Annotated in this window: 49 protein-coding genes and 3 rRNA genes (1 of these 52 running past the window's edge); 19 read left to right on the top strand and 33 right to left on the bottom strand. The window is 67.8% G+C overall.

Annotated features, from left to right (window positions below):
- From FE256_RS01335 to FE256_RS01350, 4 genes are all read left to right on the top strand, one after another.
- The coding region (locus FE256_RS01335) for a DUF4190 domain-containing protein (protein WP_138172435.1) at nt 1-366 on the top strand (366 nt) is incomplete at its 5' end.
- Between the two features lie 42 nt (nt 367-408).
- Nucleotides 409-780, top strand: coding sequence for a DUF3099 domain-containing protein (locus tag FE256_RS01340; protein WP_138172436.1), 372 nt, complete (start codon nt 409-411; stop codon nt 778-780).
- Nucleotides 777-983 carry a hypothetical protein gene (locus FE256_RS01345; protein WP_138172437.1) on the top strand — a complete coding sequence of 69 codons (207 nt, stop codon included), beginning with the start codon at nt 777-779 and terminating at the stop codon, nt 981-983. The genes FE256_RS01340 and FE256_RS01345 overlap by 4 nt, the downstream gene beginning before the upstream one ends.
- Complete coding sequence (locus FE256_RS01350; RefSeq protein ID WP_138172438.1) at nt 980-1,858, top strand: SURF1 family cytochrome oxidase biogenesis protein; 879 nt, start codon at nt 980-982, stop codon at nt 1,856-1,858. Before FE256_RS01345 ends, FE256_RS01350 begins: the two co-directional genes overlap by 4 nt.
- A gap of 65 nt (nt 1,859-1,923) precedes the next feature.
- Here FE256_RS01350 and FE256_RS01355 read toward each other — a convergent pair whose 3' ends face one another.
- Complete coding sequence (locus tag FE256_RS01355; protein ID WP_138172439.1) at nt 1,924-3,522, bottom strand: ABC-F family ATP-binding cassette domain-containing protein; 1,599 nt, start codon at nt 3,520-3,522, stop codon at nt 1,924-1,926.
- A gap of 186 nt (nt 3,523-3,708) precedes the next feature.
- Between FE256_RS01355 and FE256_RS01360 the strand changes: the two genes are divergently transcribed.
- Genes FE256_RS01360 through FE256_RS01375 form a run of 4 tightly spaced genes read left to right on the top strand, consistent with a single transcriptional unit; the run spans nt 3,709 to nt 7,700 of the window.
- Nucleotides 3,709-4,743: an iron-siderophore ABC transporter substrate-binding protein gene (locus FE256_RS01360; protein WP_138172440.1), complete on the top strand. Its 1,035-nt coding sequence runs from the start codon at nt 3,709-3,711 to the stop codon at nt 4,741-4,743.
- A gap of 25 nt (nt 4,744-4,768) precedes the next feature.
- A complete protein-coding gene (locus tag FE256_RS01365) occupies nt 4,769-5,815 on the top strand; it encodes a FecCD family ABC transporter permease (RefSeq protein WP_138172441.1) in 1,047 nt (348 codons plus the stop codon).
- Entirely contained in the window at nt 5,812-6,867 is a 1,056-nt protein-coding gene (locus tag FE256_RS01370; RefSeq protein WP_138172442.1) for a FecCD family ABC transporter permease, read from the top strand. Before FE256_RS01365 ends, FE256_RS01370 begins: the two co-directional genes overlap by 4 nt.
- Nucleotides 6,864-7,700, top strand: coding sequence for an ABC transporter ATP-binding protein (locus FE256_RS01375; RefSeq protein WP_138172443.1), 837 nt, complete (start codon nt 6,864-6,866; stop codon nt 7,698-7,700). The genes FE256_RS01370 and FE256_RS01375 overlap by 4 nt, the downstream gene beginning before the upstream one ends.
- 31 nt (nt 7,701-7,731) lie before the next feature.
- Here FE256_RS01375 and FE256_RS01380 read toward each other — a convergent pair whose 3' ends face one another.
- From FE256_RS01380 to sufB, 7 genes are all read right to left on the bottom strand, one after another.
- Complete coding sequence (locus FE256_RS01380; protein ID WP_138172444.1) at nt 7,732-8,661, bottom strand: siderophore-interacting protein; 930 nt, start codon at nt 8,659-8,661, stop codon at nt 7,732-7,734.
- Nucleotides 8,662-8,727: 66 nt separating this feature from the next.
- Nucleotides 8,728-9,885 (bottom strand): MalY/PatB family protein, encoded by a 1,158-nt coding sequence (locus tag FE256_RS01385; RefSeq protein WP_138172445.1) that lies wholly within the window; start codon nt 9,883-9,885, stop codon nt 8,728-8,730.
- Between the two features lie 109 nt (nt 9,886-9,994).
- The gene (locus FE256_RS01390; protein ID WP_013586729.1) at nt 9,995-10,324 is read right to left on the bottom strand and encodes a metal-sulfur cluster assembly factor; all 330 of its coding nucleotides are present in this window, start codon (nt 10,322-10,324) and stop codon (nt 9,995-9,997) included.
- Between the two features lie 9 nt (nt 10,325-10,333).
- Nucleotides 10,334-11,104 carry a Fe-S cluster assembly ATPase SufC gene (gene sufC / locus FE256_RS01395; protein WP_138172446.1) on the bottom strand — a complete coding sequence of 257 codons (771 nt, stop codon included), beginning with the start codon at nt 11,102-11,104 and terminating at the stop codon, nt 10,334-10,336.
- Between the two features lie 47 nt (nt 11,105-11,151).
- Entirely contained in the window at nt 11,152-11,481 is a 330-nt protein-coding gene (locus FE256_RS01400; protein ID WP_138172447.1) for a non-heme iron oxygenase ferredoxin subunit, read from the bottom strand.
- A complete protein-coding gene (gene sufD / locus FE256_RS01405; RefSeq protein WP_138172448.1) occupies nt 11,478-12,671 on the bottom strand; it encodes a Fe-S cluster assembly protein SufD in 1,194 nt (397 codons plus the stop codon). The genes FE256_RS01400 and sufD overlap by 4 nt, the downstream gene beginning before the upstream one ends.
- Nucleotides 12,671-14,089, bottom strand: a complete 1,419-nt coding sequence (gene sufB / locus FE256_RS01410) for a Fe-S cluster assembly protein SufB (RefSeq protein WP_138172449.1) — start codon at nt 14,087-14,089, stop codon at nt 12,671-12,673. The genes sufD and sufB overlap by 1 nt, the downstream gene beginning before the upstream one ends.
- Before the next feature lie 254 nt (nt 14,090-14,343).
- Here sufB and FE256_RS01415 point away from each other — a divergent pair, with 254 nt between their 5' ends.
- Nucleotides 14,344-15,312 carry a COX15/CtaA family protein gene (locus tag FE256_RS01415; protein WP_138172450.1) on the top strand — a complete coding sequence of 323 codons (969 nt, stop codon included), beginning with the start codon at nt 14,344-14,346 and terminating at the stop codon, nt 15,310-15,312.
- A gap of 112 nt (nt 15,313-15,424) precedes the next feature.
- On the top strand, nt 15,425-15,922 hold the full coding sequence (locus tag FE256_RS01420) for a hypothetical protein (protein ID WP_138172451.1): 498 nt from the start codon (nt 15,425-15,427) through the stop codon (nt 15,920-15,922).
- A 71-nt stretch (nt 15,923-15,993) separates the two neighbouring features.
- On the opposite strand, the gene FE256_RS01425 is transcribed toward FE256_RS01420, so the two are convergent.
- Entirely contained in the window at nt 15,994-16,920 is a 927-nt protein-coding gene (locus FE256_RS01425) for a heme o synthase (RefSeq protein ID WP_138172452.1), read from the bottom strand.
- 226 nt (nt 16,921-17,146) lie between these two features.
- On the opposite strand from FE256_RS01425, the gene tkt reads away from it, so the two are divergent.
- Genes tkt through pgl form a run of 6 tightly spaced genes read left to right on the top strand, consistent with a single transcriptional unit; the run spans nt 17,147 to nt 25,292 of the window.
- Complete coding sequence (gene tkt, locus FE256_RS01430) at nt 17,147-19,243, top strand: transketolase (RefSeq protein WP_138172539.1); 2,097 nt, start codon at nt 17,147-17,149, stop codon at nt 19,241-19,243.
- Nucleotides 19,244-19,261: 18 nt separating this feature from the next.
- Complete coding sequence (gene tal / locus FE256_RS01435; RefSeq protein WP_138172453.1) at nt 19,262-20,383, top strand: transaldolase; 1,122 nt, start codon at nt 19,262-19,264, stop codon at nt 20,381-20,383.
- Nucleotides 20,380-22,005 (top strand): phosphoglucose isomerase-related protein, encoded by a 1,626-nt coding sequence (locus FE256_RS01440; RefSeq protein ID WP_138172454.1) that lies wholly within the window; start codon nt 20,380-20,382, stop codon nt 22,003-22,005. Before tal ends, FE256_RS01440 begins: the two co-directional genes overlap by 4 nt.
- 4 nt (nt 22,006-22,009) lie before the next feature.
- The gene (gene zwf / locus FE256_RS01445; RefSeq protein ID WP_138172455.1) at nt 22,010-23,560 is read left to right on the top strand and encodes a glucose-6-phosphate dehydrogenase; all 1,551 of its coding nucleotides are present in this window, start codon (nt 22,010-22,012) and stop codon (nt 23,558-23,560) included.
- Complete coding sequence (locus FE256_RS01450; RefSeq protein ID WP_138172456.1) at nt 23,557-24,504, top strand: glucose-6-phosphate dehydrogenase assembly protein OpcA; 948 nt, start codon at nt 23,557-23,559, stop codon at nt 24,502-24,504. The genes zwf and FE256_RS01450 overlap by 4 nt, the downstream gene beginning before the upstream one ends.
- Entirely contained in the window at nt 24,501-25,292 is a 792-nt protein-coding gene (gene pgl / locus FE256_RS01455) for a 6-phosphogluconolactonase (RefSeq protein ID WP_138172457.1), read from the top strand. The genes FE256_RS01450 and pgl overlap by 4 nt, the downstream gene beginning before the upstream one ends.
- Before the next feature lie 58 nt (nt 25,293-25,350).
- Here pgl and FE256_RS01460 read toward each other — a convergent pair whose 3' ends face one another.
- From FE256_RS01460 to FE256_RS01510, 11 genes are all read right to left on the bottom strand, one after another.
- On the bottom strand, nt 25,351-25,704 hold the full coding sequence (locus FE256_RS01460; RefSeq protein ID WP_138172458.1) for an RNA polymerase-binding protein RbpA: 354 nt from the start codon (nt 25,702-25,704) through the stop codon (nt 25,351-25,353).
- A 1-nt stretch (nt 25,705) separates the two neighbouring features.
- Nucleotides 25,706-25,954: a preprotein translocase subunit SecG gene (gene secG / locus FE256_RS01465; protein WP_138172459.1), complete on the bottom strand. Its 249-nt coding sequence runs from the start codon at nt 25,952-25,954 to the stop codon at nt 25,706-25,708.
- Between the two features lie 112 nt (nt 25,955-26,066).
- Nucleotides 26,067-26,855, bottom strand: a complete 789-nt coding sequence (gene tpiA / locus FE256_RS01470) for a triose-phosphate isomerase (RefSeq protein ID WP_138172460.1) — start codon at nt 26,853-26,855, stop codon at nt 26,067-26,069.
- Nucleotides 26,846-28,060: a phosphoglycerate kinase gene (locus tag FE256_RS01475; protein WP_138172461.1), complete on the bottom strand. Its 1,215-nt coding sequence runs from the start codon at nt 28,058-28,060 to the stop codon at nt 26,846-26,848. The genes tpiA and FE256_RS01475 overlap by 10 nt, the downstream gene beginning before the upstream one ends.
- A gap of 6 nt (nt 28,061-28,066) precedes the next feature.
- The gene (gene gap / locus FE256_RS01480) at nt 28,067-29,077 is read right to left on the bottom strand and encodes a type I glyceraldehyde-3-phosphate dehydrogenase (RefSeq protein ID WP_058622786.1); all 1,011 of its coding nucleotides are present in this window, start codon (nt 29,075-29,077) and stop codon (nt 28,067-28,069) included.
- A gap of 103 nt (nt 29,078-29,180) precedes the next feature.
- Nucleotides 29,181-29,807 carry a superoxide dismutase gene (locus FE256_RS01485; RefSeq protein WP_138172462.1) on the bottom strand — a complete coding sequence of 209 codons (627 nt, stop codon included), beginning with the start codon at nt 29,805-29,807 and terminating at the stop codon, nt 29,181-29,183.
- A 175-nt stretch (nt 29,808-29,982) separates the two neighbouring features.
- Complete coding sequence (gene whiA / locus FE256_RS01490) at nt 29,983-30,960, bottom strand: DNA-binding protein WhiA (RefSeq protein WP_138172463.1); 978 nt, start codon at nt 30,958-30,960, stop codon at nt 29,983-29,985.
- Nucleotides 30,961-31,043: 83 nt separating this feature from the next.
- Nucleotides 31,044-31,928 carry an RNase adapter RapZ gene (rapZ, locus tag FE256_RS01495; RefSeq protein ID WP_138172464.1) on the bottom strand — a complete coding sequence of 295 codons (885 nt, stop codon included), beginning with the start codon at nt 31,926-31,928 and terminating at the stop codon, nt 31,044-31,046.
- A 24-nt stretch (nt 31,929-31,952) separates the two neighbouring features.
- Nucleotides 31,953-33,878 carry an excinuclease ABC subunit UvrC gene (uvrC, locus tag FE256_RS01500; RefSeq protein WP_138172540.1) on the bottom strand — a complete coding sequence of 642 codons (1,926 nt, stop codon included), beginning with the start codon at nt 33,876-33,878 and terminating at the stop codon, nt 31,953-31,955.
- A gap of 21 nt (nt 33,879-33,899) precedes the next feature.
- Nucleotides 33,900-36,839, bottom strand: coding sequence for an excinuclease ABC subunit UvrA (gene uvrA / locus FE256_RS01505; protein WP_138172465.1), 2,940 nt, complete (start codon nt 36,837-36,839; stop codon nt 33,900-33,902).
- A gap of 100 nt (nt 36,840-36,939) precedes the next feature.
- Nucleotides 36,940-37,374: a MarR family winged helix-turn-helix transcriptional regulator gene (locus FE256_RS01510; RefSeq protein WP_138172466.1), complete on the bottom strand. Its 435-nt coding sequence runs from the start codon at nt 37,372-37,374 to the stop codon at nt 36,940-36,942.
- A gap of 34 nt (nt 37,375-37,408) precedes the next feature.
- Here FE256_RS01510 and FE256_RS01515 point away from each other — a divergent pair, with 34 nt between their 5' ends.
- On the top strand, nt 37,409-37,645 hold the full coding sequence (locus FE256_RS01515) for a hypothetical protein (protein WP_394529544.1): 237 nt from the start codon (nt 37,409-37,411) through the stop codon (nt 37,643-37,645).
- A 35-nt stretch (nt 37,646-37,680) separates the two neighbouring features.
- Here the strand turns inward: FE256_RS01515 and uvrB are convergent, their stop codons facing one another.
- On the bottom strand, nt 37,681-39,750 hold the full coding sequence (gene uvrB / locus FE256_RS01520) for an excinuclease ABC subunit UvrB (RefSeq protein WP_138172468.1): 2,070 nt from the start codon (nt 39,748-39,750) through the stop codon (nt 37,681-37,683).
- A gap of 84 nt (nt 39,751-39,834) precedes the next feature.
- Nucleotides 39,835-40,434: a dephospho-CoA kinase gene (gene coaE, locus FE256_RS01525; RefSeq protein ID WP_138172469.1), complete on the bottom strand. Its 600-nt coding sequence runs from the start codon at nt 40,432-40,434 to the stop codon at nt 39,835-39,837.
- A 110-nt stretch (nt 40,435-40,544) separates the two neighbouring features.
- On the opposite strand from coaE, the gene FE256_RS01530 reads away from it, so the two are divergent.
- Entirely contained in the window at nt 40,545-40,919 is a 375-nt protein-coding gene (locus FE256_RS01530; protein ID WP_138172470.1) for a response regulator transcription factor, read from the top strand.
- Between the two features lie 23 nt (nt 40,920-40,942).
- On the opposite strand, the gene FE256_RS01535 is transcribed toward FE256_RS01530, so the two are convergent.
- The 10 genes from FE256_RS01535 to rpsA form a co-directional block, all read right to left on the bottom strand.
- Complete coding sequence (locus FE256_RS01535) at nt 40,943-42,106, bottom strand: hypothetical protein (RefSeq protein ID WP_138172471.1); 1,164 nt, start codon at nt 42,104-42,106, stop codon at nt 40,943-40,945.
- 4 nt (nt 42,107-42,110) lie between these two features.
- Entirely contained in the window at nt 42,111-43,718 is a 1,608-nt protein-coding gene (locus FE256_RS01540; RefSeq protein WP_138172472.1) for a sensor histidine kinase, read from the bottom strand.
- Between the two features lie 105 nt (nt 43,719-43,823).
- The gene (locus tag FE256_RS01545; RefSeq protein ID WP_138172473.1) at nt 43,824-44,378 is read right to left on the bottom strand and encodes a GIY-YIG nuclease family protein; all 555 of its coding nucleotides are present in this window, start codon (nt 44,376-44,378) and stop codon (nt 43,824-43,826) included.
- A gap of 40 nt (nt 44,379-44,418) precedes the next feature.
- Nucleotides 44,419-46,674 (bottom strand): maltose alpha-D-glucosyltransferase, encoded by a 2,256-nt coding sequence (treS, locus tag FE256_RS01550; protein WP_138172541.1) that lies wholly within the window; start codon nt 46,672-46,674, stop codon nt 44,419-44,421.
- A gap of 121 nt (nt 46,675-46,795) precedes the next feature.
- A complete protein-coding gene (locus tag FE256_RS01555; RefSeq protein WP_138172474.1) occupies nt 46,796-48,001 on the bottom strand; it encodes an MFS transporter in 1,206 nt (401 codons plus the stop codon).
- Between the two features lie 154 nt (nt 48,002-48,155).
- Nucleotides 48,156-48,272, bottom strand: a 5S ribosomal RNA gene (gene rrf, locus FE256_RS01560).
- 99 nt (nt 48,273-48,371) lie between these two features.
- Nucleotides 48,372-51,483: ribosomal RNA gene (locus FE256_RS01565) — 23S ribosomal RNA — on the bottom strand.
- A gap of 418 nt (nt 51,484-51,901) precedes the next feature.
- Nucleotides 51,902-53,423 (bottom strand): 16S ribosomal RNA (locus tag FE256_RS01570).
- Together the 16S, 23S and 5S rRNA genes form the textbook arrangement of a ribosomal RNA operon.
- A 579-nt stretch (nt 53,424-54,002) precedes the next feature.
- Nucleotides 54,003-54,176, bottom strand: coding sequence for a hypothetical protein (locus FE256_RS17985; protein WP_171024137.1), 174 nt, complete (start codon nt 54,174-54,176; stop codon nt 54,003-54,005).
- A 106-nt stretch (nt 54,177-54,282) separates the two neighbouring features.
- Nucleotides 54,283-55,737 (bottom strand): 30S ribosomal protein S1, encoded by a 1,455-nt coding sequence (rpsA, locus tag FE256_RS01575; protein WP_138172475.1) that lies wholly within the window; start codon nt 55,735-55,737, stop codon nt 54,283-54,285.
- A gap of 437 nt (nt 55,738-56,174) precedes the next feature.
- Here rpsA and FE256_RS01580 point away from each other — a divergent pair, with 437 nt between their 5' ends.
- The gene (locus FE256_RS01580; protein WP_171024138.1) at nt 56,175-57,149 is read left to right on the top strand and encodes an aggregation-promoting factor C-terminal-like domain-containing protein; all 975 of its coding nucleotides are present in this window, start codon (nt 56,175-56,177) and stop codon (nt 57,147-57,149) included.
- Between the two features lie 57 nt (nt 57,150-57,206).
- Here the strand turns inward: FE256_RS01580 and FE256_RS01585 are convergent, their stop codons facing one another.
- Nucleotides 57,207-57,671, bottom strand: the 3' portion of a protein-coding gene (locus FE256_RS01585; protein ID WP_138172476.1) for an ABC1 kinase family protein. 1,233 nt of this gene lie beyond the right edge of the window; only the last 465 of its 1,698 coding nucleotides appear in the window; its start codon lies off the right edge, out of view; it ends in the stop codon at nt 57,207-57,209.

A 57,671-nucleotide genomic window follows, 5' to 3' on the forward strand; every position in this document is an offset into this window, starting at 1 on the left:
GCCCCCGCAGCACCGGCCTACGGCGCCCCCACCGCGCCCGCGTACGGCGCCCCCACCTACGGCCAGCCCTACGGTGCGGCCCCCTTCGGTGCCGCCGTGCGCACCAACACGCTCTCGATCATCTCGCTCGTGGCATCCATCGCCGGATTCCTCCTGATCCTGCCGATCATCGGCCCCATCGCCGGTGTGATCACCGGACACATCTCGCTGGCGCAGATCAAGCGCACCGGCGAGAAGGGGCGGGGGATGGCCCTGGCCGGCACCATCGTCGGCTGGGTGAGCATCGCGCTCATCGTGCTGTTCGTCATCATCCTGTTCGTCGGCATCGGAATCGCGGCGAGCAACTCTTCTCGATACGGCTCCTAAGCGCGACCCGCCCCCGCACGACGGGCGTACCCTTGACTCACCGTGAAGACATCGCCCCGCGCTCAGTCAGCGACGTCGCTCCCCCAGGCTCCCCGGGACGACGCCGGATCCCGTTTCGCCAAATACATGGTGATGATGGGCATCCGCATCGCGTGCTTCATCGCGATGGCGGTCGTCACGCCCTACGGCTGGTACACGTTCGTCTTCGCCGCGGGTGCGATCTTCCTGCCCTACCTCGCGGTGATCGTCGCGAACGTCGGTCAGAATGCCGACGTGTCCGCCGCCGTGAATCCGGAACGCATGATCGAGTCGGCGCCGGCATCGCCGGCCGCCGCTCCGGCCGCCGACGCGCCGACCGTGATCCGCATCGTCGAGACCCCGCGCCTCGAACAGCCGCGCGACGACCGGTCGTGACCGAGGGCACCGTCGAGTGCTCGCGGGCCGGTTGCCGCTCGCACGCGCAGTGGGTCATCGTGTGGCGCAACCCGCGCATCCACGCGGAGGATCGCCGTAAGACGTGGGTGGCGTGCGAGGAGCACGTGGGCTATCTGCGGGAGTTCCTGCGCGCGCGCGACTTCCCGGTCGAGGTGGCCGCTCTCGCCGGAGACGTCGTATGAGCACGCGGACCATGCCGGCGGCCGGCCGCTGGGCGATGTACGTCGGGGTGGCGATCCTGTTCGCGATCGCCTGCGGGTTCCTCTCGAACTGGCAGTTCTCGCGCAACGCCGAACGCTCCGAGCAGCTGCAGCTCGTCGCCGACAACTACAACGCGCCGCCCGTGGCGCTCGCTGACCTCCTCCCTCCCGACGGCGAGCTCGCGCCCGGCGATGAATGGCGCCCCGTGCGCCTGAGCGGGCAGTACCTCGCCGACGACGAGCTCCTCGTCCGTAACCGCGCGCACGGCGGGTCGGCCGCGTACGAAGTGCTCGTGCCGTTCCGGCTGGACGACGGCCGTGTCCTCCTCGTCGACCGCGGGTGGCTTCCCCCGGGCGAACGACAGCCCGAGCCCGACACGATCCCCGCCCCGCCGAGCGGCGAGACCGAGATCGTGGTGCGTCTGCGCCCGGGCGAGCCCGTCCCCGCTTCGGGCCGCACGGCCGAGACGGGGCAGGTGCCCACGATCAACCTCGGGCTCGTCGCCGAGCAGACGGGTCCCCTCGAGCCCGGCGCGTACGGCCTGCTCGTGTCCGAGGATCCTGCCCCCGCGCACGCGCCGCTCCCGATCGATCCGCCGAGCGACGACCCCGGTCCGCACCTGTCGTACGCGATCCAGTGGATCCTCTTCGCCCTGATGGGATTCGGGTTCCTCACGTACGTCATCGTGAGCGAGCGCCGCATTCGCCGAGAAGAGATCGAAGAAGCTCGCGAGCGCGGCGAGGAGCCGCCCGCCCCGACCCGGACGAAGCTCGACCCCGTCTCCGCACACCGCGGGCGCAAGCGACCGCGTGATCGCGACGCCGCCGACGAGGACGCCCTGCTCGACGCGCGCTGATCGCGGCCGCGCACCGACGACGATCGTCGCGGTCGCGCCGGGTCACGGCATCCGAATGCCGACGACTATGCCAGCGTGATCAGGTCGGCGTAGTCGCGACCCCAGATGTCCTCGACACCGTCGGGGAGGATGAGCACGCGCTCGGGGTTGAGCGCCTCGACGGCGCCCTCGTCGTGCGAGACGAGCACGACAGCGCCCTCGTAGTGCGCGAGCGCGCCGAGGATCTCTTCGCGCGAGGCGGGGTCGAGGTTGTTCGTCGGCTCATCCAGCAGCAGCATGTTCGCCGACGACACCACGAGGGTCGCGAGCGACAGACGCGTCTTCTCGCCGCCCGAGAGCACACCCGCCGGCTTGAGGACGTCGTCGCCGACGAAGAGGAACGAGCCGAGCACCTTGCGCGCCTCGGTCGCCGTGATGTCGGGGGCGGCCGACATCATGTTGTCGAGCACGGAGCGATGGACGTCGAGGTTCTCGTGCTCCTGGGCGTAGTAGCCGATCTTGAGGCCGTGCCCGGGCTCGAGCTGCCCCGTGTCGGGCTGGTCGACGCCCGCGAGGATGCGCAGGAGCGTCGTCTTTCCGGCGCCGTTGAGGCCGAGAATCACCACGCGCGAGCCCCGGTCGATCGCGAGGTCCACGTCGGTGAAGATCTCGAGCGACCCGTACGACTTCGACAGTCCCGAGGCCATGAGCGGGGTCTTGCCGCACGGAGCGGGCTTGGGGAAGCGGAGCTTCGCGACCCTCTCGTCCTGACGGACGTCGTCGAGGCCCGACAGCATCTTCTCGGCGCGCGCGACCATCTGGTGCGCGGCCGCGGCCTTCGACGCCTTCGCCCCGAAGCGCGCGGCCTGCAGCTGGAGCGCGGTGGCCTTCTTCTCGACGTTGGCGCGCTCCTTCTTGCGGCGCTCCTCGTCGGCCACCCGCTGGCGCAGGTAGTTCTTCCAGTTCATGTTGTAGACGTCGATGACCTGACGGTTCGCGTCGAGGTAGAACACGCGGTTGACCGTCTCGCCCACGAGCTCCACGTCGTGCGAGATCACGATGAGCCCGCCCTTGTACCCCTTGAGGAACTCCCGCAGCCACACGACGCTGTCGGCGTCGAGGTGGTTCGTGGGCTCGTCGAGGATCATCGTCTGCGCGTCCGAGAACAGGATGCGCGCGAGCTCGATGCGTCGACGCTGACCGCCCGAGAGGGTCTTCAGCGGCTGGTCCAGGATGCGGTCGGGGAGCGACAGGTTGTGGGCGATGGATGCCGCTTCGGCCTCGGCCGCGTATCCGCCCTGGGCCTCGAATTGCTCGGTGAGTGATCCGTAGCGCTTCATCGCCTTCGCGGCGACGGCGGGGTCGTCGTCGCCCATCGCCATCGAGGCCTCGTGCATCCCGAGGGCCAGCGAGCCCAGGCCGCGGGCGTCGAGGATGCGCGTGCGCGCGAGCATCTCGGGGTCGCCGGAGCGGGGGTCCTGCGGCAGGTATCCCAATTCGCCGACACGGTCGACGCCGCCGTTCGCCGGCAGCAGGTCGCCCGCGAGCACTTTGGTCAGGGTCGTCTTGCCGGCGCCGTTGCGGCCGACGAGGCCGATCTTGTCTCCATCGGAGACGCGGAACGACACCTCCGACATCAGCACGCGCGCGCCGACGCGGATCTCGAGATCGTGCACGGCGAGCACAGCAGACGTCCGTTCGTCGAAGAAAAGGGAAGGCGGCCGATGATGGCCAGCCACCCAGTATACGGCGGCCCGGGATTACCTCGCCGTCGAGAGGTTCGGCGAGGGGAACGGCATCCGGGTTTGCGGTCGCCCGCGGCATCTGATCTAAACTAAGCCTATCCTTACCTAACCCGCAGGAGGTCCTCTGTGTCCCGTTTCCGCGCGCTGGCTGCGCTCGCTGCCGCCACGGCCCTCGTCCTGACCGGCTGCGCCGGCTCCACCGGCACCCCCGGGGCGCAAGAGGCCTCCACGGCCGCGGACGGGGCCTTCCCCGTCACCCTCGAGCACGCGTTCGGCGAGACGACGATCCCCGCCGAGCCGCAGCGCGTGGTGACCGTCAGCTGGGGAAACCAGGAGGCCGCCCTCGCCCTCGGCGTGGTGCCGGTGGCGATGCCCAAGGTCACGTGGGGCGACGAGGACGGCGACGGACTCCTCCCCTGGGTCAAGGACAAGCTCGACGAACTGGGCGCTGCGACCCCGACCCTGATGGACGAGACCAACGGCTTCGACTACGAGGCCATCGCCGATGCCCGCCCCGACGTCATCCTCGGCGCCTACTCCGGCATGACGCAGGAGCAGTACGACACCCTGAGCAAGATCGCTCCGGTCGTGGCGTACCCCGACATCGCGTGGGGCACGACGTGGCAGCAGATGACGCTCACGGATGCCAAGGCCCTCGGCCGCGAGAGCCAGGCGCAGCAGCTGGTCGCGGACCTCGAGAAGCACGTCACGGACGAAGCGGCGAAGTACCCGTCCCTCGCCGGCGCGAAGACCCTGTTCACCTACATCAACCCGACCGACCTCAGCCAGGTGGGCTACTACTCGCTGAAGGACCCGCGTGCGATGTTCCTCAGCGAGTTCGGCATGACCCCGTCCTCGGCGGTCGAGACTTCCAGCACCGACGCCGAGACGTTCTGGTTCACCCAGAGCGCGGAGCAGATCGAGAAGTTCTCCGATGTCGACGCGATGGTCGGCTACGGCACGAGTACGACCCTGGCGACGCTGCAGGCCGACCCGCTGTGGTCGCGCATCCCCGCCGTCGCCTCCGGCGCGGTCGTGATGCTCCCCGACAACACCTCCCTCGCGGCGGTCGCCAACCCCAGCCCGCTCTCGATCGGAACCCCGCTGAGCGACGAGTACATCGGACTCGTCGGAGCTGCGGCGCAGAAGGCCGCCTCCTGATGCCGATCCGCCCCGCGACGGCGCGATGACCGCTCTCGCCCCGGCACCGACCGTCCCCGGCGACGCACGCCCGCGTCGCTGGGGGCGGCGCCGAGTCCTCGGCGTCACCGCTCTGATCGCGGTGCTCGTGATCGCCGCCGTCCTCTCGGTCACGTTCGGCGCCCGCGACGTGTCTCTCACGGACGTGTGGGGCGGACTCACCGGATCCACCGACACGGCGTCGACGGCGGCGGCGGCCAAGCGCGTCCCGCGCACCGTCCTGGCCATGCTCGTCGGAGCGGCCCTGGCCGTCTCGGGGGCGGTGCTGCAGGGTGCCACACGCAATCCGCTCGCCGATCCCCAGATCCTCGGCATCAACGGCGGCGCGGCGCTCGCGATCGTCACCGGTATCGCCTTCTTCGGTCTCAGCTCGGCGACCTCCTACATCTGGGTCGGCATGGTCGGAGCCGGTGCGGCGGCCGTCTTCGTGTACGCGATCGGTTCACTCGGCCGCGGCGGCGCGACCCCGCTACGTCTCGCCCTGGCCGGAGCCGTCACCGCGGTCGCGTTCAGCTCCCTCACGAGCGCGATCCTGCTCCCGCGCACCGACGTCATGAACGTCTTCCGGTTCTGGCAGGTGGGCGGCGTCGGCGGCGCCACGCCCGCGACGATCCTGCAGGTTCTGCCCTTCCTGCTGGCCGGTCTCGTGATCTGCCTCGCCAGCGCCTCCGCGTTGAACACCCTCGCCCTCGGCGACGAACTCGCCGCCGGCCTCGGTGCCCGCGTCCGCACGGCACGCCTGGTGTCCTCCGGCGGCGCGGTGATCCTCTGCGGCGCCGCCACTGCGGTGGCCGGCCCCATCGGTTTCGTCGGGCTCGTCGTGCCGCACATGATCCGACTGGTGGTCGGCGTCGACCACCGCTGGCTGCTCCCGGTCTCCGCGCTCGGCGGAGCCGTGCTCCTCACCCTCGCCGACGTCGTCGGCCGCGTCGTCGCCCGCCCCCAAGAAATCGAGGTCGGCATCGTCACCGCTCTGCTGGGCGCCCCCTTCTTCATCGCTCTCGTCCGTCGACAGAAGATGAGAGCGCTGTGACCGCCGCCCTCGCCGCCCCGTCCGAGGCGCTCTCCGCCGTCACCACCGGGCGTCGCCGCCGCCGCCGTCGCTGGGCCCTGGTGACCGGCATCCTGTCGGTCCTCGTGCTCTCCGCGTTCGTGCTGTCGCTCATGCTGGGCCAGACCGTCTACTCCCCCGCCGAGGTCTGGGGCGTCCTGACGGGCCAGCGCGTGCCCGGCGCCTCCTTCACGGTGGGCGAGTTGCGCCTGCCGCGGGCGATGACGGGCCTCTTGACCGGAGTGTGCTTCGGCATGGGTGGTGTGGTGTTCCAGACGATGCTGCGCAACGCCCTCGCCAGCCCCGACGTCATCGGCATCAACACGGGGGCGAGCGCCGCCGCCGTCATCGGCATCGTCGTCCTGGGGCTCGGCGAGACGACGGTGTCCTTCCTCGCGATGGCCGCGGCGCTCGGCGTCGCCCTCGTGATCTATCTGCTCGCCTACCGGCAGGGCGGATCGGGAGCACGGCTCATCCTGGTCGGGATCGGCGTGGCCGCGATGTGCCAGGCGGTCGTGTCGTACGTCATCTCGCGCGCCGCGGAATACGACCTCCCCGCCGCGATGCGCTGGATCACCGGCAACCTCAACGACGCCACGTGGGACCGCGCCCTCCCGGTGCTGTTCGCGGTCGTCGTCCTCGGCCCCGTGATCCTCGTGCTCGCCCGGCGTCTCGAGGTCCTGCGGATGGGCGATGAGACCGCCGCGGCCCTCGGCCTGCCCGTCGAGCGCAGCCGCCTCCTGCTCATCGTCGCCGCCGTCGGTCTGCTCGCCTTCGGTACCGCCGCGGCGGGGCCGATCGCGTTCGTGTCGTTCTTGGCCGGCCCCATCGCCGTCCGGATCCTCGGCCCCGTCGGCTCCCCCGTCCTGCCCGCGGGCCTCGTCGGCGCGCTGTTGGTGCTCGTCGCGGACTTCTGCGCCCAGTACGCCTTCGGCACGCGCCTGCCCGTGGGCGTCATCACCGGCGTCCTCGGCGCCCCCTATCTCATCTACCTGCTGATCCGCAGCAGTCGATCCGGAGGAACCACGCTATGACCACGGAGCGCACCCTGCACGCCGAAGGCGTCACGCTCGGCTACGGCGACCGGACGATCGTGGAGTCCCTCGATCTCGCGCTGCCCCCGGGTCGCGTGACGACGATCGTCGGTGCGAATGCCTGCGGAAAGTCGACCCTCCTGAAGGCCATGGCGCGCCTGCTCACCCCGTCGCGCGGCCAGGTCCTGCTCGACGGCAAGGCCATTCACCGGCTCCCGACCAAACAGGTGGCCCGCGTGCTCGGCCTGCTCCCGCAGTCGCCCATCGCGCCCGACGGCATCGCCGTGTCCGACCTCGTCAGCCGGGGACGGCATCCTCACCAGGGCGCCCTGGCACGCTGGAGCTCGGCCGACGACGCAGCCGTCGCTCGGGCCCTCGACGCCACCGACACCGCGCACCTGGCGGACCGCCATGTCGACGAGCTCAGCGGCGGACAGCGACAGCGCGTGTGGATCGCGATGGCCCTCGCTCAGGAGACCGACGTGCTGCTGTTGGACGAGCCGACGACGTTCCTCGACATCAGCCACCAGATCGACGTGCTGGATCTGCTGACCGATCTGAACCGGCAGCGAGGAACGACCGTGGCCATGGTGCTGCACGACCTCAACCTCGCCGCGCGGTACGCGGATCACCTCGTCGCCATGGCCGGCGGCCGCGTGATCGCCGCCGGAGACCCGGGCGACGTGCTCACCGAGCAGACGGTGCGCGAGGTGTTCGGCCTCGACAGTCGGGTCGTCCCCGATCCGCTGACGGGGCGTCCCATGGTCATCCCGATCGGGCGGCACCACACGGTGAGCGAGAGCCTGGGCCAGCCGGAGACCGTGCGGGCCTGAGGCCCGCCGCCCGCGCGGCACGCCAGAGCCCTCAGGCCGTGCGCTCGACCTGTCCGGTGCGCCAGTAGCCCATGAAGGCTACGCGCTTGCGGTCGACGCCGCAGCCCTGCACGAGCAGACGCCGCAGTACCTTCACCGTCTGCGACTCCCCCGCGATCCAGGCGTAGAACTCGCCTTCGCCGTCGTCGGGGCTGTCCCACAGGAGGTCGACGTCGACGTCGATGTCGTCAAGCTCCTGCGGGCGCGGCGCGGCGGCTCGGGCGAGGACGTCCCCGGATGCTGCGGCCCAGGCCTCGACGGCCTCGATCAGCGCCTCCCCGTGCGGACGATCGTCGCGCGCCAACCAGCGCACGCGCGCGTCGCCGGCGGCCAGGGGAAGGGCATCGTCGATGCTCGGAACCTCGATGAAGGCGTCGACGACGAACCCGGCGCCGAGCCCCTCGATGATCGCGCAGATCGCGGGTGCGGCCGTCTCATCCCCGGCGAGCAGCAGGCGCTGCGCCGTCCCGGGGTGGAAGTCGATGCCCTGCGCGGACTCGGAACTCCGTGCGTCCGGGCCGACGACGATGATCCGGTCGCCGGCGGTCGCGATCTCCGCCCACGCCCCCGCGGGACCGGCGTCGTGGTGCAGCACGAAGTCGATGTCGAGCTCGAGCGCCTCGGGGTCGATCCGGCGCACGGTGTACGTGCGGAACGGCATCCGCTCCTCGTCGGGAAGATCACGCCACCGGGTGTACCACTCGCCGTTGTCGATCGCCTGCGGATCGGTCTGGCCGATGTCGCACAGTGTCCCGTCCGGTCCGGGCAGCACGAGCTTGACGCGCTGGTCGCGCCGATCCGTGCCGAAGACCTCGAAGTCGGGCGACGTGAACGTGATGCGTGCGAAGTGCGGCGACAGCCGGCGGGCCCCCTTCACCACGGCGACGTACGGGCGGTAAGCGGGACGCGTGGCTGTCTTCACTCGATAAGGATATCCTTACCTATCCTCGGATGCCAGGCGAGAGCGCTCGGATGCCGCGACGCCGAACTACCCGGCCAGAGCCCCGATGCGCGCGATCGCCTCGCGCAGAACCTCCGGGGCACAGCCGATGTTGATGCGCACGTGTCCCACACCCTCGACGCCGAACAGCGGACCGTGGTGCAAGGCCACCTTCGCCTCGCGGCGGACGAACGGCGCCGGATTGTCGCCCCACCCGTAGGCGGAGACATCGACCCACGCGAGGAACCCTGCGTCGGGGATCCGATACCGCGCCAGCGGAAGGTGCTCGGCGAGCAGCTCGGACAGCAGCCGCCGGTTGTCATCGAGCGCGGCGAGGAGCTGGGCGAGCCAGGAATCGCTCTCGGCCGAGAAGGCCGCGCGATTGGCGATGACGCCGAACAGACCCGCGCGCCACTCGACCTCCCACGGCAGAGACCGTACGACGGCGGCCGTCTCGTCCGAGCCGGTCACGATCACAGCGCACTTGAGGCCGGCGAGGTTGTACGTCTTGCTCGCGCTCGTCACGGCATACCCCACCGCCGCCGCCTCGGGGGCGGCATCCAGGAACGGGGTGAACACCGCCGGAGCGTGCGTGAGCGGCGCGTGGATCTCGTCGCTGACGACACTCGCCCCGTAGCGCGCCGCGAGACGCGCGAGCTCTGCCAGGCTCTCGCGCGTGTGCACGGTGCCGGTGGGGTTGTGCGGATTGCACAGCAGCACGGCGCGCGCCCCGGATGCCAAAGCCGCGGCGATCCCGTCGAGGTCGAGCTCCCACCGCTCCCCCGTGTCGCGCAGTGGCACCCGCTCGACGACGGCCCCCGCCTCTTCGACGGTGTCGTAGAAGGGCGGATAGACGGGCGGCGTGACGACCACGCGATCGCCCGGGGACGTCACGGCCCGCAGCACCTCGACGACGCCCATCATGACGTCGCCCGTCCAGCGGATTCGGGACGGATCGGGCCGCCAGCCCCACAGCCGGTCCGCGTACGCGGCGAAATCGACGTCGATCCCGGGGCGGGGTGGGGTGTATCCGGTGTCGCCGATCTCCACGGCGCGCGCCAGGGCCGAGGTGATCGCCGGCGCGAGCGGGAAATCCGTCTCGGCGACGAACATCGGGATGACGTCGTCACCGTAGGAACGCCACTTCGTGCTGGAGCGCTGACGCAGCAGCTCCAGCGGGAGGGCCGTCAACGGGGGAAGACTCATCCCGCGAGCCTAATGAGCGAGCCCGACGGGGAGGAATCGTCGCGTCAGAGGCGGACACAGAAGTGCCCGCCCCGACGATGCGGGACGGGCACTTCTCGAACGGCTGCGTTCAGATCGCGAAGCCGAGGGCGCGCATCATGTCGCGCCCGTCGTCGGTGATGCGTTCGGGACCCCACGGCGGCATCCACACCCAGTTGATGCGGAAGCGGTCCACGACGTTGTCGAGGGCCTGAGCGGTCTGCTCTTCGAGCACGTCGGTGAGGGGGCACCCCGCAGACGTCAGGGTCATGTGGATGACGAGCGCGTCGTTCTCGTCATCCCACGCGAGGTCGTAGATCAGGCCCAGGTCGACGACGTTGATCCCCAGCTCGGGGTCCATCACGTCCTTCAGGGCCTCGGTGACCTCGTCGTACTTCTCGGGAGCGAGTGTTGCGGTCATGTAACGATCCTACGCGTCCACCGGCGCACCGGCGTCGAGGAAACGGTCGTAACCCTCTTCCTCGAGACGATCGGCGAGCTCGGGGCCGCCCTCTTCGACGATCCGGCCCTTGACGACGACGTGCACGAAGTCGGGGCGGATGTACCGGAGGATGCGGGTGTAGTGCGTGATGAGCAGCACACCGAGGTCGGTCTGCTCCTTCGCGCGGTTGACACCCTCGGATACGATCTTCAGCGCGTCGACGTCGAGTCCGGAGTCGGTCTCGTCGAGAACGGCGATCTTCGGCTTCAGCAGCTCGAGCTGGAGGATCTCGTGGCGCTTCTTCTCGCCGCCCGAGAAGCCCTCGTTGACGTTGCGCGACGCGAACTTCGCGTCCATGCGCAGGTTCTCCATCGCGCCCTTGACGTCCTTGGTCCAGGTGCGGATCGCCGGCGCCTCGCCATCGATCGCCGTCTTGGCGGTGCGGAGGAAGTTCGTGACCGTGACGCCCGGGATCTCCACCGGGTACTGCATCGCGAGGAAGAGGCCGGCGCGTGCGCGCTCGTCGACGCTCATCTCGAGGACGTCCTCACCGTCCAGGGTGATGGAGCCGCTCGTGACGGTGTACTTGGGGTGACCGGCGATCGTGTACGCCAGGGTCGATTTGCCGGAGCCGTTGGGGCCCATGATGGCGTGGGTCTCGCCGGTGCGCAGCGTCAGCGTCACGCCGTTGAGGATCGGGGTCGTGCCGGCATCCGTCTCGACCGTCACGTGGAGGTCGCGGATCTCGAGGACAGACATGGTGTTCCTTACTCGGTAGTTCGGGGAGTCGATGACGAACGCGGCCGTCAGGCCGTCGCCTTGGTGACGGCGGGATCGATGAGCACGTCGTCGCCGTCGATCACGACCTCGTACACGGGGACCGGCTCGTAGGCCGGAAGATTCAGCGGGCGACCGGTCTTCAGCGAGAACGCCGAGCCGTGGGCCCAGCATTCCAGCGTCTCTCCCTCGACGAAGCCGTCCGACAGCGAGATGTCGCCGTGCGTGCAGACGTCGCCGATCGCGTGGACATCGCCGTTGCCGTCGAGAACGACGGCGATCGCCACGCCGTCCACCTCGACCCGACGGGCCTCGTCCTGCACGAGCTCGCCGAGACCGCACACACGCGTCGCGGTCACGCCGGCGCTCCCTCGGCCAGTTCGCGCTCGATCGCCTCGGTGAGCTCGGTCTCGAGCTCGGGGATGCCGATGCGCTGGACGATCTCGCTGAGGAAGCCGAGCACGACGAGACGGCGCGCCTCGTCCTCGGCGATGCCCCGCGCCTGCAGGTAGAACAGCTGCTCGTCGTCGAAGCGACCCGTGGCGCTGGCGTGGCCTGCGCCCTGGATGTCGCCCGTCTCGATCTCGAGGTTCGGGATCGAGTCCGCGCGCGCACCGTCGGTGAGCACGAGGTTGCGGTTGGCCTCGTAGGAGTCGGTGCCCGTGGCCTCGTGTCCGATGAGCACGTCGCCGATCCAGACGCTGCGCGCACTCTCGCCCTGCAGCGCGCCCTTGTAGAGCACGTCGCCGACCGTGTGGGGTCCCTTGTGGTGCAGGTACACCTGCGACTCGAGGTGCTGACCGGCATCCGCGAAGGATAGACCGTACAGCCGGCCCTCGCTGCCCGCGCCCGAGAGCTCGACCGACGGGTTCACACGGACGACGCCACCGCCGAAGCTCACCACGACGTGCGTGAGCTTGGCATCCCGGTCGACGCGCGCCTGGTGCGAGGACGCGTGGATCGCGTCGTCGTCCCACTTCTGGACTGAGACGACCGTGAGGTCGGCACCGTCGCGGACGAGGATCTCGACGTTCTGCGCGTGGTGGGCCGTGCCTTCGTGGCGCAGCACGACCGTGCCGCGCGAGTTCGGCTGCGCCTCGATGACGACGTGGGCGTGCGCGAGGCCGCCCGTGCCGGTCAGACGCACGACGATCGGCTCGTCGAGCTCGACGTTCGCCGGGATCCGCAGCAGCGGGGCCTCGGGCTCGTGAGTCCAGGCGAGCGCGGCGGTGACGTCCTCGGGACGGAAGTGCTCGCCACGCGGCGCCTCGCCGTCCCGCAGCCGCAGCTGCTCGACGGCGTCCGGGGCGTGGACCTCGACGCGGATGACGCCCTCGGGCCCCGCCTCGTCGACGAACAACGGCGCCAGACGGTCGACGGGGCTCAGCTTCCAGTTGACCTCACGGCCGCTGGGGGTGCCGAAATCGGCCGGGACGAACGAGGTCGGACGCTCCGACCGGGTCTGCACGGGAACCACGGATGCCACGAGGGCGGCAGGGTCGATGTGACCCTCCGCGGCGACAGCGGGGGTCTGGGTCGCGGTCGTCATCAGCCGACGGATCCTTCCATGCCCATCTCGATGAGCTTGTTCAGTTCGAGGGCGTACTCCATGGGCAGCTCGCGCGCGATCGGCTCGATGAAGCCGCGCACGATCATCGCCATGGCCTCGTCCTCGGGGAGGCCGCGCGACTGCAGGTAGAACAGCTGCTCCTCGCTGACCTTGGAGACGGTGGCCTCGTGACCGAGCTGCACGTCGTCGACGCGGATGTCGATCGCGGGGTACGTGTCCGAACGGGAGATGGTGTCCACGAGCAGTGCGTCGCAGCGCACGGTGTTGGCGGAGTGGTGGGCGTTGGCATCCACTCGCACCTCACCGCGGTATCCGGCGCGACCACCACCGCGGGCGATCGACTTCGAGACGATCGAGGACTGCGTGTACGGCGCCATGTGGATCATCTTCGCGCCGGCATCCTGGTGCTGGCCGGGGCCGGCGAAGGCGACCGAGAGCGTCTCGCCCTTGGCGTGCTCGCCCATGAGGTAGATGGACGGGTACTTCATCGTCACCTTGGAGCCGATGTTGCCGTCGACCCACTCCATGGTCGCGCCCTCGTGGGCGACGGCGCGCTTGGTGACGAGGTTGTAGACGTTGTTCGACCAGTTCTGGATCGTCGTGTAGCGCACGCGGGCGTTCTTCTTCACGATGATCTCGACGACGGCCGAGTGCAGCGAGTCGCTCTTGTAGATCGGAGCCGTGCAGCCCTCGATGTAGTGGACGTAGCTGTCCTCGTCGGCGATGATCAGGGTCCGCTCGAACTGGCCCATGTTCTCGGTGTTGATACGGAAGTACGCCTGAAGCGGGATCTCGACGTGGACGCCCTTGGGGACGTAGACGAACGATCCGCCCGACCACACCGCGGTGTTCAGCGCCGCGAACTTGTTGTCACCGGCGGGAATGACGGTGCCGAAGTACTCCTCGAAGAACTCGGGGTGCTCGCGCAGAGCCGTGTCGGTGTCCATGAAGATGACGCCCTGCTGCTCCAGGTCCTCGCGGATCTGGTGGTAGACGACCTCGGACTCGTACTGTGCGGCGACGCCGGCGACGAGGCGCTGACGCTCGGCCTCGGGGATGCCGAGCTTCTCGTACGTATTGCGGATCTCTTCGGGGAGGTCCTCCCACGACTGCGCCTGCTTCTCGGTCGAGCGCACGAAGTACTTGATGTTGTCGAAGTCGATCTCCGACAGGTCCGCGCCCCACGTGGGCATGGGCTTGCGGCCGAAGAGCTGGTAGCCCTTGAGACGGGTCTTCAGCATCCATTCGGGCTCGGACTTCAGGGCGGAGATGCCGCGCACGACGTCTTCGTTGATGCCGCGCTGCGCGAGCGCGCCTGCGGCATCCGTGTCGTGCCAGCCGAACTCGTATTGCCCCAGGCTGTCGAGCTCGGGTCGGTCGATGAGTACATCGGACATGGTGGTCACTCTCCTTCTCGGGCCTCAACGGTGTCATCCGCCCCGGCATTCCGCGACAGACTCCGGTCGGAGTCACAGGAATGCCGCTGGTGGGCCCGCTCGAAGGCGCTGGCTTCGCGCCTAGACTGTCAGGGGTGCGGGACGCGTGAGCGCTGCACCCGAAGACCCTTCGATTCTACAGGCAACACCCGCTCCCGGCACGGCGCAGACCCGCCGCCGCGGCCCGAGCGCCCCGCCGCCAGGAGGCTGCGCGCATGTCCACCGCTTCGTCCCCCCGCGTCCTGCGTCGCGTCGTCGACTGGCTGCCGACCCACGTCGATCGCCGCGTCCGCGTGTTCGCCTGGCTGTCGTTCGTGGCCGAAGTGCTCATCATCGGCACGGGCGGCGCGGTGCGCCTGACCGGTTCGGGCCTCGGTTGCCCCACCTGGCCGCGTTGCACGCCCGACTCGCTCGTGAACACCCCCGAGATGGGCATCCACGGGATCATCGAGTTCGGCAACCGCACGCTGACGGGGGTCGTGGGCATCCTGGCCCTGGCGGTCGTCGTACTCATGTGGCGCATGCGCCGCGAGCGCCGCGGCATGTTCGTCCTCGCGCTCGTCGTGCTCGGCGGGATCGTCGCCCAGGCCGTCGTCGGCGGGATCACGGTGTTGACGGGGCTCAACCCGTTCATCGTCGGCTTCCACTACATCGCATCCGTCGTCCTCGTGACGGTGTGCGCCGCCTTCTTGACCCTGATGTACCTGCCCGTCGGCCCGCGTGAGCGCGCGGTGCCGGCGTGGTTCGCCGGCCTCGTGCACCTCACCACGGGCGTGCTCGCGCTCACCGTCGTGTTCGGAGTCTTGACCACGGGCGCCGGGCCGCACTCGGGCGACGCCGCAGCCGTGGAGCGCAACGGCTTCGACGCCGAGGTGCTCGAGCACGTCCACGCCTGGCCCGGCTACGCGCTGTTCGCGTTGACCCTCGTCCTCGTCGTGCTCGCGTGGCGACTGCGCCTCCCGGTCCGGCGGTGGGCGACGGCACTCCTCGCGGTCGAGCTGGTCCAGATCGCCGTCGGGCTCTACCAGGCGCGCAACGGTCTGCCCGAACTCGCCGTGGGCGTGCACATGGTGCTCGCCGCCCTCACCGCCGCGACCATGACGGTCGTCGTCCTCCGTCTCAAGACGCCCGTGCCCCCGGCCCGGGCGAACGAGGGCGACGCTGTGGCGGCCGCACGGCGCTGACCTCCGGGCGCTCATAGCCGATTCATCGGCGACACAGAGCCGGCGTACCGGCGCATGCGAGACTGTGGACCCTCCGGTGCCGACCGTGCCCGGAATCGAAGGAGTTCATTCCATGCAGACTCGTCCCCGCCTCGTCACCAGCGTCCCGTTCTGGGTGCTCGTGGCCGGCTCCCTGGCCGCCGTCATCGGCGGACTCGTGATCGTCCTCCGGGGGATCGACGCGATGCAGGCGGTGCTCAACGACCCCAACGCGACGGTCGTGACCGTATACGTTGCCCAGTCGTGGGTGACGGTGGGCGCCGCCGTGCTCGGTGCCGGTGCGCTCGGGATCGTCGCCGCCCTCGCCGTGGCGGCCGTCGTCACCACACGTCCGCAGCCCGACGTCTCAGTCGAGGCGATCGATTGGACCAGCGACGACGAGACCGCTCCCGAGAGCGCGGTGTCTCCCGCGACGTTCACCACTGCGGCTGCGGCCACCACGGCTCCGGCCGCCGCCCCGGCGACGCCCGTTGCCCTCGAGGACGCGGACGTCGAGACCACGTCCGACACCCCCGCGCCGCCGCAGGCCGCCGCGAACGACGGCACCGAGGACGACACCACACGTCGCTGAGCGCCCCCCAAAGAAGAGAACCGCCCGCCCCCCACGAACGGGGGCGGGCGGTTCTTTTCGATCTCAGGGGATCAGAACGGCAGGAGCGGGTCGACCGCGATCGCGACGAACAGCAGCGTGAGGTACGTGATCGAGGCGTGGAACACGCGCATCGGACGGGGCTCCCCGCCCTGCACGGCCCGCGAGTACAGACGGTGCGATTCGTAGACGAACCACCCACCGAACACGAGCGCCGAGACGGTGTACACCAGACCCATGGATGCCACGGGGATCAGCAGCAGCGAACACGCGACGGTCGCCCACGCGTAGAGGATGACCTGGAGACCGACCTGCGAACCGCTGCGCGTGGCCCCGAGCATGGGCACGTCGACCTCGTCGTACTGGTCGGCGTACTTCATCGACAGCGGCCAGTAGTGCGGGGGCGTCCACAGGAACACCAGCGCGAAGAGGATGAACGGCGCCCACGACAGCGAACCCGTGACGGCGGACCACCCGATGAGGACCGGGAAGCAGCCCGCGATGCCGCCCCACACGATGTTCTGCTCGGTACGGCGCTTGAGGATGATCGTGTAGATCACGACGTAGAAGAAGATGGCGCCGGCCGACAGGGCTGCGGCGAGCGGGTTGGTGAACACCCACAGCCACACCGTGGAGACAGCGGCCAGCATCCAGGCGAACGTCAACGCGCCGCGCGGCGAGACCTCGCCGGTGACCAGCGGCCGGTTGACGGTGCGCTGCATGTGCGCGTCGATGTCGCGATCGAGGTACATGTTGAACGCCGCCGCCGAACCCGCGCTCAGCGATCCGCCGATGACGGTGGCGAAGATCAGCCACAGGTCGGGCAGTCCGCGTGCGGCCAGGATCATGACCGGAACCGTCGTGACCAGGAGGAGCTCGAGCACGCGGGGCTTGGTCAGCGCCACGTAGGCCCGAATCGTACGTCCGACGGAGCGGCGATCGGTCGTCGCAGTGACGTGCGACGTCGTCGAGATGTCCATCGTCCCCCGGGGTAGAGCGTGAGTATCCCCTCGATTCTATGGCATCCGGAACACACCTCCGGCCCGCTGTCGACCCCCGTCACGAGAGGCAACGCCTGCCGTCGATCTCGCTATGCTGGCGATGAACGCGCGCCCCGCGCCGACCCCCACCCCACTCCCGCTCCTACGGCGACGAGTGCGGCGTCGAATCGTGACCCGGGCGCACACGATCGAGAAAGGCACCGTGTTGTCGGACTTCGAATGGGATGAGATCGATCGACGGGCGGTCGACACCGCGCGCATTCTGGCGGCGGATGCCGTCGAGAAGGTGGGCAACGGGCACCCCGGAACGGCGATGTCGCTGGCACCGGCCGCGTACCTCCTGTACCAGCGCGTCCTGCGCCACGACCCGGCCGACACCCACTGGCCCGGACGCGACCGCTTCATCCTCTCGGTGGGGCACTCCTCGCTCACCCAGTACGTGCAGCTCTACCTCGGCGGCTTCGGCCTCGAGCTGAAGGACCTCGAGGCGCTGCGCACCTGGGGCTCCCTGACCCCCGGCCACCCCGAGTACGGCCACACCGACGGCGTCGAGATCACGACCGGACCGCTCGGTCAGGGTCTGGCATCCTCCGTCGGTTTCGCCTACGCCGCCCGCTACGAGCGCGGTCTGTTCGACCCCGAGACCCCGGCCGGCGAGAGCCCGTTCGACCACTTCGTCTACGTGATCGCCGGTGATGGCGACCTCCAGGAGGGCGTGACCAGCGAGGCCTCCTCGCTCGCGGGCCACCAGGAGCTGGGCAACCTCATCGCGATCTACGACTCCAACCAGATCTCGATCGAGGACGACACCAACGTCGCCTTCACCGAGGACGTCGCGCAGCGCTACGAGTCCTACGGCTGGCACGTGCAGACGGTCGACTGGAAGAAGACCGGTCAGTACGTCGAGGACGTCGCCGAGCTCCACTCGGCGATCGAGGCCGCCAAGGGCGAGACGAGCAAGCCGTCGCTCATCATCCTCAAGACGATCATCGGCTGGCCCTCCCCCGGCAAGCAGAACTCGGGCAAGATCCACGGATCCGCCCTCGGTGCCGACGAGCTGCGTGCGACCAAAGAGGTGCTGGGGTTCGACCCCGAGCAGCACTTCGCCGTCGCCGACGACGTCATTGCCCACACCCGCCGGCTCGTCGAGCGCGGCGAGGCCGAGAAGGCCGCGTGGCAGCAGAAGTTCGACGCGTGGGCCGCCGCCCACCCCGAGCGCAAGCAGCTGTGGGACCGCCTGCAGGCGCGTGAGCTGCCCGCCGACATCGCCGACGCCCTGCCCGCCTTCGAGGCCGGCAAGGACGTCTCCACGCGCGCCGCCTCGGGCACCGTCATCAACGCCCTCGCCGCCGAGCTTCCCGAGCTGTGGGGCGGTTCGGCCGACCTGGCCGAGTCCAACCTCACCACGATCAAGGATGCCAAGTCCTTCATCCCCGCCGAGTGGTCGACGCACGAGTGGACGGGCAGCCCCTACGGCCGCGTGCTCCACTTCGGCATCCGCGAGCACGCGATGGGCGCGATCCTCAACGGCATCGTCCTGCACGGCCCGACGCGCCCCTTCGGCGGCACGTTCCTCATCTTCAGCGACTACATGCGCCCGCCGGTGCGTCTGGCCGCCCTGATGAACATCCCGACGATCTTCGTCTGGACGCACGACTCGGTCGCCCTCGGCGAGGACGGCCCGACGCACCAGCCGATCGAGCAGCTCGCGACTCTCCGCGCCATCCCGAACTTCGCGCTGGTACGCCCGGCGGATGCCAACGAGACGTCGGTCGTGTGGCTCGAGATGCTCCGCCGCACCGCCGGTCCCTCCGGCATCGCGCTCACGCGTCAGAACATCCCGGTGTTCCCGCGCGGCGAGGGCGAGGCCACGGGCGACGAGTTCGCGTCGGCCGCCGGCGCCGTCAAGGGCGCGTACGTCCTGGCCGAGGCCGGGAACGGCGAGCCGGACGTCATCCTCATCGCGACCGGTTCCGAGGTGCAGCTCGCCGTCCAGGCGCGCGAGACCCTCGCCGCCGAGGGCGTGCACGCCCGCGTGGTGTCGGCTCCGTCGCTGGAGTGGTTCGCCGAGCAGGACGACGAGTACCGCGAGTCGGTGCTGCCGTCGTCGGTGAAGGCGCGCGTCTCCGTCGAGGCGGGCTCCGCGCTGTCGTGGCACGGCATCGTCGGTGACGCCGGCCGCTCGGTCGCGATCGAGCACTTCGGTGCGTCGGCCGACTACAAGACCCTGTTCCAGAAGTTCGGTATCACCGCCGAGGCCGTCGTCGAGGCCGCCCGCGAGTCGATCGCCGCCGCGAAGTAACCCAGGAGAACGAGAACAATGAGCACTCCCACCCAACAGCTCGCCGCCCAGGGCGTCAGCATCTGGCTCGACGACCTGTCGCGTCAGCGCATCCAGAGCGGCAACCTCGCCGAACTCATCGCCGAGCGCAACGTCTCGGGCGTCACCACGAACCCGACGATCTTCGCCGGCGCCCTGTCCCAGGGCGAGGCGTACGAGGGCCAGGTCCGCGAGCTCGCCGCGCAGGACGCCGGCGTCGACGAGGCGATCTTCTCGATCACCACCGACGACGTCCGCGACGCGTGCGACATCTTCCTCCCGGTCTTCGAAGCCACCGGCGGCGTCGACGGACGCGTGTCGATCGAGGTGTCCCCCGACCTCGCTCACGACACCGACGCGACGGTCGCGCAGGCCAAGGACCTCGCCGCGCGCGTGGACCGCAAGAACGTCCTGATCAAGATCCCCGCCACCAAGGCGGGCCTGCCCGCGATCACCGAGGTCATCGGTGCGGGCATCTCGGTCAACGTCACGCTGATCTTCAGCCTGGAGCGCTACGCCGAGGTCATCGACGCGTACCTCGCCGGAGTCGAGAAGGCGCGCGACGCCGGGCACGACATCGCGAACCTGCAGTCGGTCGCCTCGTTCTTCGTCTCGCGCGTGGACACCGAGATCGACAAGCGTCTCGCCGCGATCGGAACCGACGAGGCCGCCGCCCTCAAGGGCAAGGCCGGCATCGCCAACGCCCGCCTGGCGTACGAGCTGTACGAGCAGAAGTTCGCCGAGGATCGCGCGAAGGAGCTCCTCGCCGCCGGTGCGACCGTGCAGCGTCCGCTGTGGGCCTCGACCGGCGTCAAGGACCCGGCTCTGCCCGACACGCTCTACGTCACCGAGCTCGTCGCCCCCGGCACCGTGAACACGATGCCCGAGAAGACGCTGCAGGCGACGTTCGATCACGGCGTGATCGCCGGCGACACCGTCACCGGTGCGTACGCCGAGGCGCACGAGGTGTTCGACCGTCTGGCCGCCGCCGGTGTCGACGTCGCCGACGCGACCCAGGTGCTCGAGGACGAGGGCGTCGAGAAGTTCATCGCCTCGTGGCACGAACTGCAGCAGACCGTCGCCACCGCGCTCGAGGCCGGAAGCGCCCAGGCCGCGAAGTGACATTCGCCGTCAAGGTCACCGGCCACGTCAAGGCGGTCGTCGACTCGGAGCTGCCCGACCTGATCGGCTCCTTGGTCGCGTCCGGCGTCACGGCGGGGGATGCCACGCTATGGGGCGCCGCGGCCGAGGACGAGGCATCCCGTCGGCTCGGGTGGGTGCAGGCGGTCTCCGTCTCGCGCCCGCTCGTCCCCGAGATCACCGCCCTGCGCGACGCGTACGTCGCGCAGGGCGTGACCCGGGTCGTGCTCGCGGGCATGGGCGGCTCCTCGCTCGCGCCCGAGGTCATCGCGCAGTCCGCGGGAGTGCCGCTGGTGATCCTCGACTCCACGGCACCCGGTCAGGTGCTCGCCGCGATCGACGGCGACGCCGAGTCCGGTGGCCTGGCCCAGACGGTGCTCGTCGTCTCGAGCAAGTCCGGTTCGACGGTCGAGACCGATGCGGCCAAGCGGGCGTTCGAGGCTGCGTTCCGCGACCTCGGCATCGACCCGGCCGAGCGCATCGTCGTGGTCACCGATCCGGGCTCGCCCCTCGAAGAATCGGCCCGTGCCGACGGCTACCGCGTCTTCACCGCCGACCCCACCGTCGGCGGACGGTACTCCGCGCTCACCGCGTTCGGGCTGGTGCCCGCCGGTCTCGCGGGCGTCGACATCGACGACCTGCTCGACGAAGCGGACGCCACGCTCCTCGAGGTCGCGATCGACTCCCCCGAGAACCCGGCCCTCGTGCTCGCCGCGGCGATCGCAGGCGGCGGGGAACACCGGCGTGACAAGCTCGGCCTCGTCACCGACGGCGGCCACCTGCCGGGTCTCCCGGACTGGATCGAGCAGCTGATCGCGGAGTCGACGGGCAAGAACGGAACCGGCATCCTGCCCGTGGTCCTGCTCCCGGTCTCGCCCGAGATCGAGGCGAAGCCCGCCGACCTGCAGGTCGTACGATTCGTCGAGCACGCCGACGCGTTCCACCTGTTCGACCGTCACGAGGGCGAAGTTCTCGTGAGCGGTTCGCTGGGGGCGCAGTTCGTCGTGTGGGAGTACGCCACGGCGATCGCCGGGCGTTTGCTCGGCATCGACCCGTTCGACCAGCCCGACGTCGAGGCGGCCAAGGTCGCCGCACGGGCTCTCCTAGACGCGCAGCCGGCACCGACCGCTCCGGCGCTCGTGCTCGACGGCGTCGAGGTGCGCGTGTCCGACCCCGCCCTGGCATCCGGTGGCACGCTCGCGAGCGTGCTGGACGCGCTCTGGGCGTCGGTCCCGGCCGACGGGTACGTCGCCATCCAGGCGTACGTGAACCGGCTCGAGCTGCCCCAGCTCGCGGGACTGCGCGAACTGGTCGCGGCCGATTCCGGCCGCCCCACGACGTTCGGGTGGGGACCGCGGTTCCTGCACTCGACCGGCCAGTACCACAAGGGCGGCCCCGCCACCGGCGTCTTCCTTCAGATCACCGAACGCACCGATGTCGACCTCGAAATCCCGGGTCGGCCGTTCACGTTCGGACAGCTCATCCACGCACAGGCCGCGGGCGACGCGAGCGTGCTGGCGGACGGCCATGGCCGCCCCGTCGTCACGCTCACGCTCACCGACCCGCAGGTCGAGGTGCTTTCACTCTTCGAGGCGGCGCAGTAACAGCATGGTCGTAGAGATCTCACCCGGTCACAATCCCCTCCGCGACCCCGAGGATCGCCGCCTGAACCGGATCGCCGGTCCCAGCGCGCTGGTCATCTTCGGCGTCACCGGAGACCTGTCGCGCAAGAAGCTCATGCCGGCGGTGTACGACCTCGCCAATCGCGGACTCCTCCCGCCCGGTTTCGCGCTCGTGGGCTTTGCCCGCCGCGACTGGGAGGACCAGGACTTCGCCAAGGTCGTCCACGAGTCGGTGCAGAAGTACGCGCGCACCGAGTTCCGCGAAGAGACGTGGCAGGAGCTGCTCGAGGGCATCCGCTTCGTCCAGGGCGAGTTCGACGACCCCGAGGCGTTCCAGCGCCTGCGGGAGACCGTAGACAAGCTCGACACCGAGCGCGGCACGATGGGCAACCACGCCTACTACCTGTCGATCCCGCCCAAGGCTTTCCCGCTCGTCACGACCCAGCTGAAAGCTTCCGGACTCGTCGGCGACTCCGCCGAGGACACCGCCGGCTGGCGCCGCGTCGTCATCGAGAAGCCGTTCGGGCACGACCTCGCTTCGGCACGCGAGCTGAACGAGGTCGTGGAGAGCGCGTTCCCCGCCGACTCGATCTTCCGCATCGACCACTACCTCGGCAAAGAGACCGTGCAGAACATCCTCGCGCTGCGCTTCGCGAACGAGCTGTACGAGCCGATCTGGAACCGCAACTACGTCGACCACGTGCAGATCACGATGGCGGAAGACATCGGGGTCGGCGGCCGCGCGGGTTACTACGACGGGATCGGCGCCGCGCGCGACGTCATCCAGAACCACCTCCTGCAGCTCCTCGCGCTCACCGCGATGGAGGAGCCCATCAGCTTCAACGCCGCCGACCTGCGTGCCGAGAAAGAGAAGGTCCTCGCCGCGGTGCGTCTGCCCGAGAACCTGGCCGAGGCCACCGCGCGCGGCCAGTACGCCGGCGGGTGGCAGGGCGGCGAGAAGGTGCTCGGTTTCCTCGAGGAAGACGGCATGAATCCGGAGTCGGTCACCGAGACCTACGCCGCGATCAAGCTCGAGATCAACACGCGTCGTTGGTCGGGAGTGCCGTTCTACGTGCGCAGCGGCAAGCGTCTGGGCCGACGCGTCACCGAGGTGGCCGTGGTCTTCAAGCGCGCCCCGCAGCAGCTGTTCTCCCGCAGCCAGACCGAGGAGCTCGGGCAGAACGCCCTGGTCATCCGCGTGCAGCCCGACGAGGGCGTCACGATCCGGTTCGGCTCCAAGGTTCCGGGTGACGGCACGCAGGTACGCGACGTGACGATGGACTTCGGGTACGGCCACGCCTTCACCGAAGCGAGCCCCGAGGCCTACGAGCGCCTCATCCTCGACGTGCTGCTCGGCGACCCGCCGCTGTTCCCGCGTCACGAGGAGGTCGAGCTCAGCTGGAAGATCCTCGACCCGATCGAGGAGTTCTGGGCTGCCGAGGGCGGACCGCTGGAACAGTACTCTCCGGGATCGTGGGGTCCGGCATCCGCCGACGAGCTCCTCGCCCGCGATGGCCGCACGTGGAGGCGCCCGTGATCATCGAACTGCCCGACACCACCGTCAGCGCGATCTCGAAGAAGCTCGTGAGCGTCCGCGAAGAGGGCGGCGCCGTCGCGCTCGGACGCGTTCTGACGCTCATCATCGTGACCCACCACGGGGCCGAAGAAGAGGTGATCGAGGCCGCGAACGACGCCTCGCGCGAGCACCCGATGCGTGTCATCGCGGTGCTGTTCGGCGACGAGAGCGAAGAACCGCGCCTGGACGCCCAGATCCGCGTGGGCGGTGACGCCGGCGCGAGCGAGGTCGTCGTCCTGCGCGCGCACGGCGCGGCCGGCTCGAACGCCGAGAGTCTCGTGACCGGTCTGCTCCTGCCCGACGCGCCCGTCGTGGCGTGGTGGCCCGCGCAGGCGCCGGCGGACCCGTCGCTGTCGGCGATCGGCCGCATCGCCCAGCGCCGGATCACCGACGCGTCGTCACAGCCCGACCCGACGGCGTGGGTCGCGCACCTCGGCGAGCACTACGCCCCGGGCGACACCGACTTCGCGTGGACCCGCGTCACGCGCTGGCGCGAGCAGCTGGCCGCCGTCCTCGACCAGCCGCCGTACGAGCCCGTGACCTCCATCGAGGTGGCGGGTTCGAGCGATTCCCCCTCCACGGCGCTGCTGGCGGCATGGCTCGGGCTGAAGCTCGACGCGCCCGTCACCTACAGCTACCTGCCCGCCGAAGAGTGGTCGGGCGGCATCAAGTCGGTGCGCTTGACACGCGCGAGCGGGGACACGCTGCTGGAGCGCCCGACTCCGGGCGTCGCGGTGCTCACGCAGCCCGGACAGCCCACGCACGAGCTCGACTTCCCGCGCCGCACGCTGCGCGAGTGCCTGGCCGAGGAGCTCCGCCGCCTCGACCCCGACGTGCTCTACGGACGCGTCCTCACCCAGTGCACCCTGTTGCTGCGCACTCTCGATGAGCGGAGCGACCGATGACCGAGAACGGCTCCGCCAAGCAGGTGATCATCAAGCGGGATGCCGAGACGCTCGCCGACTATGTCGCGACCCGGTTCGTGAACCGCATCGTCAAGCGCGTGGCCGAGGGCAAGCGCATGCACGTCTGCCTCACGGGCGGGACGATGGGCGGAGCCGTGCTGCGGTCGGCCGCGCGGGACCCCCGCATGGCCGAGATCGACTGGTCGCTGGTGCACTTCTGGTTCGGTGACGAACGCTTCGTGCCCCGCGACTCCGACGATCGCAACGAGAAACAGGCGCGTACCGCGCTGCTCGACGGTCTCGACATCCCCGCCGAGAACATCCACTCCGTCGCGTCGACGGACGACAGTCTCGATCTGGATGCCGCGGCCATCGCCTACGCCGACGAACTGGCGCAGTTCGCGCCGTCCGACCGCAGCGACTCCGGTCCGTGGCCGTCGTTCGACATCTGCTTCCTGGGCGTCGGACCGGACGCGCACATCGCGTCGCTGTTCCCGGACCGGGCCGAGATCTCGGTGACCGACCGGGCGACCGTTCCGGTGCGCGACTCCCCCAAGCCCCCGCCCGAGCGCATCTCGCTCACGCGCCCCGTGATCAACTCCTCCAAACGGGTGTGGATGGTGATCGCCGGCGCCGACAAGGCCGCCGCCCTGGGTCTCGCTCTCGCCGGCGCCAGCTACCAGAGCGTCCCGGCGGCCGGAGCCAAGGGACGTCGACGCACGGCCTTCTTCGTGGATGAGGCCGCGGCCGACCAGGTACCGCCCCAGTTGATCGACCGCGAATACTGATTCGCCGCAACAGAAAAGAGACCGGATGCCGTCGGCATCCGGTCTCTTTTCTGTTCTCTTACTGGCCGCGGCGCTCGCGCAGCTGCTGCAGCGCGTCGTCGAGGAGCGAGGCCGCCTCTTCGTCGGTGCGGCGCTCTTTCACGTAGGCCAGGTGGGTCTTGTAGGGCTCCGTCTTGGACAGCGCCGGGGGGTTGTTCTTGTCGCGACCGGCGGGGAGACCGGAGTGGGGCGAGTCGATCGTCTCGGGGATCTCGTCGTCGGGGATACCCGCGGCGAAGTAGCGGACGGTCTCGTTGCCCAGGGCGTCCCAGTACGAGACGGCGACGCGATCGGCGTGGAAGCCGTGGTCCTGTTCTCCCATCGGGCCCGCGCCGACGCGCGTGCCGCGGATGGCGTTCCCACCGGTGGCCATGTCAGAGCTCCGCGAACTTGGTGAGGAGACCGAGGCCGACGATGGTGATGAACCACACCAGCGCGAGCACGATCGTGAATCGGTTGAGGTTGCGCTCGGCCAGGCCGGAGGAGCCCATCGCCGAGCTCATACCGCCACCGAACATGTCGGACAGACCGCCTCCGCGCCCCTTGTGGAGCAGGATGAGCAGGGTCAGCAGGAGGCTGGTCACGCCCAGGAACACCTGCAGGACGAACTCGAGAATCTGCACTGTCGAAAGCCTTTCGCGGCGGTCGGTAGCGACCGCACAAGCGTCAAGTATACGGGGAGCCGGGGCGGACATACGGATGCCCGCGGCGCGGGGCCGCGGGCATCCGTATCGGTCAGACTCCGACGTGCTTCTGGTAACGGATGATGGCCGCGAACTCGTCCACGACGAGGCTCGCACCGCCCACCAACGCGCCGTCGACATCGGGCTCGCGCATGAAGCCGGCGATGTTGCCGGACTTCACCGAACCGCCGTAGAGGACCCGCGTGCGGGCCGCCGCGTCGGCGCCGAGCTTGTCGGCCACGACGGCACGCAGCTTCGCGCAGACCTCCTGGGCCTGATCCGGGGTCGCCGCCTGGCCGGAGCCGATGGCCCAGACCGGCTCGTACGCCACGACGATGTCGGCATCGGATGCCACACCCTCGAGCGCGACCTCGAGCTGCCCCACCGGGACGGCGCTCGCGCCGAACTTCTCGAGGTCCTCCGAGGTCTCACCGACACAGATCACCGGGACCAAGCCGTGGCGGAGGGCCGCCTGCGTCTTGGCGGCGATGACCTCGTCGGTCTCGTTGTGGAACTGACGGCGCTCGGAGTGCCCGATGATGACGTAGGTCGCGTCGAGCTTGGCCAGGAACTGGCCCGAGATCTCGCCGGTGTACGCACCGGAGTCATGGGCCGAGAGGTCCTGACCGCCGAGCGCGAAGTCGATCTTGTCGGCATCCAGGAGCGTCTGCACGGTCCGCAGGTCGGTGAAGGGCGGGAACACCGCCACCTCGACACTGCTCTTGTCGTGCTTGGCCTCCTTCAGCGTCCAGTGCAGCTTCTGGACGAACGCGACCGCCTGCAGGTGGTCGAGGTTCATCTTCCAGTTGCCGGCGATGAGGGGAGTTCTGTTCACTGCCATCCGAGGACCTCCAGTCCGGGGAGCTTCTTGCCTTCGAGGAACTCCAGGCTGGCGCCGCCGCCGGTGGAGATGTGACCGAACTGGTCGTCCGCGAAGCCGAGCTGACGCACGGCCGCGGCCGAGTCGCCTCCGCCGACGACGCTGAGGCCGTCGACCTCGGTCAACGCCTGCGCGACCGTCTTGGTGCCTTCCGCGAACGCGGCCATCTCGAACACGCCCATCGGCCCGTTCCAGAACACCGTGCGCGAGTCGCGGATCGCCTCGGCGAACAGGTCGGCCGTACGGGGCCCGATGTCCAGGCCCAGCCCGGACGCACCGAACGGGGTGTCCTCGAGGGCGACGGCGTCGGCGACGACGTGCTCGGCATCGGCCGAGAACGACGCTGCGACGACGGCATCCACGGGGAGGACGATCTCGACGCCGCGCTCCTTCGCCGTGGCGAGGTAGCCCTTCACGGTGTCGATCTGGTCCTGCTCGAGCAGGCTCGCGCCGACCTTGTTGCCTTCGGCGACGAGAAAGGTGAACATCATGCCGCCACCGACGAGCAGCTTGTCGACGCGCGGCAGAAGGTGCTCGATGACGCCCAGCTTGTCGCTGACCTTCGAGCCGCCCAGCACGACCGTGTAGGGACGCTCGGGGTTCTCGGTCAGGCGGTCCAGGACCTCGAGTTCCTTCTGGATGAGGAGTCCCGCGGCCGACGGCACGATCTGCGCGAGGTCGTAAACACTGGCCTGCTTGCGGTGCACCACACCGAAGCCGTCCGAGACGAGCGCGTCGCCCAGCTCGGCGAGCTGGCGGGCGAACGCCTGGCGCTCGGTCTCGTCTTTCGAGGTCTCCCCCGCGTTGAAGCGGAGGTTCTCGATGACGGCGACGTCTCCGTCTTCCAGCGACGCCACCGCGTCACGAGCGGACTCGCCGACCGTGTCGCGGGCGAACGCGACCGGCTGGCCGAGAAGCTCGGACAGCCGCTGCGCGACCGGCTCGAGCGAGTACTTCGGGTCGGGAGACCCGTCGGGACGCCCCAGGTGGGAGCAGACGACGACGCGCGCGCCGGCGTTGATCAGGGCGTTGAGGGTCGGCAACGACGCGCGCACGCGGCCATCGTCCGTGATGACGCCGTCCTTGAGGGGGACGTTCAGGTCACAACGGACGATGACGCGCGTGCCGGCCAGCGACCCCAGCGATTCGAGGGTGCGCAGAGGCATGGAGTGTCAGAGACGCTCGGCGACGTACTCGGTCAGGTCGACGAGGCGGTTCGAGTATCCCCACTCGTTGTCGTACCACGACGAGACCTTGACGAGGTTGCCGCTGACGTTGGTCAGCTCGGCGTCGAAGATCGACGAGTGCGGGTTGCCCTGGATGTCGCTCGAGACGATCGGGTCCTCGGTGTACTGCAGGATGCCGTTGAGACGACCCTCGGCAGCGGCCTTCTTGTAGACCTCGTTGACCTGGTCGACGGTCAGGCCCTCGGTGGGGGTGACGATCGTGAGGTCGACGATGGAACCGGTGGGGACCGGGACGCGGTACGACGAGCCGCTCAGCTTGCCGTTCAGCTCGGGGAGCACCAGGCCGATCGCCTTGGCGGCACCGGTCGAGGCGGGGACGATGTTGATCGCCGCGCCGCGCGCACGACGCAGGTCGCTGTGCGGGCCGTCCTGGAGGTTCTGGTCGGCGGTGTAGGCGTGCGCCGTCATCATGAAGCCGCGCTCGATGCCGAAGGCGTCGTTGAACACCTTCGCCAGCGGGGCGAGGCAGTTCGTGGTGCACGACGCGTTCGAGATGATGACGTCGGTCTCGGGGTTGTAGGTCTCTTCGTTCACGCCCATGACGATCGTGGCGTCGTCACCGGTCGCGGGAGCGGAGATGAGCACCTTCTTGGCGCCGCCCGCGACGTGCTTCTTGGCGTCCTCGGCCTTGGTGAAGCGGCCGGTCGACTCGATGACGATGTCGACGCCGAGCTCGCCCCAGGGGAGGTTCGCGGGGTCGCGCTCTTCGAAGACCTTGATGGTCTTGTCACCGACGGTGATGGAGTCTTCGGTGTACGAGACGTCCTCGGCGAGCACGCCGCCGACGGAGTCGTACTTCAGCAGGTGGGCGAGGGTCTTGTTGTCGGTGAGGTCGTTCACCGCCACGATTTCAAGGTCAGCGCCCTGCGCGAGAGCCGCGCGGAGGTAGTTGCGTCCGATACGGCCGAAGCCGTTGATTCCGATCTTGACGGTCACGGAATTTCTCCTGAATCAGTCATGCGCGAGAAGCGCGAGAGTGCGGTATTCGCTGGAGGACGACGGCGTCCCGGCGGGGTGTCCACCGGGACGCCCACGCCGTTTACGACAGTACCAGCAGACCCGCCGTCTTCTCACGGGCGGCCGCGAAGCGCTCCTGCGCATCGGCCCAGTTGGCGATGTTCCAGAACGCCTTGACGTAGTCCGCGCGGACGTTCTTGTAGTCGAGGTAGTAGGCGTGCTCCCACACGTCGAGAAGGAGCAGCGGGACGGTGCCCGCGACGATCTGACCCTGCTGGTCGAAGAACTGCTGGATGATCAGGTTCTCGCCGATCGAGTCCCAGAACAGGCCGGCCCAGCCGGAGCCCTGCACGCCGAGCGCGGCGGCGGTGAACTGACCGCGGAAGGCGTCGAACGACCCGAACTGGTCGTCGATCGCGGCCTCGAGGTCACCGGTGGGCTTGTCGCCACCGTTGGGCGAGAGGTTCGTCCAGAAGATCGAGTGGTTCGTGTGTCCGCCGAGGTTGAAGGCGAGGTCCTTCTGCAGGCGGTTGATGTTCGCGAAATCGCCCTTCTCGCGCGCCTCGGTGAGGAGGTCGAGCGTGGTGTTCGCGCCGTTGACGTACGTCTGGTGGTGCTTGCTGTGGTGCAGCTCCATGATGGTCGCGCTGATGTGAGGCTCCAGCGCGGAGTAGTCGTAGGGCAGTTCGGGCAGCGTGTACTTCGCCATGTTCTCTACTTCCGAATCGGCGCTGCACCGAGACCTCGGCGCAGCGAGGGTGACGTGTTCATCCTATCGAGGACCAACGCACCGGCCACGGGGTTGCTTCCCCGAATGACGCGCAGTAACGCAAAACGGATGCCGAGGGGCTCGGCATCCGTACTCTGCGTCAGGGGGAACGCGGTCAGTCGTCGGCACCCACCGGGACCGCGGACTCGGTCCCCGGGATGCCCTCGGCCTCGGCCTTCTTGTCGGCCATGGCCAGGAGGCGGCGGATGCGCCCGGCCACGGCGTCCTTGGTCAGCGGCGGGTCGGCGTGGTGACCGAGCTCGTCCAGGCTCGCGTCGCGGTGGGCCAGACGCAGCTCACCGGCCTGCTGCAGGTGGTCGGGGACCTCGTCGCCGAGGATCTCCAGGGCGCGCTCGACGCGCGCGCACGCGGCCACCGCTGCCTGTGCCGAGCGGCGCAGGTTCGCGTCGTCGAAGTTGACGAGGCGGTTCACGCCGGCACGCACTTCGCGGCGCTGGCGCATCTGATCCCACTCCCCCGCGGTGCGGCGCGCGCCCATCTCGTACAGCGCCCCGCGGATGGCTTCGCCGTCGCGCACGACGACGCGCGGCACCCCGCGCACCTCACGGGCCTTGGCCGGGATGCCGATGCGGTGACCGGCGCCCACGAGCGCCATCGCGGCCTCCGACGACGGGCAGGAGATCTCCAGCGCAGCCGAGCGACCCGGATCGCTCAGGGAGCCGCTGGCGAGGAACGCACCGCGCCAGATCGCGCTGAGATCGGGGCGCGAACCGGTGGTGAGCTTGTTGGGGAGACCGCGCACCGGGCGGCGGCGCTGGTCGAGCAGACCGGTCTGGCGAGCGAGCGTCTCGCCCGCCTCGATGACGCGGACGGCGAAGTGACCGCCCGTGCGTCCCCCCGAGCCCTGCACGTGGTGCAGTTCGGGCCGCACGCCGTAGAGCTCCATGAGGTCGCGGGCGACGCGGCGCGCGAGGATGTCGGAATCCAGCTCCGCCTCGACGGCGACACGGTTCGCGATCGAGTGCAGGCCCCCGGAGAAGCGCAGGATCGCCGTGAGCTCGGCGACACGCGCCGTCGGACGCGGGTCGCGTACGGTGATGAGCTCGGCCTTCACGTCGGCGGTCAGCGGCACGGTTCTCCTCGGTTCAGGACGATGGGGCAACGCCTGCGACAACACGGGTGAGGCTGTCGAGGCGGCGGGGACGAGGGTACAGCCTACTCGCGGCCGAGGTCACGGTGAGTCACGCGGACGGCCACCCCGGGGACGTCGCCGAGCCGGGCGGCCAGCTCACGCGTCATGACGACCGACCGGTGCTTGCCGCCCGTGCAGCCGACCGCGACGACCGAGTGCCGTTTGTTCTCGCGCTGATAGCCCTCCAGCACGGGGTGCAGCGCCGCGGCGTAGGCGTCGAGGAACTCCCGTGCCCCCTGTTGCTCGAGAACGTACTCGCGCACCGCGGGGTCCTCGCCCGTCAGCGGGCGCAGCTGCTCGTTCCAGAACGGGTTGGGCAGGAATCGCATGTCGGCGACGAGGTCGACGTCGGTGGGGAGGCCGTACTTGAAGCCGAAGCTCATCAGCGTCACGGTGTGCCGCGCGGCCCCTTCTTCGCCGAAGAGCTGGACCGTCTGCAGCGACAGCTGGTGCACATTGAACGCCGAGGTGTCGATCACCACGTCCGCCGCCTCTCGCACGGGCGTCAGCCGCTCGCGTTCGCGGCGGATACCGTCGAGGATCGTGCCGTCGCCCTGCAGCGGGTGCGGTCGCCGGACCGCTTCGAACCGTCGCACGAGCACCGCGTCGGAGGCGTCCAGGAAGACCACCCGCACCTGTCGTGCGGCCTGCAGCGCGCGCATCGCCTCGGGAAGATCACCGAAGAGACCGCGTCCTCGCACATCGACCACGACTGCCACCCGCGGAACGGCTCCGCCCGCGCGCTCGGTCAGGTCGAGCAGCGGTCGCAGCATCCGCGGAGGGAGGTTGTCGACCACGTACCAGTCGAGGTCTTCCAGGGCGTTGGCGACCGTCGAACGACCCGCACCCGACATCCCCGTGACGATCAGCACCTCGCCGGACGCGTCCCGTGCCGTCTGCATGATCATCGCCCTTTCGTCGGGACCCCCAGCCTAGCGAGACAAGCGCGCGTGAATGGCCTCGGCGAGGGTCGGCCCGATGCCCGGGAGGGCGGTGATCTCCTCGGGAGAGGCGTTCTTCAGCGCCGAGACCGAGCCGAAGTGTCGGAGCAGCGCCTTGATGCGCGTATCGCCGAGCCCCGGCACCTCGGTCAGGACGCTGGAGATGTCGCGCTTGCGGCGCTTGCGCTGGTGCGTGATGGCGAAGCGGTGCGCCTCGTCGCGCAGCCGCTGCAGCAGGTACAGCGCCTCCGACGTGCGCGGGAGGATCACGGGGTAGTCCTCCCCCGGCAGCCACACTTCTTCGAGGCGCTTGGCGATGCCGCACAGGGCGATCTCTTCGTGCCCGGCGTCGGCGAGGGCGCGCGCGGCCGCTGCGACCTGCGGCTGACCGCCATCGACGACGAGCAGCTGCGGACGGTAGGCGAAGCGCGGACGCTTGCGGGTGGTCACGACCTCGCCGTCGGCGGTCGCCTCGGGGCTCTCGGCATCCGCGAGGACGGCGCCGCCGATCGTCTCGGGCTCGTTCTCTTCGGGTCGATCGAGGTAGGCCAGACGTCGCGTGAGCACCTGGTACATCGAATCGGTGTCGTCGGTGGTCTCGGCGACCCCGAACGAGCGGTACTGATCTTTGCGGGGCAGACCGTCCTCGAAGACGACCATGGATGCCACGACATTGGTGCCCGAGAGGTGCGACACGTCGTAGCACTCGATGCGCAACGGCGCCTCGGTCAGTCCGAGGGCTTCCTGGAGGTCGGTGAGGGCCTGCGAACGGGCGACGTAGTCGCTCGTGCGCCGCGTCTTGTGCAGCATGAGCGCCTGTTGCGCATTGAGCGTCGCCGTCTTGAGCAGATCGGACTTGGGCCCGCGCTGCGCCACCTGCAGCGACACCGGACGACCGCGGCGTTCGCGCAGCCACGCCTCGAGCTGTTCAGCGTCGTCGGGGAGCTCGGGCACGAGCACTTGCCGCGGGATGTCACCGGCGGCGGCGTCGCCGTACGTGCGCTGGAGCACCTGATCGACCAGATCGGCGCCGGAGATGTCGATCTCTTTCTCGATCGTGGTCGCCCGCACTCCTCGGACGCGGCCGCCCCGCACGACGAAGTGCTGCACGGTCGCGGCCAGTTCGTCCTCGGCGATGCCGAAGAGGTCGGCATCCGTGTCCGAGGCCAGCACGAGCGCGCTCTTGCCGAGCACCGCGTCGATGGCCTGCAGCTTGTCGCGGTAGCGCGCAGCGGCCTCGTAATCCATGGCGGCCGAGGCTTCCATCATCCGGGCGGTGAGGGCTTTGGTGAAGCGCTGGTCTCCCCCGGACATGAAGGCGACGAAGTCGTCGACCATCGCGCGATGCTCCGCGATCGTGACCTTCATCGAGCACGGTCCCCCGCAGCGGCCGATCTGCCCCGGGAAACAGGGGCGGCCGGACTGCATGGCCTTCTTGTACGAGGCGTCGCTGCACGTGCGGATCGGGAAGACCTTGATCATCAGGTCGATCGTGTCGTGCACCGCCCAGACCTTCGGGTACGGCCCGAAGTACTTGGCCCCACGGATCTTCGCGTTGCGCGTCACGATCACGCGCGGCGCCTCGTCGGCGAGGGTGATCGCCATGAACGGATACGACTTGTCGTCGCGGTAACGGACGTTGAAGGGCGGATCGAACTCCTTGATCCACATGTACTCCAGCTGCAGCGAATCGACGTCGCTGGGGACGACGGTCCACTCGACCGAGGTCGCCGTCGTGACCATGCGTCGGGTGCGTTCGTGCAGCGAGTACAGCGGCGCGAAGTAGTTCGACAACCGCGCCCGCAGGTTCTTCGCCTTGCCGACGTACAGCACACGGCCCTCGGCGTCACGGAAGCGGTAGACCCCCGGATTCGTGGGGATCTCGCCTGCCTTGGGGCGGTAGGGCAGCTGCGACATCCGTTCTCGGGATGCCACGGGTCACACTCCCGCGCGGGCCAGTTCCGGCTCGCGCTCGGCGGTGTTGCGCTGCGCTCCGGTCCGGCCGGTCTCGAGGAGTTCGGCGAGGAAGGCGCCGGTGTGGCTCTCCTCCACCCGCGCCACCTGCTCAGGCGTTCCGGTCGCCACGATCGTGCCGCCTCCCGAGCCGCCCTCGGGCCCGAGGTCGATGACCCAGTCCGAGCTCTTGATGACGTCGAGGTTGTGCTCGATGACGATGACGGTGTTTCCCTTGTCGACGAGCCCGTTGAGCACCTTCAGCAGCAGCGAGACGTCCTCGAAGTGCAGACCCGTCGTGGGCTCGTCGAGCACGTAGATCGAGCGGCCGTTGCTGCGACGCTGGAGCTCGGTCGCGAGCTTCACGCGCTGCGCCTCGCCGCCGGAGAGCGTCGTGGCCGACTGCCCGAGACGGACGTAGCCGAGACCCACGTCCACCAAAGTCTTGAGGTACCGGTGGATGGCCTGGATGGGCTCGAAGAACTCTGCGGCCTCGGAGATCGGCATCTCGAGCACCTCGGCGATGTTCTTGCCCTTGTAATGCACCGACAGGGTGTCGCGGTTGTACCGCTTGCCGTGGCACACCTCGCAGTCCACGTACACGTCGGGCAGGAAGTTCATCTCGATCTTCAGCGTGCCGTCGCCCGAGCACGCCTCGCAGCGGCCGCCCTTGACGTTGAAGCTGAATCGTCCGGCCTGGTAGCCGCGGACCTTGGCCTCGGGCGTCTCGCTGAAGAGCGTCCGGATGCGGTCGAACACGCCGGTGTAGGTCGCCGGGTTCGAGCGCGGGGTGCGACCGATCGGCGCCTGATCGACGTGCACGACCTTGTCGAGGTTGTCGAGTCCGGTGACGCGCGTGTGCTTGCCCGGCACGCGGCGGGCACCGTTGAGCTTGGAGGCGAGCACCTCGTACAGGATGCCGTTCACCAGCGTGGACTTGCCGGAGCCGCTGACGCCGGTCACGGCGGTCAGCACGCCGAGTGGGAAGTCGACCGTGACGTTCTTCAGGTTGTTCTCGCGCGCGCCGACGACGGTGACCTGTCGCTTCTTGTCGATCTTGCGGCGCTTCTTCGGCGGCTCGATCGATCGACGTCCCGAGAGGTAGGCCCCGGTCAGCGAGCTTTCGTCGTCGAGCAGTTGGGCCAGCGGCCCGGAGTGCACGACATTGCCGCCGTCGACGCCGGCGCGCGGGCCGATGTCGACGACCCAGTCGGCCGCGTGGATCGTCTCTTCGTCGTGCTCGACCACGATGAGGGTGTTCCCGAGGTCGCGCAGGGTCTCGAGGGTCTGGATGAGTCGGCGGTTGTCGCGCTGGTGCAGACCGATGGAGGGCTCGTCGAGGACGTAGAGCACGCCCGTCAGGCCCGAGCCGATCTGGGTGGCCAGGCGGATGCGCTGAGCTTCTCCGCCGGAGAGAGTACCGGCGGCGCGCCCGAGGCTGAGGTAGTTCAGCCCCACCTGCAGCAGGAAGTCCAGGCGCGCCCGGATCTCGCGCAGGACCGCGGCGGCGATGGTGGCCTCGCGATCGGTCAGGGTCAGTTGCGAGAAGAACTCGCGCGCGTCGGCCAGGCTCATGCGCGAAGCCGCGGCGATCGACGTGTCGTCCACGAGCACGGCGAGCACCTCGGGCTTCAAGCGGTCGCCGTCGCACACCGCGCACGGGACCTCGCGGAGGTACTCCGACCAGCGCTGACGCTGCGTGTCGGACTCGGCCTGCAGGTACTGCCGCTCGATGTATGGTACGACGCCCTCGAAGCCGGACGAGTACCGCATCTCCCGCCCGTAGCGGTTCTTCCACTTGACGGTGACCTTGTAGTTCTCTCCGCGAAGGACGGCGTTCTGCACGTCCGTGGAGAGATCTCTCCACGGGGTGTCCAGCGAGAAGTCGAGGTCGCGCGCGAGGCCTTCGAGCAGACGCTCGTAGTACTGGAAGAGTCCCTTGCCCTGGGTCGTCCACGGCAGGATCGCACCCTCGCGGATCGACAGCTCCTCGTCGCCGAGCATGAGGTCGACGTCGACCGACATGCGCGTACCGAGTCCCGAGCACACGGGGCAGGCACCGAAGGGGGCGTTGAACGAGAACGTCCGCGGCTCGATCTCGGTCAGCTGCAACGGGTGGCCGTTCGGGCACGCGAGCTTCTCAGAGAACGACTGCCACGCGTCGTCGCCCTCTTCGTCGACGAAGTTGACCTGCATGATGCCGCCCGCGAGGCCCAGAGCGGTCTCGACCGAGTCGGTCACGCGGCCGAGGATGTCGCCGGATGCCACGAGTCGGTCGACCACGACAGCGATGTCGTGCTTGTAGCTCTTCTTGAGTGTCGGCGGCTCGGCGAGCTGGACGAGTTCGCCGTCGACGACGGCGCGCGCGTACCCCTTGGCACTGAGCTCTTTGAAGAGGTCGACGAACTCGCCCTTCTTCTGCGTCACCACCGGAGCGACGATCTGGTACCGCGTCCGCTCGGGCAGCTCCATGAGCTGGTCGGCGATCTGCTGCACCGTCTGCCGCTGGATGCGCGCACCGCAGTCGGGGCAGTGCGGCACGCCGATGCGCGCCCACAGCAGACGCATGTAGTCGTGGATCTCGGTGATCGTGCCGACCGTGGACCGCGGGTTGCGGTTGGTCGACTTCTGATCGATCGACACCGCGGGGCTCAACCCCTCGATGAAGTCGACATCGGGCCGATCGACCTGTCCGAGGAACTGGCGCGCGTAGGCGCTGAGCGATTCGACGTAGCGGCGCTGGCCCTCGGCGAAGATCGTGTCGAATGCGAGACTCGACTTGCCCGAGCCCGAGAGACCGGTGAACACCACGAGAGAATCACGCGGAATGTCGAGGTCGACGTTCTTCAGGTTGTGGACGCGGGCACCGCGAACACTGAGCTTTCCGCTGGTGTTTCCGGGGGACGAGACTGGAACGATGGGCACCCGACAAGTGTAGGTTCCCCCTCCGACATCGGCCCCGGGTTCGCCCCCGGCGCACATCTGTGCGAGGGGAGAAGGCGCGGGCGCGGACCGCGCGGGGCCCTCAGTCCGTCGCGTCGAACCGGCTCGCGAAGGGCGCGAGGCCGTCGCGCAGTGCGATGAGCGCCGCCGTGTCGATCCCCACCCGCTGCATGATGTGCGCGGGCACGACGAGCGCCCGCTCGCGCAGAGCGCGGCCCTCGTCGGTCAGGTCGATGTCCAGGACGCGCTCGTCGTCGACGCGCCGCGTGCGCACCACCCTCCCCTGAGCCTCGAGCCTCTTCACGAGTGGCGAGAGCGTCGCCGGCTCCATGGCCAGCTCCCCCGCGAGCACGCCCAGCGAGCGCGGAGCCTCCTCCCACAGCGCCAGCATCACGAGGTACTGCGGATGCGTCAGCCCGAGCGGCTCGAGCACGGGTCGGTAGATCGCCACCACGTTGCGTGCCGCCGTGACGAGGGCGAAGCACACCTGGTTCTCGAGCCGGAGCGGATCGTCCACGCACCCTCCTCAATTAGTTAGTACACTAATGATCATGGCACAAAAGGATGCCGACCGACCCCCGCTGCGCGAGCGTGTGCGGGCTGCCGGCGGGTGGTACCAGTACCTCAATACACGGTTGATCCGCGTGGCCGGGCCGGCCTCGGTCGGCCCGTACGAGACGACCCCCGAGCCGGTCCGCACGGGACGACCCTGCCCGCTGTGCGGTCATCCGATGTCGGAGCACAGCGTCGACCGCACGGGCCCCAAGCCGCTCCTGCACTGCCCGTGAGCCCACGGGGGTGAGCGAGCCCCGACCGCGCCGGCTCAGGCGTGCCCGGCGCGCTCCATCGCGCGGAGTTCCTTCTTGAGGTCCTGCACCTCGTCGCGCAGCCGTCCGGCGAGCTCGAACTTCAGCTCGCTCGCCGCGGCGAGCATCTGTTGCGTGAGGTCGGCGATCGTGGATTCCAGCTGATCCGCGCCTTCGGCGGCGATCCCGGTACGACGCAGCTGCGGAGTCGGTGACTTGCCCTTGCCGGCCTTGTCGTTACGCGACAGCAGGCTCCGGGTGTCGGACGCCTCGCGCGCGAGAACCTCGGTGATGTCGGCGATCTTCTTGCGCAACGGCTGCGGATCGATGCCGTGCTCCGTGTTGTACGCGATCTGCTTCTCGCGACGACGCTCGGTCTCGTCGATCGCGTTCTGCATGGAGTCGGTCATCCTGTCGGCGTACATGTGGACCTCGCCCGACACGTTTCGAGCGGCGCGGCCGATCGTCTGGATGAGAGAGGTGCCGCTGCGGAGGAACCCCTCTTTGTCGGCATCCAGGATCGCCACGAGCGACACCTCGGGGAGGTCGAGCCCCTCGCGGAGCAGGTTGATGCCGACGAGGACGTCGTAGACGCCGGCGCGCAGCTCGGTGAGCAGCTCGACACGGCGGAGAGTGTCGACGTCGGAGTGCAGGTAGCGCACGCGGACACCGTGCTCGCCGAGGAAGTCGGTGAGCTCTTCGGCCATCTTCTTGGTGAGCGTGGTCACCAGCACGCGCTCATCGCGGTCGACGCGCACGCGGATCTGCTCGAGGAGATCGTCGATCTGGCCCTTCGAGGGCTTCACCACGATCTGGGGGTCGACCAGTCCCGTCGGGCGGATGATCTGCTCGACAATCCCGTCCGCGATCCCCATCTCGTAGCGGCCGGGAGTAGCCGAGAGGTAGACGGTCTGTCCGATGCGGTTCTTGAACTCGTCCCACCGCAGCGGACGGTTGTCCATCGCACTGGGCAACCGGAATCCGTGCTCGACGAGCGTGCGCTTGCGCGAGGCATCGCCCTCGTACATCGCACCGATCTGCGGCACTGTGACATGCGACTCGTCGATCACGAGCAGGAAGTCGTCGGGGAAGAAGTCCAGCAGCGTGTGGGGAGGATCGCCTGCCGAGCGCCCGTCGAGGTGGCGCGAGTAGTTCTCGATGCCGGAGCAGAACCCGAGCTGCTGCAGCATCTCGAGGTCGAACGTCGTGCGCATGCGGAGACGCTGCGCCTCGAGCAGCTTGTTCTGCGACTCGAACTCCTTCAGCCGCTCGGCGAGTTCGTGCTCGATCGTGCCGATCGCGCGCTGCACGGTGTCGGTGCCCGCGACGTAGTGCGACGCCGGGAAGATCGGCACCGACTCCATCTTCTGGACGACGTCCCCGGTCAACGGGTGCAGCATGTACAGCGCCTCGATCTCGTCGCCAAACATCTCGATGCGGATCGCGTATTCCTCGTAGACCGGGATGATCTCGATCGTGTCGCCGCGCACGCGGAAGTTGCCCCGCGAGAAATCGACGTCGTTGCGGTTGTACTGCATCGAGATGAACTTGCGGATGAGCGCGTCGCGGTCGTACCGCTCCCCCACCTGCAGCGCGACCATGGCGCGCAGATACTCCTCGGGCGCGCCGAGACCGTAGATGCACGAGACGGTCGAGACCACGACCACGTCGCGGCGCGACAGGAGCGAGTTGGTCGTCGAGTGCCGGAGCCGCTCGACCTCCGCGTTGATCGAGGAGTCCTTCTCGATGAAGGTATCGGTCTGGGGGACGTACGCCTCGGGCTGGTAGTAGTCGTAGTACGACACGAAGTACTCGACGGCGTTGTTCGGCATCAGTTCACGGAACTCGTTGGCCAGCTGTGCGGCGAGCGTCTTGTTGTGCGCGAGCACCAGCGTCGGGCGCTGGACGGCCTCGACGAGCCACGCGGTCGTCGCGGACTTTCCCGTTCCCGTGGCTCCCAGCAGGACGACGTCGGTCTCACCGGCGTTGATACGCGCGGCCAGGTCGGCGATGGCCTGCGGCTGGTCGCCGGAAGGGGTGTACTCGCTGACAACCTCGAAGGGACGGACGGAACGCGTGGCCTGCATGAATCCCAGCGTAGGCGGGGCCTCCGACATCGGGGCCGCAGGACGTTCGCCGTGCGCGAGCGCGGTCGTCTCCTCGCGCGGCGGCTACCGCCGCTTCAGCCGCTCCCAGAGCTCGTCCACCTGCCGCCGAGTGGCATCCAGGTCGCCGGTGGTGTCGATGACCACGTCCGCGAGCGCGAGTCGTTCGTCGTCACCGGCCTGCGAGGCGATGCGGGCCCGGGCGTCGGCTTCCGAGAAGCCCCGCTGCGAGATCAGACGCTGCACGCGCTGCTCGGACGGGGCGTGCGCGACGACGACGAGGTCCCATTCGCCACTCCCCCGGGCCTCGGCGAGAAGGGGCACGTCGTACACGACGACCGCATCGGCGTCGTCGGCGTGCGCGGCACGGAAACGCCGCTGCGACTCCTCGCGCACCGCCGGGTGCACGATCGCGTTCAGCGCGGCGAGGCGTTCGGGGTGCCCGAACACACGGGCGGCCAGGGCGGGGCGGTCCAGGGAACCGTCGGCCCGCACGACGTCGGCGCCGAACTCCGACGCGATCTCCGCGAGCACCGCGGACCCGGGCGCTTGCACGTCCCTCACGATCGCATCGGCGTCCACGACCACCGCACCGCCTTCGGCGAGCATTCGCGCGATCGTCGATTTTCCGGACGCGATTCCACCGGTGAGCGCGAGAAGGGGCACACGACGAGGATGCCACACGGCCCCGGCCGCAGGCTCGCACCGCCCCTCCGCGTGGTTTAACATCTTCCGGGGGCGCATCCGTTCCTCCGTCCGGTTCGCGAGAGTCCCCCATGCCGAATCCGAACGTCGTGGTCGTCGTCGAAGACGATGCCGACATCCGCTCCCTGATCGTTGCCGTCCTGGAACCCTCGGGCTTCGTCGTGCACACCGCCGTCGACGGGGCCGACGGGATCGAAGTGGTTCGGCGCACCGACCCGGCGGTCACGACACTCGACGTGAGCATGCCGGGGCTGGACGGCTTCGAGACGGCCCACCGCATCCGCGAGTTCAGCAGCACGCGCATCCTGATGGTCAGCGCCCGCGTCGACCCCGCCGAGGAACGACTGGCACGCGCGGCCGGGGCCGACGACTACCTCACGAAACCCTTCCGCCCCCGTGAGCTGCGGGCGCGCATCCAGGCATTGGTCGCCGACGGCGGGTCCTGACACCCGGAGTCCTCCCGCCCGGCTCAGGCGCCGATGACGCCGCCGGGCTGTTCTCCCGCGGCTGCCGCCCGGCTCGCCTCCGCGTCCGCCCGGTCCACGAGGTGAGGTCCGGCCGCCCCCTCGACAGAGGCGAGGACAACGCCGACGCCGACCACCGGCACCACCGATGTCGCGAGCGCCGTCAGATCGGCGACGACGCGGTCATGGAGCCCCCGAGCGACACGGCGCACATCGGTCGTGGCGTTCGTGGCGAGGGCGACGGACAGCCCCGTGGCATCCGTCACCCCCACGAGCGCCATGGTCGGAGCGTGGCGCCGCACCGAAGCTCGGAAGACCCGCGCGATGTCCTCGGCCTCCTCGGGGCCGAAGGCCGTCGCGACGCGCTTGAGGTCGTCGACCCGGATCCCGATGACACAGAGATCCTCGCCGGATCTCTCCGCTCGTGCGACGAGGATCGTCAGCATCGCGCCGAACGAATCGCGCAGCAGGATTCCCTGGTCGTCGACGACCAGGTGCCGCGTCTGCGGCGAGCCTCGCAGCGTCGACTCGCTCGTCCGCAAGACCGAAGTGACCACGACGGCGGCGACGACGAGGGTCATCGTGAGCAGCGACGAGACGCTTGTGCCGAAGTAGCCGACGAAGATCGGGTCCTGCGGCCCCAGCACCAGGAACACCGCCGTCCGCACGACGAACCACACCGCTTCCACGCAGAGGACGACCGTCAGCCCCGCCGCGCTCCATCGGCGACGGACGGCGCCCCGCCTCGTCTCGATCGCCCCGAGGATCGCGAAGACCCCGTTCCCGAGGAAGAGCGGCACTGCGCCGGCCCAATACCCCGACGAGGCACCCTCCACGAGCGTGGACACGACCACCGCGACGACGACCACCGAGACGGTCACGACCGGTCCCCGCAGGGAGCGACTGTTGAACGCGACGCACCCCGCCCAGATCAACGCGGTCGCCGCGACGAACGCCCCGTTCCCCAGGGCGACGGCGACGAAGGCGTCGGGCGCCGAGATCCACACGAGGTAGCAGACCGCGGAGAAGACCGCGCTCAGGAACGCCGTCGCCCACAGGCGTCCGGGGAGACCGTCCTTCAACATGAGCGTGTCGAGCAGGTACATGATCGCCGACACCAGGATCACCAGGGATGCCGCGATCTGCAGACTCAGGACGTCGAGGACCATGACGTCATCCCTTCCGCTGTGGCAGACGCACGGTGAACACCGCGCCCTGTCCGGGTTCGGACCGCACGGAGATGTCGCCGCCGTGGGCGCGGGCGATGTCGCGGCTGATGGACAGCCCGAGCCCGCTCCCGTGCACCGAGGAACCCCGCACGGCGTCGGCGCGAAAGAACCGGTCGAAGACGCGGCCCTGATCGGTCGCCGAGATTCCCGGTCCGTCGTCGGCGACGGAGATCGTGATCGTCCCGTCCGCCCGATCGACCGTGACGACCACCGCGCCGCCGCGGGTGTTGTACTTCACCGCGTTCGAGAGGAGGTTGTCGACGACCTGGCGCATCCGATGCGCGTCGACCACGCCCGGACACGGGCCCACGCCGGACGCATCGATCCGGATGCCGTGGGCGGAGGCGTGCTGAGCAGCCGAAGTGACCGCCGCGGCGACGATCTCCCCGACGTCCGCCGGCGCAGGGCGAAGAGCGAAGTCGACGCCGTGGCGCGACGCGGCAGACATCGCCAGGATGTCCGCGACCAGCTCGCGTAACCGGGTGGCGTTGCGTTCGGCGATCTCGAGCTGGTCGCGCGTCGCCGCGTTGAGGGCGGTGTCGTCCAGGGCGAGTTCGAGGTAGCCGATGATCGAGGTGAGCGGGGTGCGCAGTTCGTGCGACACGCTGGCCACGAGATCCTCCCGCGCGCGCAGGGCCTGCTCCTCGGCAGTCACGTCGCGCGAGACGACGACGCTGCCCACTTCGTCGTCATCGCGGCCGGGGAGCCTCCGCGCCGTGACGTTCAGGGCTCGCCGGTCCTCCCCCGGCATCCCGTACCAGACCAGCTCGCCCTCGAAGACCTCTCCCGCCCGTGCGCGTGCCAGCGGGGTGGCCTCCGAGGGGATCGGCGTGATGCCGTCGCGGGCGAAAGCCGAGGGGGAAGGTGATGAGCCCCAGGGGTCGGGGGCCTGCAACCGGGCGTGTGCCTCGTTGCTGACGACCAGCTCGCCCCCGGGCGTGATCCGGATCACACCGAAGTCGACCGCGTCCAGCACCTGCGTGACCAGATCCTCCTGCCGCCGCGCACGCTCCACCGAGCGGCGCAGTTCCGCCGCTTGCTTCTCCAGAAGTGAGCGTTGCGCGCGTGTGCGCCGGGCGGCGAAGTGCGCCATGGCCGCCAGCGCGGAGATGGCGAAGGGCAACGTCAGTGTCGAGACGGCGAGTTGCTGCGCGTCGAACGCCTGGTGGGTCATGATGGCCGCGACGCTCACCGTAACGGCCACGACCCCCGGGATTCCCCACACAGACCCGATCCAGATCGCCGGGAACGCCCAGAGGAGCCCGATACCGGCGGCCGGCGCCGCCTCGCGCAGGATCCCGATCGCCAGGACGTCGACGGCAGGCGTGCAGACGGCCACCCACACCGAGACGCGGTCACGCGGGGTGAGGACGATCAGGGCGGCGCTGCAGAAGATCATCGCGGCGCCGATGACGAACAGCGTCACATCGTCGACGTGCCCGCCCCACGCGGTGACCGCGATCGCCAGGACCGTCGCCGAAGCCAGCAGCAACTGACTCACCAGCAGGTTGCGGTGCAGACCGAGCTGCTCGCTCGGCAACGTGCCGGACATGGCCTCGACCCTAGCGGGCGCGGTCGTTCGGCGAACGGTTCCGCCGTCCGGCACGCCGCACGGGCGCGTTCCGCACGCGTCGCGAGGGGTGCGCCGCGGGGCACCTCACGCCTGCCGGGCGTGAGCCTCGCTCATCCACCGTGCGTACAGGTGCCACGGATCGTCGACACCCGCCCGCAGGTCGGCGACGTGCGCGGCGAGCTCGGGGCTGAGCGTGAACCACTCCGAACCGCCGAGCCGGTCGGCTCCGAACCGCGCATGTCGGCGCCGTTCGACGGAACGGTCGCCCCGCTCGAACGCGAGCAGCTCCTCGTGCCGGATCGCGCGGAGCCGTTGGCGCGGCTGTGCGCTCGTTCCGATCTTCACGCGATCGCGATAGCGCAGGTAGTAGACCACATCCACCCGCGGCGGCGGCAGCTCGCCGTCGATCGGTTCGCCGAGGCGCCATTCGCACACCGCGCACAGCCACGCCGACGGCCAGCGCACGCCGAGTCGAGAACCGCACAATGCGCAGGGCGTCGGGAGCACGTCGGTCACACCGTCACGGCGCCTCGACCACTCCCCCGCCAGGGCGGAGTGCTCGACGCACAGACGAAGGGGCGCGCCGACCTCCGCGTGGTCGCCGCACTCGGGGACCAGGCAGGCATCGGGAGGGGTCATACCCGAAGGCTACGACCGACCCCCGACACCACCGCCCTGATCAGTCCTCGGCCGGCTCGGGTGCGTGCATCCGCAGGAACAGTCCCGCGTACGGGCCGAGCTCCAGCGCGAAACTCTGCAGCTCATCGACCCGGCCGAGCACATCGCCCGTGGCCGCGTCCACCGCGGTGCTCTGCGGCACGAGCCACTCCGACCGCACGGTCCCCTCGATGCTCTCGCCCGAGAAGTTGAGCACCGTGATCTGCAGCGGGGCGTCGTCGAGCCGACGGTCGCCTCCGTCGAGCCGATGCACCATCACGAGCATGCTCGGGTGACCGACCTGAGGGATGTCGACCTGCGAGGCGACGGCGATGTCGTTCTCGCTGCGAATCCGCAGGATCTCGCGCAGCCCGGAGAGGAACGACTCGGGATCGTCCCGCTGGCGACCGAGCGAACCATAGAGGGAGCGCGCGCGCGGCATCCCCGATGCGGAGGTCGCGGCGCCCGGGGCGACATCGAGGAGATCGTGCGCACCGCGTTCGATCCAGCGGGTGTCGCCCGACGAGATGAGGTGGCGGACCTCATCGGCGGGCAGGGTGAGCGACCCCGTGAGGTCCCACCCCGAGAGCGCGAACACGCCCGGCTGCCACGAGTTGTACTTCGCCAGCAGGAGATGCGCGTCACGGATCGCGGGCACATCCGCGTCGGTGATGTCGGACAGCGTCGCCTTGCCCTGGCTCGCCGCGATGAGCGATGCCGAGGTGCAGGCGATGCCGTTCTGTGTGAAGACGAGGTTGTAGTCCGCGTCGACGGTCAGGGCCTGAGTGAGCTCGGCCCGCACGGTCTCCGCGATCTCGGCACCGGTGTACTCGCCGTGACGGAACGGGTAGACCGTCTCCCTGTGCGTGGTGGCCCAGTGCACGAGCTCGTACGTCAGCTCGTCGTGGTTCTGCATCCCGTGCACGAGCTGCACGGGCTCGACGCCCGTCTCCAGCGCCGTCGTCAACGCGAGGCGGAGGAACTCCGTGTTCGCGGTCGCCAAGGCGTGGTGGTAGCCGGGCCGCGTCACGAAGTCGTACGAGAGGTCGGCGCCGACGGCGCTGGTGTCGCGGATGTCCTCGATCGTGAGGTTGAGCTCCTGGAACGTGAAGCCGCCCACCTTGCGCACCATGCCCGCGATGATGTGGTTCGCCGCGTGCGAGAGGGGGTGCCCTTCCGACCACGCCGGCAGGCCCTCGGCGCTCTTCTCCACGCCGAGGAAGCCGTTGGCATCCAGTCGGAGAGCACTCGTCCCCAGATCGCCGAGCGAGTGCAACGCGTCACCGATGACCAGCCGCATGCCGGCGAAGGTCGGGTCGAGCCAGTTGATCGAGGGCTGCCCCTCCTTGAAGTAGTGCAGGTACACCCAACGCCGCTCGAGACCATCGGTGCCGACGACGGGTGCGGTGGCGCTCCAGTTCGTCTCTTTCACACCGGGGGTGTAGAAGATGACGCGCTGCAGCTCGCCGATGATGTAGCCGCGCGCGCTGAGCTCGCGCTCCGTCTCGGAATCGAGGTTGACCGAGTCACGACCGGACGGGACCTCGGGCAGCAGGCCCCAGTCCTCGCGGGGGATCTCCACCATGTGGTAGATCCCGGGGTAGTCCTTGTACGCCATCTCCGCCAGGCGGAAGTCGGCGCCCTTGCCGGTGTGGCCCGGCACGATGTCGTCGATGACGCTGCCGCCGTGCGCGTCGGCCACGTCCGCCATGCGCCGGAAGGCGTTCTCGTCACCGAACTCGGGGTCGATCTGGGTGCTGATGCGGTCGAAGTGCCCGTCGACGCTGGGCGTCTCCTGCCATCCGCTGATCCCGCCCGCACGCTTGACCGGGCCGGTATGGATGCCGTTGATCCCGACCCATTCGAAGGCCTCCCACAGGGCCTCATCGCCGAGGGCGTCGAGGAACGACTCCCCGGGGCGCGCCATGAGCGAAATGGGGTAGGCGGTGAACCAGACGTCCGTCGAGTCGATCGCCCGTCGGGCGTCGGGCCGCGCGTACGGGTTGCGCCACATGGACGGCTGCCCGGAGAGCTGCCGACTCAAGACGTCCGCGTCCTTCAACATCGACTGCCGCACCAACCACTCCACGTACGACGGGTTGCCGCCGTTCGCGTTTCGCGGATCGGTGAGGAACCGACGCAGCGTCCCCCCGCGGAACTGGTCACGCGGACGCAGCCGGCGAGGACGAGCGGGATACCGCTGCTCGTCGTAGCTGATCTCGACCACCGCCTCGGCGGCGTCATCGATGGTCTCGCCCGCGGTGCCGTCCTCCGGCATCCGCGTCGCCTTGCTCTCGTCGGCGTCGTCCACTCCCGACCTCCTCACGTCGTCCTACCGACGCTAGTCGGCATCGACGACACGCCGTCAGGGATTGACCCGGACGCGCCGGGAGTTCGCCTCACGCGGAGCGCCGCGGCCGCAACGCGCCGTACGCGAAACCTGCGGACAGCGCGCACATGGCGATCACGACGATGAGGAACCACTCCCAGCCACCGGACGCGAACACCACACCGAGCAGCCAGCCGAACAGGCTGGAACCGCCGTAGTAGCCGAGGTAGTACAGCGACGACGCCTGCGCACGCGCGTGCGGCTCGGCAGCCACGGGAGTCCACCCGGATGCCACTGCGTGCGCGGCGAAGAACCCGGCGGTGAAGATCACCAGGCCCACCATCACCACCCCGACCAGGGGGACCGTCATGAGCGCCGCACCCGCCGCCGTCACGCCGATCGACGCCAGGAGCACCGGAAAGCGCCCCCGGCGCACCGCGAGTGCACCCGCGCGCGGTGACGAGATCGTGCCGGCCAGGTACGCCAGGAACAACAACGTCACCACGCCCGGCGCCAGCGCAAACGGCGTGCCCGTGAGGTGGAAGCCGAGATAGTTGTAGACCGCGACGAACGCGCCCATGAGGAGGAAACCTTGCGCGTACAGCGCCAACTGGGTGCGAGAGCGGAGATTCACCGCCAACCGCTCGAGGACCGAGGGGCCCGAGATCGCGCGACCACGGCGCGGCACGAAACCCCGGGCCCGTGGCACGAGCGACAAGAAGATCGCGGACGCCACCACGCACAGGACGATGACGGATGCCACGCCCCATCGCCACCCCGCCAGCTCTCCGAGCGGCCCGGAGACCAGCCGGCCGCTCAAACCACCGACGGTGGTTCCGGCGATGTACGAACCGGCGGCCGCCGCCACATGTCGGACGTCCACCTCTTCGCTGAGGTAGGCCAGAGCCACGGCGGGAACGGCACCGAGTGCAACACCCTCGAGGAGCCGGAGCACCAGCAGAGAGGAAACATCGTGAGCGAACGGCGCCGTGGCGCCGAGAACGGTCGCCCCCAGGATGCCGATCGCCATGGCGGGCACGCGCCCGATGCGATCCGCGACGAGTGACCACGGAATCACCGCCGCAGCCAGCCCGAGGGTCGATGCCGAGACGCTCAACGCCGCAGTCGCCGGCAGAATCGCCAGGTCTACGGCGATCTGCGGCAGAAGCGCCTGTGTCGCATAGAGCTGAGCGAAGGTGGCGACACCACCGAAGAACAGCCCCACCAGCAGACGCCGATACTCCCGGCTCCCCGGAAGGTGTCCTGAGAAGCTCACGATGCGACCCTATCCGCTACGTATCGGGCCCGGAACAATGACAGAGGGCGTCGATCGCCACCCCGTAAGGAGGAGCAATCGACGCCCTCTGACGACGACGTGCACAAATGCGAAATGGCCACCCAGCTTTGGGTGGCCATTTCGACTAAAAGAAGTCCGGCGGTGTCCTACTCTCCCACAGGGTCCCCCCTGCAGTACCATCGGCGCTGAGAGGCTTAGCTTCCGGGTTCGGAATGTAACCGGGCGTTTCCCTCTCGCTATGGCCGCCGAAACACTATTGATGTTTCAAAAACCAACAACGATCATCATTGTTGCGTTCCCGACCGTACATCGAGAACCACTCAGTGGACGCAAGCACCAAAAACGGTGTGTTATCAAGTCATCGGCTTATTAGTACCGGTCAGCTTCACGTATTACTACGCTTCCACATCCGGCCTATCAACCCAGTAGTCTGGCTGGGAGCCTCTCACCATAAATGGTATGGAAGTCTCATCTTGAGGCCGGCTTCCCGCTTAGATGCTTTCAGCGGTTATCCATCCCGAACGTAGCTAATCAGCGGTGCTCCTGGCGGAACAACTGACACACCAGAGGTTCGTCCAACCCGGTCCTCTCGTACTAGGGTCAGATCCTCTCAAACTTCCTACGCGCGCAGCGGATAGGGACCGAACTGTCTCACGACGTTCTAAACCCAGCTCGCGTACCGCTTTAATGGGCGAACAGCCCAACCCTTGGGACCTACTCCAGCCCCAGGATGCGACGAGCCGACATCGAGGTGCCAAACCATGCCGTCGATATGGACTCTTGGGCAAGATCAGCCTGTTATCCCCGAGGTACCTTTTATCCGTTGAGCGACAGCGCTTCCACAAGCCACTGCCGGATCACTAGTCCCGACTTTCGTCCCTGCTCGACCTGTCAGTCTCACAGTCAAGCTCCCTTGTGCACTTACACTCGCCATCTGATTGCCAACCAGGTTGAGGGAACCTTTGGGCGCCTCCGTTACATTTTGGGAGGCAACCGCCCCAGTTAAACTACCCACCAGGCACTGTCCCTGAACCGGATCACGGTCCTAAGTTAGATATCCAGAGTGACCAGAGTGGTATTTCAACAATGACTCCACGAACACTGGCGTGTCCGCTTCACAGTCTCCCACCTATCCTACACAAGCCACACCGAACACCAATACCAAGCTGTAGTAAAGGTCACGGGGTCTTTCCGTCCTGCTGCGCGTAACGAGCATCTTTACTCGTAATGCAATTTCGCCGAGTTCGCGGTTGAGACAGTTGGGAAGTCGTTACGCCATTCGTGCAGGTCGGAACTTACCCGACAAGGAATTTCGCTACCTTAGGATGGTTATAGTTACCACCGCCGTTTACTGGGGCTTAAATTCTCAGCTTCGCCTTACGGCTAACCGGTCCTCTTAACCTTCCAGCACCGGGCAGGCGTCAGTCCGTATACATCGTCTTGCGACTTGGCACGGACCTGTGTTTTTAGTAAACAGTCGCTACCCACTAGTCTCTGCGGCCACCACACCCTTTCGGAGCAAGTCCTAATAAGTGGATGGCCCCCCTTCTCCCGAAGTTACGGGGGCATTTTGCCGAGTTCCTTAACCACGATTCTCTCGATCTCCTTGGTATTCTCTACCTGACCACCTGAGTCGGTTTGGGGTACGGGCGGCTAGAACCTCGCGTCGATGCTTTTCTCGGCAGCATAGGATCACCCACTTTTTATCCGCATCGTGTCTCAGCCTCAATGAGTGACGGATTTGCCTATCACTCGGCCTACGCACTTGCACCAGGACTACCATCGCCTGGCTTGGGCTACCTTCCTGCGTCACACCTGTTAATACGCTAGCCGCACCAGCATGGGGTCGAGCGTTCACACAGACGCACATCACCCCGAAGGGATCCGAAACATTCCATGCTAGGACTCTTAGCACCACTGGATTAGCTTGGGCGGTTCTTCGCCGGTACGGGAATATCAACCCGTTGTCCATCGACTACGCCTGTCGGCCTCGCCTTAGGTCCCGACTTACCCAGGGAAGATTAGCTTGACCCTGGAACCCTTGGTCTTTCGGAGGACGTGTTTCTCACACGTCTTTCGCTACTCATGCCTGCATTCTCACTCGTGTCGCGTCCACGGCTGGGTCACCCCGCCGCTTCACTCGCGACACGACGCTCTCCTACCCATCAACACGGCTGGACTACGAAGGCCTACCAAAAATGTCAATGCCACAACTTCGGTGGCGTGCTTGAGCCCCGTTACATTGTCGGCGCGGAATCACTTGACCAGTGAGCTATTACGCACTCTTTCAAGGGTGGCTGCTTCTAAGCCAACCTCCTGGTTGTCTAAGCAACTCCACATCCTTTCCCACTTAGCACGCGCTTAGGGACCTTAGATGGTGGTCTGGGTTGTTTCCCTCTCGACTATGAAGCTTATCCCCCACAGTCTCACTGCTGCGCTCTCACTTACCGGCATTCGGAGTTTGGCTGACGTCAGTAACCTTGTAGGGCCCATCGGCCATCCAGTAGCTCTACCTCCGGCAAGAAACACGCAACGCTGCACCTAAATGCATTTCGGAGAGAACCAGCTATCACGAAGTTTGATTGGCCTTTCACCCCTATCCACAGCTCATCCCCTCAGTTTTCAACCTAAGTGGGTTCGGTCCTCCACGACGTCTTACCGTCGCTTCAACCTGGCCATGGATAGATCACTTCGCTTCGGGTCTAGGACACGCGACTGAATCGCCCTATTCAGACTCGCTTTCGCTACGGCTACCCCACACGGGTTAACCTCGCCACGTATCGCTAACTCGCAGGCTCATTCTTCAAAAGGCACGCTGTCACCCCTACTAAGGAGGCTCCAACGGTTTGTAAGCAAACGGTTTCAGGTACTATTTCACTCCCCTCCCGGGGTACTTTTCACCTTTCCCTCACGGTACTTGTCCGCTATCGGTCATCTGGGAGTATTTAGGCTTATCAGGTGGTCCTGACAGATTCACACGGGATTTCTCGGGCCCCGTGCTACTTGGGATACTCTTCACGCCAAGAACAGGCATTTCGACTACGGGGTTCGCACCCTCTATGACCGGCCATTCAAAACCGTTCGTCTATACCCTCTTGTCACGTCGACTGCTCGGCAGAACAATCAGAAAAGTCCCACAACCCCCAACATGCAACACCTGCCGGCTATCACACACGCTAGGTTTAGCCTCTTCCGGTTTCGCTCGCCACTACTCACGGAATCGCTTTTGCTTTCTCTTCCTGTGGGTACTGAGATGTTTCACTTCCCCACGTTCCCTCTACCCGCCCTATATATTCAGGCGGGAGTCACCAGGTACGCACGCGCCCTGGCGGGGTTTCCCCATTCGGACACCCTCGGATCAAAACTCGCTTATCAGTTCCCCGAGGCTTATCGCAGATTGCTACGTCCTTCTTCGGCTCCAGATGCCAAGGCATCCACCGTTTGCTCTTAAAGACTTGAAATCACATGAGTTGAATCGTCAAAAAATTGACTAATGATCTTTAAGATCATCTTCACGACACAACCCCGAAGGATCATGTCGAAGATGCTCGCGTCCACTGTGTAGTTCTCAAAGTACGGGCGGTACCTCCCCACCATCACCAACCGGCGACACCAGGAAAGGCCCTAGAGGAACAGCCACCAACCACACCAGCCACAAGACTGACACGATCAGCGCCCGGCCCCTCAGGACCCAACAGCGTGCATGTATCAAAAACTCCGAACCAGACCGTTCCAGTGGAAAACCACGTACTAAACCCGAGAACATCGTCCCCGACACCAAGTCAAATGTTCCACCCATGAGCTACCGGCAGACACATTCGGTCTGATCCGGCGCCTGGACACTCACAGCCGAAACCATGAACGCCAGATGCTCCTTAGAAAGGAGGTGATCCAGCCGCACCTTCCGGTACGGCTACCTTGTTACGACTTAGTCCTAATTACCGATCCCACCTTCGACGGCTCCCTCCACAAGGGTTGGGCCACCGGCTTCAGGTGTTACCGACTTTCATGACTTGACGGGCGGTGTGTACAAGACCCGGGAACGTATTCACCGCAGCGTTGCTGATCTGCGATTACTAGCGACTCCGACTTCATGAGGTCGAGTTGCAGACCTCAATCCGAACTGGGACCGGCTTTTTGGGATTCGCTCCACCTCACGGTATTGCAGCCCTTTGTACCGGCCATTGTAGCATGCGTGAAGCCCAAGACATAAGGGGCATGATGATTTGACGTCATCCCCACCTTCCTCCGAGTTGACCCCGGCAGTATCCCATGAGTTCCCACCATTACGTGCTGGCAACATAGAACGAGGGTTGCGCTCGTTGCGGGACTTAACCCAACATCTCACGACACGAGCTGACGACAACCATGCACCACCTGTTTACGAGTGTCCAAAGAGTTGACCATTTCTGGCCCGTTCTCGTATATGTCAAGCCTTGGTAAGGTTCTTCGCGTTGCATCGAATTAATCCGCATGCTCCGCCGCTTGTGCGGGTCCCCGTCAATTCCTTTGAGTTTTAGCCTTGCGGCCGTACTCCCCAGGCGGGGAACTTAATGCGTTAGCTGCGTCACGGAAACCGTGGAATGGTCCCCACAACTAGTTCCCAACGTTTACGGGGTGGACTACCAGGGTATCTAAGCCTGTTTGCTCCCCACCCTTTCGCTCCTCAGCGTCAGTTACGGCCCAGAGATCTGCCTTCGCCATCGGTGTTCCTCCTGATATCTGCGCATTCCACCGCTACACCAGGAATTCCAATCTCCCCTACCGCACTCTAGTCTGCCCGTACCCACTGCAGGCCCGAGGTTGAGCCTCGGGATTTCACAGCAGACGCGACAAACCGCCTACGAGCTCTTTACGCCCAATAATTCCGGATAACGCTTGCGCCCTACGTATTACCGCGGCTGCTGGCACGTAGTTAGCCGGCGCTTTTTCTGCAGGTACCGTCACTCTCGCTTCTTCCCTGCTAAAAGAGGTTTACAACCCGAAGGCCGTCATCCCTCACGCGGCGTTGCTGCATCAGGCTTCCGCCCATTGTGCAATATTCCCCACTGCTGCCTCCCGTAGGAGTCTGGGCCGTGTCTCAGTCCCAGTGTGGCCGGTCACCCTCTCAGGCCGGCTACCCGTCGACGCCTTGGTGAGCCATTACCTCACCAACAAGCTGATAGGCCGCGAGCCCATCCCAGACCGAAAAATCTTTCCAACCCCCACCATGCGATAGGAGCTCATATCCAGTATTAGACGCCGTTTCCAGCGCTTATCCCAGAGTCCAGGGCAGGTTGCTCACGTGTTACTCACCCGTTCGCCACTGATCCACCAAGCAAGCTTGGCTTCACCGTTCGACTTGCATGTGTTAAGCACGCCGCCAGCGTTCATCCTGAGCCAGGATCAAACTCTCCGTAAAAGAAAAATGCCCACCCAACCGGAATAAGGTCGGGACAGACGAGTTCAATCTGACCAAACAGGAAGTCAAAACTGACTATCCAGATGCCAACCCCAAAGGGTTGGACTTTGATCCAAAGGAATTTCTCGCAGTCCGAAGACCGACGAGGAATAAATTGGCATTTGACAAGTGCACGCTGTTGAGTTCTCAAGGAACGGACGCACCCACAGAACCAGCCCAAAAGACCGTAACCATGAGGCAACTTCACTACCTTATACGATCTTCAACTCAGTGACTCTTACAGTGGGACCCGTTACGGATCAACCTCGTAAGAAATCAGTCGAAGACCAGAACCAAAACTCTACACCATCCGGTGCAGATCTTGGAAGTTATTCACCGCTTGAGAGGACGCGGGGCCTTTCGGCCGCTCCGCTCTCCCCTGTGGGGCGAACAAGTAATAAGTTACGCGGATCCCACCCATCCGTCCAATCCACCCCACACCCCGGGCGTGTCGCACCCCCACAACCCCGGAAACACGCGGAAGTACGACGTCGGGCCCGGTCGACGCGAACGTCGCCGGGCCCGAGGGGTGATGTGTGGTCACGACGTCAATACGGAGCCGATGCCGGAGGCTTCGGCATCCAGGTGTCCACCGGTGAACTCGACGCCACCGAAGAACATCGCGCCGAGCACGAGCGCGAACACGAAAGCGATCGAGAGGAAGAGCACGGCGGCGCCGGCCAGGGCGATCAGGAGCGGAAGTCGTTCAGCCATAGATCCATTGTCGGACGGCACCATTGCGACCCAGCAGGGCTTGCGCAGGAACGACCGAAGGCCGATACCTCCGTGGAGGTACCGGCCTTCGGTGAAGGTGAGACGATCAGCGACCGCTGAGCTTCTCCCGCAGAGCGGCGAGGGACTCGTCGTCGGCGAGGGTGCCCTGGGCGGGCGACTCCGACGAGAAGTTGCCACCGAACGAACCCGAGTCGATCGGGTTGGCAGCCTCGGCCTCGAGGGCCTTGGCGACGGCAGCCTTGTGAGCCTCCCAGCGACCCTGGGCAGCGGCGTACTCCTGCTCCCACTGCTCGCGCTGAGCGTCGAAGCCCTCGAGCCACGCACCCGACTCGGGGTCGAAGCCCTCGGGGTACTTGTACTCGCCACGCTCGTCGTACTCGGTGACCATGCCGTACAGGGCCGGGTCGAACTCGGTGCCGTTGGGGTCGACCGACTCGTTGGCCTGCTTGAGCGACAGCGAGATGCGGCGACGCTCGAGGTCGATGTCGATGATCTTGACGAAGACCTCTTCGCCGACCGACACGACCTGCTCGGCGAGCTCGACGTGCTTGCCCGACAGCTCCGAGATGTGCACGAGGCCCTCGATGCCGTCGGCCACGCGGACGAACGCACCGAAGGGAACGAGCTTGGTGACCTTGCCCGGAGCGATCTGACCGATCGCGTGGGTCCGGGCGAAGACCTGCCACGGGTCTTCCTGCGTCGCCTTGAGCGACAACGAGACGCGCTCGCGGTCGAGGTCGACCTCGAGGATCTCGACGGTGACCTCCTGGCCCACCTCGACGACCTCGGAGGCGTGCTCGATGTGCTTCCACGAGAGCTCGGAGACGTGGACGAGACCGTCGACGCCGCCCAGGTCGACGAACGCACCGAAGTTGACGATCGACGAGACCGTGCCCTTGCGGACCTGGCCCTTGTGGAGGTTGTTGAGGAACGTGGTGCGCGACTCGGACTGCGTCTGCTCGAGCAGGGCGCGGCGCGAGAGCACGACGTTGTTGCGGTTCTTGTCGAGCTCGAGGATCTTGGCCTCGATCTCCTGGCCGAGGTACGGCGTGAGGTCACGGACGCGGCGCAGCTCGATGAGCGAAGCCGGCAGGAAGCCGCGGAGGCCGATGTCGACGATGAGGCCACCCTTGACGACCTCGATCACGGAGCCGGTGACGACACCGTCGTTCTCCTTGATCTTCTCGACGTCGCCCCACGCACGCTCGTACTGCGCGCGCTTCTTGGACAGGATGAGGCGGCCTTCCTTGTCCTCCTTCTGGAGAACGAGGGCCTCGACGTGATCGCCGACGTTGACGACCTCGTTGGGGTCGACGTCGTGCTTGATCGAAAGCTCGCGCGAGGGGATGACACCCTCGGTCTTGTAACCGACGTCGAGGAGGACCTCGTCGCGGTCGATCTTCACCACGGTGCCTTCGATGAGGTCGCCGTCGTTGAAGAACTTCAGAGTCTTCTCGACCGCGGCCAGGAAGTCTTCAGCAGAGCCGATGTCGTTGATCGCGACCTGCTTGATGGCCGGGGCGGTCGTTGCGGTAGTCATGTAGTGGGTTGTCCTAGTGGGGTTGGTGTCGGGCTTCGACTCACGTGGACCCGTCCTCCCGGACGCGGCCCCTCGGGCTCCGATCGTCGAGACGAGCGGATGCCACGCCGAAGCGAAGCGGATTGTTTCGTGCGATGCCACCCGACCCGGTTCTCGGACATGCGAGACGAGCCACACGGGTGACGATCAAGGCTACCAGAATCCGACCGCTTCCCGCGGGGCAGGCCACCGGCACCCCCGCACGCGGGAGCAGCGCGCCCCGACACTCTCCGACCGGCCTTCGGAAACGCCTCGGATCAGCACGTTTCTGCTTCCCTCGACCACCCGTCCGCCCAGGTTGCGTCCAGACTGCCGTGCCAGGCTCCCGGACTCGTGCCCGCTCATCGCGGGTCGGACGTGCGAAACCCGCGCCGTCCTCCCCACACGAAACCGGTTATATGCGCTCTGATTCGACGCCCCCATCCAACCGCCGCGACCGTCGCCAGGCTTCCCGCCGCGCACGCCGCCGGCCCGCTCTGACGGCGGGATTCCTCGCCGTCGGGGTCCTCGCGACAGCAGCCCTCACGGGCACCGCACCGCTGGCATCCGCCGCCTCCCCCGCCGACCTGACGTCGGCCTCGTTCCGTCTCGCGGCGTACAGCACCCCGACCACCTCCGCCGCTCCGGAAGCCATCGCCGCCCGCGCCGCGGTCACCGCTGCCTCGACGAGCGCACAGGCAGCGACCTCGGTGCAGAACGACATCGCGGCATCCGGGCTCGACATCGGCCAGCCCGCCACCGTGGACACCGCTGCGCTGGACGGCGCCGCGCAGCGACTCACCGAGGCGCAGTCGCTCCCCGCCACGCTGCTGCCGGAGCTGACGGACCAAGTCACCACCGCAGCCTCGACCGTAGACCAGCGGGTCGCCGAGCTGCGCGGCAGCCTCGACGCCGCCGTGGCGAAGAAGCAGGCCGAAGAAGCCGCCGAGAAGGCGCGCCAGGAGGCCGAAGCCGCCGCCAAGGCCAAGGCTGCGGAAGAGGCCGCCTCCGCGCGTTCGACTCCGTCGTCCGGCGGAACCCCTGCGCGTCCGGTGGCGCCGTCCGGCGGTGGCGGCTCGGGCGACAACAGCCCCGGCGGCGCGCAGGCGACCGCCCGCGGCATGCTGGCCGGCTACGGCTGGGGCGACGACCAGTTCTCGTGCCTCGTGTCGCTGTGGAACCGCGAGTCCGGCTGGAACGTGCACGCGTACAACTCCGGCAGCGGCGCCTACGGCATCCCGCAGGCGCTCCCGGGCAGCAAGATGGGCTCGGCCGGCGCCGACTGGCAGGACAACGCGGCGACGCAGATCTCGTGGGGCCTCGGGTACATCTCGGGTCGCTACGGCAGCCCGTGCGGCGCGTGGGGTCACTCGCAGTCGACCGGGTGGTACTGACCCCCGTTCGACCACGACGCGCCGTGCCGGAGAAATCCGGTACGGCGCGTCGTCGTTTCAGGCTCCGTTGCGGCGGGCGATCACACCCGCCAGCAGCGCGTGCGACAGCGGGGCGATCGACACGACCATCAGCAGCGTGCCGAAGAACGCCTGCTCGCCCTGGAGCAGGATGCCGCCGAGGAGGAGGCCGGTGAACAACACCGACGACACAACTCGGCGGATCATGCGCTCGAGGTCGCGCAGACGCCGTTCGACGCGGGGCACCTGCGCGGAGACGCCGCCCTCCTCCACGCGCGAGATGAGCGAGTCCAGGCGCCGCGGCAGGCGCGCGGTGACCGCCGCGACCGAGACGGCTTCACGGGCGAACGCCTGAACGGTGTTGCCGCTCTCTTCACGGATCAGCCGCTGGGCATAGGGCTCGACGGCATCCCAGATGTTGAAGGCCGGGTCCAACGCGCTGCACATCCCGCTCGTGAGCGACATCGCGCGCACGATGAGCAGGAAGTTCTCGGGCAGCTGGAA

The organism is Microbacterium sp. 5K110, from assembly GCF_005774735.1.
Lineage (GTDB): Bacteria > Actinomycetota > Actinomycetes > Actinomycetales > Microbacteriaceae > Microbacterium.

Bases quoted from the DNA above. Each gene is read 5' to 3' on its own strand.
- FE256_RS01350 (WP_138172438.1), top strand. From the start codon at position 980: ATGAGCACGCGGACCATGCCGGCGGCCGGCCGCTGGGCGATGTACGTC.
- FE256_RS01365 (WP_138172441.1), top strand. From the start codon at position 4,769: ATGACCGCTCTCGCCCCGGCACCGACCGTCCCCGGCGACGCACGCCCG.
- FE256_RS01375 (WP_138172443.1), top strand. From the start codon at position 6,864: ATGACCACGGAGCGCACCCTGCACGCCGAAGGCGTCACGCTCGGCTAC.
- FE256_RS01385 (WP_138172445.1), bottom strand. From the start codon at position 9,885: ATGAGTCTTCCCCCGTTGACGGCCCTCCCGCTGGAGCTGCTGCGTCAG.
- FE256_RS01390 (WP_013586729.1), bottom strand. From the start codon at position 10,324: ATGACCGCAACACTCGCTCCCGAGAAGTACGACGAGGTCACCGAGGCC.
- sufC (WP_138172446.1), bottom strand. From the start codon at position 11,104: ATGTCTGTCCTCGAGATCCGCGACCTCCACGTGACGGTCGAGACGGAT.
- sufD (WP_138172448.1), bottom strand. From the start codon at position 12,671: ATGACGACCGCGACCCAGACCCCCGCTGTCGCCGCGGAGGGTCACATC.
- sufB (WP_138172449.1), bottom strand. From the start codon at position 14,089: ATGTCCGATGTACTCATCGACCGACCCGAGCTCGACAGCCTGGGGCAA.
- FE256_RS01415 (WP_138172450.1), top strand. From the start codon at position 14,344: ATGTCCACCGCTTCGTCCCCCCGCGTCCTGCGTCGCGTCGTCGACTGG.
- FE256_RS01420 (WP_138172451.1), top strand. From the start codon at position 15,425: ATGCAGACTCGTCCCCGCCTCGTCACCAGCGTCCCGTTCTGGGTGCTC.
- FE256_RS01425 (WP_138172452.1), bottom strand. From the start codon at position 16,920: ATGGACATCTCGACGACGTCGCACGTCACTGCGACGACCGATCGCCGC.
- tal (WP_138172453.1), top strand. From the start codon at position 19,262: ATGAGCACTCCCACCCAACAGCTCGCCGCCCAGGGCGTCAGCATCTGG.
- zwf (WP_138172455.1), top strand. From the start codon at position 22,010: ATGGTCGTAGAGATCTCACCCGGTCACAATCCCCTCCGCGACCCCGAG.
- pgl (WP_138172457.1), top strand. From the start codon at position 24,501: ATGACCGAGAACGGCTCCGCCAAGCAGGTGATCATCAAGCGGGATGCC.
- FE256_RS01460 (WP_138172458.1), bottom strand. From the start codon at position 25,704: ATGGCCACCGGTGGGAACGCCATCCGCGGCACGCGCGTCGGCGCGGGC.
- tpiA (WP_138172460.1), bottom strand. From the start codon at position 26,855: ATGGCAGTGAACAGAACTCCCCTCATCGCCGGCAACTGGAAGATGAAC.
- FE256_RS01475 (WP_138172461.1), bottom strand. From the start codon at position 28,060: ATGCCTCTGCGCACCCTCGAATCGCTGGGGTCGCTGGCCGGCACGCGC.
- FE256_RS01485 (WP_138172462.1), bottom strand. From the start codon at position 29,807: ATGGCGAAGTACACGCTGCCCGAACTGCCCTACGACTACTCCGCGCTG.
- rapZ (WP_138172464.1), bottom strand. From the start codon at position 31,928: ATGATCATGCAGACGGCACGGGACGCGTCCGGCGAGGTGCTGATCGTC.
- uvrC (WP_138172540.1), bottom strand. From the start codon at position 33,878: ATGTCGCAGCTGCCCTACCGCCCCAAGGCAGGCGAGATCCCCACGAAT.
- FE256_RS01515 (WP_394529544.1), top strand. From the start codon at position 37,409: ATGGCACAAAAGGATGCCGACCGACCCCCGCTGCGCGAGCGTGTGCGG.
- uvrB (WP_138172468.1), bottom strand. From the start codon at position 39,750: ATGCAGGCCACGCGTTCCGTCCGTCCCTTCGAGGTTGTCAGCGAGTAC.
- FE256_RS01530 (WP_138172470.1), top strand. From the start codon at position 40,545: ATGCCGAATCCGAACGTCGTGGTCGTCGTCGAAGACGATGCCGACATC.
- FE256_RS01535 (WP_138172471.1), bottom strand. From the start codon at position 42,106: ATGGTCCTCGACGTCCTGAGTCTGCAGATCGCGGCATCCCTGGTGATC.
- FE256_RS01540 (WP_138172472.1), bottom strand. From the start codon at position 43,718: ATGTCCGGCACGTTGCCGAGCGAGCAGCTCGGTCTGCACCGCAACCTG.
- FE256_RS01545 (WP_138172473.1), bottom strand. From the start codon at position 44,378: ATGACCCCTCCCGATGCCTGCCTGGTCCCCGAGTGCGGCGACCACGCG.
- treS (WP_138172541.1), bottom strand. From the start codon at position 46,674: ATGCCGGAGGACGGCACCGCGGGCGAGACCATCGATGACGCCGCCGAG.
- FE256_RS17985 (WP_171024137.1), bottom strand. From the start codon at position 54,176: ATGGCTGAACGACTTCCGCTCCTGATCGCCCTGGCCGGCGCCGCCGTG.
- rpsA (WP_138172475.1), bottom strand. From the start codon at position 55,737: ATGACTACCGCAACGACCGCCCCGGCCATCAAGCAGGTCGCGATCAAC.
- FE256_RS01580 (WP_171024138.1), top strand. From the start codon at position 56,175: ATGCGCTCTGATTCGACGCCCCCATCCAACCGCCGCGACCGTCGCCAG.